The organism is Oscillibacter hominis (assembly GCF_014334055.1).
GTDB lineage: Bacteria > Bacillota > Clostridia > Oscillospirales > Oscillospiraceae > Oscillibacter > Oscillibacter hominis.
In genome coordinates this window covers 1-55118 of the sequence record NZ_CP060490.1, presented here as the reverse complement: position 1 = coordinate 55118, position 55118 = coordinate 1, and the positions used below count along the sequence as shown (strand labels likewise).

At 61.4% G+C, this 55118-nt stretch carries 57 protein-coding genes (1 of these 57 running past the window's edge); 23 read left to right on the top strand and 34 right to left on the bottom strand.

All coding sequences use genetic code 11. The annotated features are described in order from the left end of the window. The 5 genes from H8790_RS00285 to H8790_RS00265 all read right to left on the bottom strand — a co-directional run. Positions 1-733, bottom strand: partial view of a mechanosensitive ion channel family protein gene (locus H8790_RS00285; RefSeq protein ID WP_243208526.1) — the 5' portion only. 80 nt of this gene lie to the left of the window's left edge; 733 of the gene's 813 nt are visible here — the first part of the coding sequence; the start codon lies at positions 731-733; its stop codon lies off the left edge, out of view. 67 nt (positions 734-800) lie between these two features. Beyond that, complete coding sequence (locus H8790_RS00280; RefSeq protein WP_187333134.1) at positions 801-1655, bottom strand: PhzF family phenazine biosynthesis protein; 855 nt, start codon at positions 1653-1655, stop codon at positions 801-803. 139 nt (positions 1656-1794) lie between these two features. Further along, a complete protein-coding gene (gene trxA / locus H8790_RS00275; protein ID WP_187333133.1) occupies positions 1795-2112 on the bottom strand; it encodes a thioredoxin in 318 nt (105 codons plus the stop codon). 27 nt (positions 2113-2139) lie between these two features. Continuing rightward, entirely contained in the window at positions 2140-2973 is an 834-nt protein-coding gene (locus H8790_RS00270; protein WP_187333132.1) for an NAD(P)/FAD-dependent oxidoreductase, read from the bottom strand. Further along, the gene (locus H8790_RS00265; RefSeq protein ID WP_187333131.1) at positions 2963-3256 is read right to left on the bottom strand and encodes an ArsR/SmtB family transcription factor; all 294 of its coding nucleotides are present in this window, start codon (positions 3254-3256) and stop codon (positions 2963-2965) included. Before H8790_RS00265 ends, H8790_RS00270 begins: the two co-directional genes overlap by 11 nt. Before the next feature lie 411 nt (positions 3257-3667). Between H8790_RS00265 and rpe the strand changes: the two genes are divergently transcribed. The 3 genes from rpe to recR are packed head-to-tail and all read left to right on the top strand — an operon-like array spanning position 3668 to position 5920. Beyond that, positions 3668-4315 carry a ribulose-phosphate 3-epimerase gene (gene rpe, locus H8790_RS00260; RefSeq protein ID WP_187333130.1) on the top strand — a complete coding sequence of 216 codons (648 nt, stop codon included), beginning with the start codon at positions 3668-3670 and terminating at the stop codon, positions 4313-4315. Positions 4316-4327: 12 nt separating this feature from the next. Next, entirely contained in the window at positions 4328-5296 is a 969-nt protein-coding gene (locus H8790_RS00255) for a 1-aminocyclopropane-1-carboxylate deaminase/D-cysteine desulfhydrase (protein WP_187333129.1), read from the top strand. A gap of 24 nt (positions 5297-5320) precedes the next feature. Then, positions 5321-5920: a recombination mediator RecR gene (recR, locus tag H8790_RS00250; protein WP_187333128.1), complete on the top strand. Its 600-nt coding sequence runs from the start codon at positions 5321-5323 to the stop codon at positions 5918-5920. 60 nt (positions 5921-5980) lie between these two features. Here recR and H8790_RS00245 read toward each other — a convergent pair whose 3' ends face one another. Next, a complete protein-coding gene (locus H8790_RS00245; RefSeq protein ID WP_187333127.1) occupies positions 5981-6355 on the bottom strand; it encodes a desulfoferrodoxin family protein in 375 nt (124 codons plus the stop codon). 92 nt (positions 6356-6447) lie between these two features. Continuing rightward, positions 6448-7539, bottom strand: a complete 1092-nt coding sequence (locus tag H8790_RS00240) for a DUF3810 domain-containing protein (protein ID WP_187333126.1) — start codon at positions 7537-7539, stop codon at positions 6448-6450. A gap of 226 nt (positions 7540-7765) precedes the next feature. Between H8790_RS00240 and H8790_RS00235 the strand changes: the two genes are divergently transcribed. Next, complete coding sequence (locus H8790_RS00235) at positions 7766-8329, top strand: DNA-3-methyladenine glycosylase I (protein ID WP_187333125.1); 564 nt, start codon at positions 7766-7768, stop codon at positions 8327-8329. Between the two features lie 107 nt (positions 8330-8436). Here H8790_RS00235 and H8790_RS00230 read toward each other — a convergent pair whose 3' ends face one another. From H8790_RS00230 to spoIID, 5 genes are all read right to left on the bottom strand, one after another. Continuing rightward, positions 8437-9747, bottom strand: a complete 1311-nt coding sequence (locus H8790_RS00230) for a S1C family serine protease (RefSeq protein ID WP_187333124.1) — start codon at positions 9745-9747, stop codon at positions 8437-8439. Between the two features lie 9 nt (positions 9748-9756). Beyond that, positions 9757-11196 carry an ATP-binding protein gene (locus tag H8790_RS00225; protein WP_187333123.1) on the bottom strand — a complete coding sequence of 480 codons (1440 nt, stop codon included), beginning with the start codon at positions 11194-11196 and terminating at the stop codon, positions 9757-9759. A gap of 42 nt (positions 11197-11238) precedes the next feature. After that, positions 11239-11934 carry a response regulator transcription factor gene (locus H8790_RS00220; protein WP_187333122.1) on the bottom strand — a complete coding sequence of 232 codons (696 nt, stop codon included), beginning with the start codon at positions 11932-11934 and terminating at the stop codon, positions 11239-11241. 109 nt (positions 11935-12043) lie between these two features. Then, complete coding sequence (locus H8790_RS00215) at positions 12044-13174, bottom strand: hypothetical protein (RefSeq protein WP_187333121.1); 1131 nt, start codon at positions 13172-13174, stop codon at positions 12044-12046. A 73-nt stretch (positions 13175-13247) separates the two neighbouring features. Then, positions 13248-14231, bottom strand: a complete 984-nt coding sequence (gene spoIID, locus H8790_RS00210; protein WP_187333120.1) for a stage II sporulation protein D — start codon at positions 14229-14231, stop codon at positions 13248-13250. A gap of 246 nt (positions 14232-14477) precedes the next feature. Between spoIID and H8790_RS00205 the strand changes: the two genes are divergently transcribed. Continuing rightward, a complete protein-coding gene (locus H8790_RS00205) occupies positions 14478-15293 on the top strand; it encodes a hypothetical protein (RefSeq protein ID WP_187333119.1) in 816 nt (271 codons plus the stop codon). Beyond that, positions 15286-15993, top strand: a complete 708-nt coding sequence (locus H8790_RS00200) for a B3/B4 domain-containing protein (protein ID WP_187333118.1) — start codon at positions 15286-15288, stop codon at positions 15991-15993. The genes H8790_RS00205 and H8790_RS00200 overlap by 8 nt, the downstream gene beginning before the upstream one ends. Positions 15994-16250: 257 nt before the next feature. Here H8790_RS00200 and H8790_RS00195 read toward each other — a convergent pair whose 3' ends face one another. After that, on the bottom strand, positions 16251-16697 hold the full coding sequence (locus H8790_RS00195; RefSeq protein WP_187333117.1) for a nucleoside deaminase: 447 nt from the start codon (positions 16695-16697) through the stop codon (positions 16251-16253). Positions 16698-16775: 78 nt separating this feature from the next. Here H8790_RS00195 and H8790_RS00190 point away from each other — a divergent pair, with 78 nt between their 5' ends. From H8790_RS00190 to rpsI, 4 genes are all read left to right on the top strand, one after another. Beyond that, complete coding sequence (locus tag H8790_RS00190; protein ID WP_243208525.1) at positions 16776-17033, top strand: DUF2508 family protein; 258 nt, start codon at positions 16776-16778, stop codon at positions 17031-17033. Then, the gene (locus tag H8790_RS00185) at positions 17024-17287 is read left to right on the top strand and encodes a pro-sigmaK processing inhibitor BofA family protein (protein ID WP_187333116.1); all 264 of its coding nucleotides are present in this window, start codon (positions 17024-17026) and stop codon (positions 17285-17287) included. The genes H8790_RS00190 and H8790_RS00185 overlap by 10 nt, the downstream gene beginning before the upstream one ends. 254 nt (positions 17288-17541) lie before the next feature. Further along, entirely contained in the window at positions 17542-17973 is a 432-nt protein-coding gene (gene rplM / locus H8790_RS00180) for a 50S ribosomal protein L13 (RefSeq protein WP_187333115.1), read from the top strand. A 13-nt stretch (positions 17974-17986) separates the two neighbouring features. Continuing rightward, positions 17987-18391 (top strand): 30S ribosomal protein S9, encoded by a 405-nt coding sequence (gene rpsI, locus H8790_RS00175; RefSeq protein WP_187333114.1) that lies wholly within the window; start codon positions 17987-17989, stop codon positions 18389-18391. Positions 18392-18523: 132 nt separating this feature from the next. On the opposite strand, the gene H8790_RS00170 is transcribed toward rpsI, so the two are convergent. The 5 genes from H8790_RS00170 to H8790_RS00150 all read right to left on the bottom strand — a co-directional run bounded on the left by H8790_RS00170 (position 18524) and on the right by H8790_RS00150 (position 23553). Beyond that, entirely contained in the window at positions 18524-19699 is a 1176-nt protein-coding gene (locus tag H8790_RS00170) for an NAD(P)-dependent malic enzyme (protein ID WP_187333113.1), read from the bottom strand. Between the two features lie 13 nt (positions 19700-19712). After that, on the bottom strand, positions 19713-20972 hold the full coding sequence (gene larA, locus H8790_RS00165; RefSeq protein WP_187333112.1) for a nickel-dependent lactate racemase: 1260 nt from the start codon (positions 20970-20972) through the stop codon (positions 19713-19715). Between the two features lie 85 nt (positions 20973-21057). After that, positions 21058-21822 carry a creatininase family protein gene (locus H8790_RS00160; protein WP_187333111.1) on the bottom strand — a complete coding sequence of 255 codons (765 nt, stop codon included), beginning with the start codon at positions 21820-21822 and terminating at the stop codon, positions 21058-21060. Positions 21823-21834: 12 nt separating this feature from the next. Beyond that, positions 21835-23313 carry a sodium:solute symporter family protein gene (locus H8790_RS00155; RefSeq protein ID WP_187333110.1) on the bottom strand — a complete coding sequence of 493 codons (1479 nt, stop codon included), beginning with the start codon at positions 23311-23313 and terminating at the stop codon, positions 21835-21837. Further along, a complete protein-coding gene (locus H8790_RS00150; RefSeq protein ID WP_187333109.1) occupies positions 23314-23553 on the bottom strand; it encodes a hypothetical protein in 240 nt (79 codons plus the stop codon). It lies immediately after the preceding gene. 274 nt (positions 23554-23827) lie between these two features. Here H8790_RS00150 and H8790_RS00145 point away from each other — a divergent pair, with 274 nt between their 5' ends. After that, entirely contained in the window at positions 23828-24715 is an 888-nt protein-coding gene (locus H8790_RS00145; RefSeq protein ID WP_187333108.1) for a MurR/RpiR family transcriptional regulator, read from the top strand. 129 nt (positions 24716-24844) lie between these two features. Here H8790_RS00145 and H8790_RS00140 read toward each other — a convergent pair whose 3' ends face one another. Further along, the gene (locus H8790_RS00140) at positions 24845-25924 is read right to left on the bottom strand and encodes an amidohydrolase (RefSeq protein WP_187333107.1); all 1080 of its coding nucleotides are present in this window, start codon (positions 25922-25924) and stop codon (positions 24845-24847) included. Positions 25925-26096: 172 nt separating this feature from the next. On the opposite strand from H8790_RS00140, the gene H8790_RS00135 reads away from it, so the two are divergent. Then, on the top strand, positions 26097-26915 hold the full coding sequence (locus H8790_RS00135) for a Nif3-like dinuclear metal center hexameric protein (protein ID WP_187333106.1): 819 nt from the start codon (positions 26097-26099) through the stop codon (positions 26913-26915). Between the two features lie 112 nt (positions 26916-27027). On the opposite strand, the gene H8790_RS00130 is transcribed toward H8790_RS00135, so the two are convergent. Further along, positions 27028-27480: a DUF4358 domain-containing protein gene (locus H8790_RS00130; RefSeq protein ID WP_187333105.1), complete on the bottom strand. Its 453-nt coding sequence runs from the start codon at positions 27478-27480 to the stop codon at positions 27028-27030. Beyond that, positions 27477-28376 (bottom strand): GDSL-type esterase/lipase family protein, encoded by a 900-nt coding sequence (locus H8790_RS00125; protein ID WP_187333104.1) that lies wholly within the window; start codon positions 28374-28376, stop codon positions 27477-27479. Before H8790_RS00125 ends, H8790_RS00130 begins: the two co-directional genes overlap by 4 nt. 214 nt (positions 28377-28590) lie before the next feature. Here H8790_RS00125 and moaA point away from each other — a divergent pair, with 214 nt between their 5' ends. From moaA to H8790_RS00070, 11 genes are all read left to right on the top strand, one after another. Further along, the gene (gene moaA / locus H8790_RS00120) at positions 28591-29535 is read left to right on the top strand and encodes a GTP 3',8-cyclase MoaA (RefSeq protein ID WP_187333103.1); all 945 of its coding nucleotides are present in this window, start codon (positions 28591-28593) and stop codon (positions 29533-29535) included. 2 nt (positions 29536-29537) lie between these two features. After that, complete coding sequence (moaC, locus tag H8790_RS00115) at positions 29538-30023, top strand: cyclic pyranopterin monophosphate synthase MoaC (RefSeq protein ID WP_187333102.1); 486 nt, start codon at positions 29538-29540, stop codon at positions 30021-30023. Positions 30024-30025: 2 nt separating this feature from the next. Further along, positions 30026-30475, top strand: a complete 450-nt coding sequence (locus H8790_RS00110) for an MOSC domain-containing protein (protein WP_187333101.1) — start codon at positions 30026-30028, stop codon at positions 30473-30475. Beyond that, positions 30462-31481 (top strand): molybdopterin-binding protein, encoded by a 1020-nt coding sequence (locus H8790_RS00105; RefSeq protein ID WP_187333100.1) that lies wholly within the window; start codon positions 30462-30464, stop codon positions 31479-31481. Before H8790_RS00110 ends, H8790_RS00105 begins: the two co-directional genes overlap by 14 nt. A 108-nt stretch (positions 31482-31589) precedes the next feature. Then, entirely contained in the window at positions 31590-32447 is an 858-nt protein-coding gene (gene modA / locus H8790_RS00100; RefSeq protein ID WP_187333099.1) for a molybdate ABC transporter substrate-binding protein, read from the top strand. Between the two features lie 71 nt (positions 32448-32518). Continuing rightward, the gene (modB, locus tag H8790_RS00095) at positions 32519-33196 is read left to right on the top strand and encodes a molybdate ABC transporter permease subunit (protein ID WP_187333098.1); all 678 of its coding nucleotides are present in this window, start codon (positions 32519-32521) and stop codon (positions 33194-33196) included. A gap of 1 nt (position 33197) precedes the next feature. After that, positions 33198-34226 carry a sulfate/molybdate ABC transporter ATP-binding protein gene (locus tag H8790_RS00090; RefSeq protein WP_187333097.1) on the top strand — a complete coding sequence of 343 codons (1029 nt, stop codon included), beginning with the start codon at positions 33198-33200 and terminating at the stop codon, positions 34224-34226. 13 nt (positions 34227-34239) lie between these two features. Continuing rightward, complete coding sequence (locus H8790_RS00085; protein WP_187333096.1) at positions 34240-34731, top strand: MogA/MoaB family molybdenum cofactor biosynthesis protein; 492 nt, start codon at positions 34240-34242, stop codon at positions 34729-34731. Positions 34732-34816: 85 nt separating this feature from the next. Beyond that, positions 34817-35629, top strand: coding sequence for a prepilin-type N-terminal cleavage/methylation domain-containing protein (locus H8790_RS00080; RefSeq protein ID WP_187333095.1), 813 nt, complete (start codon positions 34817-34819; stop codon positions 35627-35629). Between the two features lie 268 nt (positions 35630-35897). Next, complete coding sequence (gene gltS / locus H8790_RS00075) at positions 35898-37109, top strand: sodium/glutamate symporter (RefSeq protein ID WP_187333094.1); 1212 nt, start codon at positions 35898-35900, stop codon at positions 37107-37109. A gap of 182 nt (positions 37110-37291) precedes the next feature. Further along, positions 37292-38563, top strand: coding sequence for a glycosyltransferase family 2 protein (locus H8790_RS00070; protein ID WP_187333093.1), 1272 nt, complete (start codon positions 37292-37294; stop codon positions 38561-38563). A 52-nt stretch (positions 38564-38615) separates the two neighbouring features. Here the strand turns inward: H8790_RS00070 and H8790_RS00065 are convergent, their stop codons facing one another. From H8790_RS00065 to fumC, 13 genes are all read right to left on the bottom strand, one after another. Beyond that, entirely contained in the window at positions 38616-39707 is a 1092-nt protein-coding gene (locus H8790_RS00065) for a tetratricopeptide repeat-containing glycosyltransferase family 2 protein (protein ID WP_187333092.1), read from the bottom strand. Between the two features lie 80 nt (positions 39708-39787). Further along, positions 39788-41746 (bottom strand): hypothetical protein, encoded by a 1959-nt coding sequence (locus H8790_RS14055; protein WP_449866955.1) that lies wholly within the window; start codon positions 41744-41746, stop codon positions 39788-39790. 299 nt (positions 41747-42045) lie between these two features. Further along, positions 42046-43563 (bottom strand): 4-alpha-glucanotransferase, encoded by a 1518-nt coding sequence (malQ, locus tag H8790_RS00055; RefSeq protein WP_207724193.1) that lies wholly within the window; start codon positions 43561-43563, stop codon positions 42046-42048. Positions 43564-43568: 5 nt separating this feature from the next. After that, positions 43569-44429, bottom strand: coding sequence for a carbohydrate ABC transporter permease (locus H8790_RS00050; RefSeq protein WP_187333091.1), 861 nt, complete (start codon positions 44427-44429; stop codon positions 43569-43571). Next, positions 44426-45277, bottom strand: coding sequence for a carbohydrate ABC transporter permease (locus H8790_RS00045; protein WP_187333090.1), 852 nt, complete (start codon positions 45275-45277; stop codon positions 44426-44428). Before H8790_RS00045 ends, H8790_RS00050 begins: the two co-directional genes overlap by 4 nt. 93 nt (positions 45278-45370) lie before the next feature. Continuing rightward, positions 45371-46690, bottom strand: coding sequence for an ABC transporter substrate-binding protein (locus H8790_RS00040; RefSeq protein ID WP_187333089.1), 1320 nt, complete (start codon positions 46688-46690; stop codon positions 45371-45373). A 59-nt stretch (positions 46691-46749) separates the two neighbouring features. Further along, positions 46750-47766, bottom strand: coding sequence for a LacI family DNA-binding transcriptional regulator (locus tag H8790_RS00035; RefSeq protein WP_187333088.1), 1017 nt, complete (start codon positions 47764-47766; stop codon positions 46750-46752). A gap of 289 nt (positions 47767-48055) precedes the next feature. After that, the gene (gene argF / locus H8790_RS00030; protein ID WP_187333087.1) at positions 48056-49036 is read right to left on the bottom strand and encodes an ornithine carbamoyltransferase; all 981 of its coding nucleotides are present in this window, start codon (positions 49034-49036) and stop codon (positions 48056-48058) included. Between the two features lie 15 nt (positions 49037-49051). Further along, positions 49052-50431 (bottom strand): argininosuccinate lyase, encoded by a 1380-nt coding sequence (gene argH / locus H8790_RS00025; RefSeq protein ID WP_187333086.1) that lies wholly within the window; start codon positions 50429-50431, stop codon positions 49052-49054. A gap of 95 nt (positions 50432-50526) precedes the next feature. After that, positions 50527-51747: an argininosuccinate synthase gene (locus tag H8790_RS00020; protein ID WP_187333085.1), complete on the bottom strand. Its 1221-nt coding sequence runs from the start codon at positions 51745-51747 to the stop codon at positions 50527-50529. A 288-nt stretch (positions 51748-52035) separates the two neighbouring features. Then, entirely contained in the window at positions 52036-53211 is a 1176-nt protein-coding gene (locus tag H8790_RS00015) for an NAD(P)-dependent malic enzyme (protein ID WP_187333084.1), read from the bottom strand. Between the two features lie 34 nt (positions 53212-53245). After that, positions 53246-53749, bottom strand: a complete 504-nt coding sequence (locus H8790_RS00010; RefSeq protein ID WP_187333083.1) for a GNAT family N-acetyltransferase — start codon at positions 53747-53749, stop codon at positions 53246-53248. Position 53750: 1 nt separating this feature from the next. Continuing rightward, positions 53751-55109, bottom strand: a complete 1359-nt coding sequence (gene fumC, locus H8790_RS00005; RefSeq protein WP_187333082.1) for a class II fumarate hydratase — start codon at positions 55107-55109, stop codon at positions 53751-53753. Between the last annotated feature and the right edge of the window lie 9 nt (positions 55110-55118).

Below are 55118 nucleotides of genomic sequence, written 5' to 3'. Positions count from 1 at the left end.
TGTTTGAGAGCAGGTCATAATACATAGCCCAGTAGTGCTCCGTCTCCGCCCAGCAGCGCAGGCTATATTCGATGGAGCTGTCTCCGTAGCTCTCAATCTGGGCCGACGGCGCGGGCTCCTTCAGCACATGCCCTGTCATGGCGGCGGCCTTCAGCAGGGCTTCACACACCGTCTCCGGCCGGTCTTCGTAAGAGGCGGTCACCCTGTGCTCGGCCCGCCTCCGGCCCAGCACTGTAAAGTTGGTCAGCCGGCTGGCGGAAAGCTCCTTGTTGGGCATCAGCACCCGCCGGCCGTCTATGGTGTCTAACTTGGTGTAGTTCAGGGTGATCTCCGCCACGGTGCCGGAGACGCCGGAGGCCTCAATGAAGTCCCCCAGGTTAAAAGGCTTATTCACCAGGATCACCAGCCCGCCCGCCATGTTGGACAGCACGTTTTCCGCCGCCAGGGAAAAGGCCAGGGAGGTGACGGACAGCAGCGCCACCAGGGAGGTGGACGGGATGTCCAGGGATTCCATCACAATGATGATGGTGACGATCCACAGCACCACCCGCACCGCGCTCAGCACGTACCTGCGGATCCGCTCGTCCAGCCGGGTCCGCCCCAACAGCTTTTTGGCCAGCTTGCCCAACACCCGGACGGCAACCAGGCAGACAAGGGCTGTGACAATACCGGAAATCAGCCTCCCGATGGAGAGGGAGCCGATCTGCGCTCCCAAGAGTTTTGTCAGGTCCATATGCATCTCCTTCTTTTGGCGGCTGTATCTTTACCCGAACGGGACAGTCAAATCCGCCGCCTGGTGCTCAAAGCTCCCGCTTTTCGATGTCTAAGGCACGGCCGCCTACCCAGACCTCCTGGATTTCCTCTCCCCTGGCCTCCACGCGGGCCAGGATTTCCGAGGGCCGGTCCATGGAATAGCCCTGTTCAAAGGCCGTGAGCTCCCCTGCCCCGATCCGCCCCCGGCGGAAGAGATAGCAGCACAGCGCCCCTGTGGAGGTGCCGGTGGCCGCCTCCTCCGGAATGCCGTACAGCGGAGCCAGGTTCCGGCAGTGAGCTGCGGCCCGGCCCAGGGTCTCCTCCGTAAAGAGATGGTAGCCCACCACGTCATAGTCCCGGCTCAGGCGGGACACCTGCTCAAAATCCGGCTGGATGCGCCACAGGGCCTCCCGGCTCCGCACCGGCACCAAAATGTCCCGCAGTCCGGTGGAGACGATCTCCACGCCCAGCTCCGGGTTCAGCAATTCCTCCGCGCTGCCGCCCAGGGAGCGGGCGATGGCCTCCCGATCCGCCGGGCCGGAAAAGATGGGTTTGGACTGCTCCATCAGCACGGTGCCGTCCTCCTCCAGCCGCACCCGCAGGCACCCCGCCCCGGTCTCCTGGGTGTACTCCCCGGGGGCCAGCTTGCCGATGGCACCCAAGACAGAAAAGGTTCCGATGGTGGCATGGCCGCACAGCGGCACCTCGCCGGCCGGGGTGAAAAACCGCAGGCGCAATTCCGCCTGGGCGGAGGGTGCCACAAAGGCAGTCTCGCTGAAGCCCAGCAGTTTTGCAATGGACTGCATCTGTTCCTCCGTCAGTCCCGAGGCGTCGGGTACCACTCCGGCGCCGTTCCCACCGCCGGAACGCTTTGCAAACGCATTGACAGTGTAAATCTCCATACGCTTCCCTCACAATCAAACCTGATTTCAGGCTTCGCACCTGTATTCACTATGACATTTTACCGGGTACCGCTGAAAAATACAAGCAGATTCAAATTCAGGGCAAAAAAAGCCTCCGCCTTTTGGCGGAGGCTTTTTCTCACAGGTTTCGGTCCACCACGCCCGCAAAGGCGTTCAGGGGCTGCACGCCCACCTTCCGGTCCACTTCCTGTCCGTTTTTAAAGAAGATGACCGTGGGGATGCTCATGATGCCGTAGCGCTGGGCCAGCTCCGGCTCCGCGTCCACGTCCACCTTGCCCACCAGCGCCTTGCCGTCATACTGCTGGGCCAGCTTCTCCACCGTGGGGGCCAGCATGCGGCAGGGGCCGCACCAGGTGGCCCAGAAATCCACCACTGCAAGGGGCTCGTTGGAAATGGCCGCGTCAAAGGTGGCCGTCGTCAAATGCTTCAATGCCATACGTTTGATCTCCTTTTATTCCTTAATTTATTTTGACTCACTTGCTTGTGACTTTGCGATCTTATCCCAGTAGGCGGCGGCGCTCTGTCCCGCCACCAGCCCCTGGCCCACAGCCCGTGCCAGCTGAAGGGGAAGGCCCGTGCAGTCCCCCGCCGCAAACAAGCCCGGCAGGTTGGTGGCCATGGCTTGGTTCACGGTGACAAATCCGCCAGCCGTCTCAAGGCCCGGGATCAAATCCGCCGGCGCCACCGTGGGCCGCAGGATGAACACGCCGTCCACCGCGTACTCGGCGCCGTCCACGCGGATGGACTCCACCTTATGTTCCCCCTGGAGCTCACACTGCCGGGGCCGTGGGAAAAACAGCGTATCCACGCCAATGCTGCGTAAGTGCTCCGCCTCCTGCTCCGCGTCCGCGGTAAAGCCCAGCACGGCGGCCCGCTTCCCCCGGTACAGCATCCCGTCGCAGGTGGCGCAGTAGCTGACGCCGGCGCCCACAAACCGCTCTTCTCCTTCAAACTTCCGGCCCCGGGCCACGCCTGCCGCCAGGACCACGGCACCGGCCTCCAGGACGTCGGTGCCAACGCCCAGATACCACCGCTCCGTGTCGGTCCCCACATTGAGGACCTTCCCCCGGATCAGCTGGGTGCCCGAGCGCTCCGCGTGGACGGTGAACTCCTCCAGCAGCTCCCGGCCGGTCTTTTCCGGCATGCCCAGGTAATTGTCCACTTTTGGGGCCTTCCAGAGCGGGTTCTCCTCCGGATTGTTTCCCACCACGGCCACGCTTTTGCCCCGCAGCCGGGCGTTGACGGCTGCGGAAAGGCCCGCAGGCCCCGCGCCGATGACCGCCACTTCATAGAACATAATTTGACGCCTCCTCTTCAAAAAGCGCCGCCACCACGCCCGCTACCACCGGCGACGACACGCTGTAGTATACCTCGTTGCCCGTCCTCCGGGCGGTCACGGCCCCAGCCAGGCGCAGCTTCTGTAAATGCTGGGAGATGCAGGACTGGGACATGCCCGTCTTCTCCTCCATGCAGGTGACATTGTGGCACCCTGTTTTCAACAGGCCGTGGACGATGCGGAGCCGGACGGGATGGCTCAGTGCCTTCAGCAGTTCCGAGCGCTTTTTGTATTCTGATTCCATGCTTTACCGCTCCCCTTTTTGTGGTGGTTAACCTCTGAGCCTCTGCGGCCCGCAGCCGTAAATTAGCGTTCTCAAGGCCGCTGTTTTTATTCAAATTCTATGATATTAAAATATCATAATATTCTAATATGTAAAGATGCATTTGCAACAGCGATCCTTTTTTCGCCTTGCGTTTGTGATATGAGTTTGCTATAGTATAGACAATTGCACTGGAAGCCGGCAGGTTTCCCTGCCGGCTTCCTATCTAAAAAAGCGGCTGCGGCCGACCGGGGGGCTGGCAAGGCGCGGGCTGAGGCTTCAGGCGGCGCGCCGCTTAGTGTATCCTATGCGCCGGGGGCCTCCGGGGCCACGGCCGCCAACAGCCGGTCCTTTTGATTTGCGTTCATTTATCAGGAAATGTGGTGTAATGTTATGGTGAAAATTGCTCCTTCCATCCTCTCCGCCGACTTTGCAAATTTGGAGCGGGAGATCCGCCGGATTGAAACAGCCGATTACGTCCATGTGGACGTGATGGACGGCCTCTTTGTCCCCAACATCTCCATCGGTATCCCGGTGGTCCAGTGCATCCGGCCGGTCACCGCCCTGCCCCTGGACGTCCATCTCATGATTGTGGAGCCCATCCGCTATGTGGAGCGCTTCTGCGACGCGGGCGCCGACCTGGTGACGGTGCATGTGGAGTCCGACTCCGAGGAAAACCTTCACGGCGCCATCGCAAAAATCCACGCCAAGGGCAAGCGCTCCGGCGTGGTGCTCAAGCCCAAGACCCCCGCGGAGGCGGTGCTTCCCTATTTAAAGGAAGTGGAGCTTATTTTGGTGATGACGGTGGAGCCCGGCTTTGGCGGGCAGAGCTTCATGGCCGACCAGATGGATAAGGTACGTGCCATCCGCCGGCTGATCGACCGCCACAACCCGGATTGCGAGTTGGAGGTGGACGGCGGCGTGGGCGTGGACACCTGCCGCACCTGCATTGAGGCCGGAGCCAACGTATTGGTGGCCGGCAGCGCCGTGTATAAGGCAGAGGACATCCCCGGACGCATCCGCGCGCTGCGGGGCGAATGAGAGAATGGAGTCATGATGAAAGACTTACAACAATTTCCCCGTATCCCCTTGGGCGTCTACCCCACCCCTTTCTATAAGCTGGAGGCCGTCAGCCGCAAGGAGGGCGTCAACCTCTGGATCAAGCGGGACGACCTGTGCGGCGTGGCGCTGGGCGGCAATAAGGTGCGCAAGCTGGAATACCTCCTGGCCGACGCAAAGGCGCGGGGCTGCGACGTGGTCTTTACCGCCGGAGGCGCCCAGTCCAACCACGCCATGCTGACCGCCGCCTGCGCAGCCCGGCTGGGTATGCGGGCCGTATTGGTGCTGAAAAAGCGGGGCGTCAGCGGACATCTGGGCAACCTGGTGCTGGACGACATCTTCGGCGCCCAAGTCCATTTCGTGGATACGGACAGCTATGACGACGTGTACGCGGAGACCGCCCGCATGGCCTCAGAGCTGGAGGCCCAGGGCCACAAATGCTATGAGATTCCCGTGGGCGGCTCCACGCCTTTGGGCTCTCTTGGATACGCCCAGTGCGTGCGGGAAATGGCGGAGCAGTCCGCGGCCGCAGGTGTACGGCTGGACCACATCGTCAGCGCCACCGGTTCCGGCGGCACCACCGCCGGCCTGCTCCTGGGCAGCGCCCTCTATTTAAATGGCACTCCGGTGCTGGGCGTGGGCGTGGACAACGACCCCTTTGAGGAGATCGTCCCCTATCTTGCCCGGGACGCGGCAGCATTGATCGGCGCAGAGCCCAACCTGGGCCCCTTTTCCATGCGCTATCACTTTGGCTCCGGATATGCCGTCCCCAATCCGGAGGATACGCCGGCCATTTTGGACCTGGCCCGGTCCGAGGGCATCCTGCTGGATCCGGTCTACACGGGCAAGGCCTACGCCGGTATGCTCCGGCTGCTGCACGAGGGGTTTTTCGGCGGTGCGGAGAACATCGTCTTCGTCCACACCGGCGGCGCGGCGGCCCTGTTCGCCATGGACCTCGGCTAATCTGAAAAAAGGAGCGGTTCTCCCATGGAATATCTTCCCGCACCCCTTGAAAAGTTGGTGGAACAGTTTGCCCGGCTGCCGGGGATCGGCGGCAAGTCCGCCCAGCGGCTGGCCTTTTTTATCCTGAGCCTGCCCCAGTCTGAGGCCCAGGCCTTTGCCGACGCCATTGTGGACGCCAAAAAGAGCGTGACGCTCTGTCCCGAGTGCTGCAACTTCACTGCCGGGGGCCTGTGCCCCATCTGCTCCTCGCCCAAGCGGGACAGCTCCCTTATCTGCGTGGTGGCGGACCCCCGGGACGTGACCGCCATAGAGCGCTCCCGGGAGTTCAACGGCCACTACCACGTGCTCCACGGTGTCATCTCCCCCATGAATCACGTGGGGCCCGACGACCTGCAGATCAAGGCCCTGGTGGACCGCGTCGCACGGGGCGGCGTACAGGAGGTCATCATGGCCACCAATCCCGACACGGAGGGCGAGACCACGGCCATGTACGTGGCCCGGCTGCTCAAGCCCTTTGACGTGCGGGTCACCCGCCTGGCCTACGGCATCCCCGTGGGCGGACACCTGGAGTTCGCCGACGACGCCACGCTGATGCGGGCCCTGGAGGGCCGCCAGGACATCTGATGACTGCCACGCGGATTCCCACTTCCGGACCTCCCCATTGATTGAATCGCTCTTTCCGCCTCAGGCCTCCGTCTTCCACAGGCCGTGGAGGTTGCAGTACTCATAGGCCGCCACCACGCTGTCTCCATCGGCGAGGGCAAACTTGGCCACCGGCTTCACGCCGGGCTTCAGCTCCTTGCGCTGGCTGCCCTCTTTGGTCTCCAGGACGATGAACTCAATGTGGTGCTCCTCCAGCATGGGGTGCTCCACGGAGCCCACCTTCACCGTGACTGTGCTGCCGTCGGTCTCGATGACCGGCAGGTGCTTTTCCACCGCGGCCTCCACAGAGCCGGGCACCAGTTCCTTCATCTCCTCTCCGCAGCAGAACACGGGAACTCCGGCGGAGTGCTCATAGGTAATGATATTGCCGCAGTGGGCACAGACATAAAACTTCATAAGTCATTCTCCTTTTTTCCTATTATGCGTGGATTACTAACTGGACTTAGTATACCGCAAAAAGCCAACTTTACTGATGGTTTTTGCAACACTTATGTAAAATCCTGATAGTATACCACCAGCAGGTCCACCACCGTGCCGTAGCTCTTGATGCCCGCCGCCTCACCGTAGCCCTTGAGGAAGCCATCGTAAACCTTCTGGCTGGCCCGGGATGCCGGTCCTTCAAAGCTGGCCCAGTAGGCGTTGTTGAACGCCAGGTCCGCCCGTGCCCCCTCCGGCAGCGTCTCCCACACGGAGCGCCACAGCGTCTCGTCGGCCTGGTATAATGCGTTTCCCAGGTGGATATAGCCCAAAAGCCACCCGGAATAGGCGTAGACATCGCTGCCGCAGGAGGTAGAGGCCAGCACAGCGAGGAAGTTACACTCCTGCTCCGAGGCAATCCCCCGCTGATGGGCCAGCTCGTGGGCAATGGTGGAGGGCAGAAGGCAAGCCGGGCTGTCCACATTCAGATTGGACTCCCCGGTAAAGGGGCAGAACACCCCTGTGAAGTCCATGGCACTCATGACCTTGGAAAACAGCACCCGCTTGGGCGCCTGGTCCGGGAATTTGAGGAAGGGAAACTGCTGCTCCACCGCGTCGTAGACTGAGGTGCTGCCTTCAAAGATAGCATCCCGGGGCACGGCGAACACCCCGCTTTCGTCTCGCTCCACCAAATCCGAGGTCTCCGTCAGGCGGTCGGCAAAATATTGGGTCACATGGTACAAGTCCTCTATGGCAACCGGCTGCTCCCGGATGCCGGATTTGTCCTGAAAGCTGTCGGTGTAGTAGTTCACTCCCCAGAGGAGGCAGCAGACGGCATAGATGGTCAGCCCCGTGCACAGCGCCCCCAAAAAGCCGCTGTACACCGCCCGGCGTCGGGGCCGGGAGCGGATCACGGCCCGGGCCCAGAGGATCAGGTAGGCCACGATGAACAGGAGCAGCGCCGCCACCAGCAGCTCCATGCCGGAAAAGGGCACCAGCCCCCACATGCGGCCCAGGGCGCACTTCACCGGGGCAGTGACGTGCTCCGCCACGGCGTTCATCAGCGCCCGGTTTCCCCGGCTTACGGCAAAGGCCGTAAAAAACGCTACCAGCGCAAGCAGCCACACGTGGAGCTTTTGGTACCGCAGAAAAAATGAGCGCATGGTTTCCCCCTTTTTAAAGTCCATTCTCGACTGCTGAAACGGTTCCAGTTTGTGGCACCTTGAGCCGCGGGCTGTCAAACCTGCCCGCAGGCCACGCACGGAACAAAGCTACTTTTTAACTATAGCAGACTTTGGCCCGTCTGCCAAGGTGGGGATACTTTCCTGCGGCCTTGATCCGGGCCCCAGGGTGTGGTACGATGACCCCAATACCAAAGGGGGCACATGAATGGATCAACCGAACGTTTGCAGGTGCGGCTGGTGCAACCTGACCAACCAGGCGTACATCGACTACCACGACAGGGAATGGGGCATACCCACCCGCGACGACCACGCGTTATTTGAGCTTCTTCTCCTGGAGAACTTCCAGGCCGGGCTGTCCTGGGAATGCGTGCTGAACAAGCGGGAGTCGTTCCGCCAGGCCTTTGACCGGTTTGATTTGGACAGGGTCTGCGGCTATGGGGAGGCGGACGTGCAGCGGCTGCTGTCCAACCCGGGCATCATCCGAAACCAGTTGAAAATCCGGGCCGCCATCACCAACGCAAGGGTGTTCCGGGCCATTGGGCTGGAATACGGCTCATTTTCCAGCTACATCTGGCACTTTACAAAGGGCCGTATCCTCTATGAGACCGGAAAATCCAGCTCAGGCCTCTCGGACCAGGTCTCGGGCGAACTGCGCAAACGGGGCATGAAGTTTGTGGGCACCACAATCGTCTATTCGTACCTGCAGGCCATCGGCGTGATCAACTCCCACGAAGAGCGCTGCTTTTTGTACCGCTCCGGCAGGCAGTGACGCGCCATATCCGCCTTTTGGCCCGATGTGCACAGGCCGCCACCCGCGTCCGTGAATCAGAGCCGCAAATAGAAAAAGAGCCGGACATATTGTCCGGCTCTTTTTTGTCACTCTGCGGTCAGCACCACGGAGAGCGTCAGATACTCCCCGTCCCGCCAGATGAGCAGCTCCATGCTCTCACCCGCCAGAATCCCCCGGCGGATGCGCAGCAGGTCCGCACTGGTGGATACGCTCTCCCCCTCCGCCTCCACAATGACGTCTCCGGGGCGCACGCCCGCCTGATGGGCGCCGGTGCCTTGGTACACCTCCTCCACCTCGATGCCCTGGTTGCCGTCCGGCAGCAGCGTGGCCAGCGGCTGCACAGTGATGCCTAAGGTGGGCTCGGAGTGGATTTCCCCATGCTGGATGAGGTCGTTGACCATGTATGTGATGACGCTGGTGGGCAGGGCAAAGCCAAGGCCTTCGATGGTGGTCTTGTAGTTGGTGCTCATTTTAATGGTGTTGATGCCCACCACCTGGCCGTAGCAGTTGATCAGCGGGCCGCCGGAATTGCCGCTGTTCAGCGCCGCGTTGGTCTGAATCAGCGTCAGCGTCCGGCCCTGGACCTGTACGTCCCGGTTGATGGCTGAGACGATCCCGTCGGTCAGCGTGCCACGCAGCTCCACGCCCAGTGGGTTCCCGATGGCGTAGACCGGGTCACCCACCATGAGGGCGTTGGAATCGCCGAACTCCGCCGCATTCAGCCCCTCCGCGTCGGCCTTCAGCACGGCCAGGTCGTTGTCCGCGTCCCCGGCCACGTATTTGGCCTCGATGACCCGGCCGTAGTCCAGCGCCACGGTGCAGTGGCTGCCCCCCTCCACCACATGGTAGTTGGTGAGGATATATCCGTCGGAGGTGAAGATCACGCCAGTCCCGACGCCGATGCCGTCCTCCAGCTGCACCATGACCGTCACCACGGAGGGATTTACCTTCCTGTAGATCTCCTGGGCGCTGAGCGCTTCCCCGGTGAAGGCCCGCAGCGTCAGCCGCACGTCGCCCCCGGTGGGATAAGTGTCCATGGTGATCTCCTTGGAGGGCGTTTCATAAATGAACCCGGGGCGCTCCGAAAAGACCTGATCCGGTATCAGATAATAGACCGCCGTCATCCCGGCCAGCGCCGCGATGCAGCCAAGAAAAATCAAAAAGCCCCTCTTGCCGCGGCGGCGGCGGATGGGCTGCTTCCGGTATTGGGGCAGCGTGTAGCCGCTGACGTACCGCTCCACCACCTCTTCGGCGGGACCCGGCACGTAGTACTCCACTACCTCCCGGGGGTCCCACTCCCTTTCCCGGCCGGAGGGCCCGGCGCCGCCCCGCCCTGTCGTCAGCGGTCCCGCATCCGCCAGGCCGGAGGCTGGGACCTGATTGAATTCATTCTCCATGTCGGCCCCTTACTCAGCATTCAGCGAGAAGGAAAACGTGGTGACTCCATTCTCGCTGGTGACATTGATCTTCTCCCTGTGCTGTTCCAGAATCGTCTTGACAATATAGAGACCCAGCCCCACGCCGTCCTTATCCTCGCTGCGGGACTTGTCGCTCTTGTGGAACCGCTCGAACAGCAGCGGCAGCTCCTCCGCCGGGATGGTATCTCCTAAGTTTTGCACCGTCACCCGGGCCTTGGCATCCTGCAGCTTCACCCCAAGGTACAAATTGGTGCCGGGGCGGGCAAACTTGGTGGCGTTTTCCAAAAGGTTGTAGATCACCTGGGTGATCAGGTCGTTGTCACCCAGCACCAAAATGGGCTCCTCGGGGATGTCCGCATCCACGTCCAGCCCCTTGTCCGTGATCTTCCGCTCCATCGAGATCAGCACCCGCCTGGCACTTTCACAGATATCGAAGTGCTCCCCGGGCCGCAGGGGGTCCATGGACTGAAGCTGGGACACATCTAACATACGCCGCACGAGGCGGCTCAGCCGCCGGCTCTCGTCGGAGATGATCTGGAGGTACTGACGCTCGTTCTCCGGCGGGATGGTGCCATCCAGGATGCCGTCGGTGTAGCCGGCGATGGTGGTCATGGGCGTCTTGAGTTCGTGGGAGATGTTGGCAATGAACTCACGCCGCTGCCGCTCCGTCTGCTGCAGCGATTCGGCCATGGCGTTGAAGGAGGTGGCCAGCTCTCCGATCTCGTCGGTTCGGCCGTAATCCTCCATGCGGATGTCAAAGTTCCCCTCCGCATACTGGCGGGTTGCCCGGACCATGTCCTGAATGGGCTTGATCTGCTGCATGGTGGTGACGGAGGAAGTCACAAAGGCAATCATCAGCACCACCATGGAGGTCATGAAGAACAGCCCGATGAAGTTGCGCCACATGCCGTTGACCGCAGCAGCGTCGGTAACGGCCAGCACAATCCCCACCGTCTCGCCGGTGAGGCGGGAGGCGGCGGGCACGGCGATGACCATGCGGGACTTTTCGTAGGTCCCGTTGATGGTGCTGCGCCCCGTATACTGCCCGTCGGTCAGGACGCGCTGGGCCATGTCGGCGGGCAATGTCACGGTCTTCCCGTCTAAAGAGCTGTCAGTGGTCAGCAGCGCCTCGCCCCGGACGTTGCAGATCAGGAAGTTTGCGTCGGAGACGGAGGCGGCAAAGGTGGCCAGCTGCTGCAGCGCCTCGCCCTGGGTCTCCACATTGGATTCCAGGTAATCTGCCGACAGCTCCGCCACCGTCTGGGCCTTGGCCTGGAGGTCCGCGCTCTTTTCATCCCTGGCATAGTTGTAGCTCAGTGCGAAAAAAGACGCGCCCAACAGGAACAGCGTCAGCAGCACCATGCCGGCGGTCAGCCGGAACTGCCGCCAGTACAGGCCCTGGCCCGCTCTGTTTTTCTGCTTTCCCATCCTCTACCGGATCTCCTCCGCTTGTAAATTGCCGCGCGCGGCCTACTGCTGCTTGCCGCCGGTCAGCTCAAACTTGTATCCCACGCCCCACACCGTCTTGAGCGCCCACTGGTCGGAGACGTTCTCCACCTTTTCCCGCAGGCGCTTGATGTGCACGTCCACGGTGCGGCTGTCGCCGAAATAGTCAAAGCCCCACACCTCGTCCAGCAGCTGGTTGCGGGTGTAGACCCGGTTGGGGGTGGCGGCCAGATGGTAAAGAAGCTCCAGTTCCTTGGGCGGCGTATCCACCTTTTTCCCGTCCACGATCAGCTCATAGGAGTCCAGGTTGATGATCAGCTTATCAAATACCAAACGCTTTTTCGTGTCGTCCGGGATTTCAGTGCGGCGCAGCACCGCGTTGATCCGGGCGATCAGCTCCTTCATCTCAAAGGGCTTGATGATATAGTCGTCCGCACCCATCTCCAGGCCGTGGATCTTGTCAAAGACCTCGCTTTTCGCGGTGAGCATGATGATGGGCACCTTGGAGGTCTCCCGGATCTTGGCGCAGACCGCCCACCCGTCCATCACCGGCAGCATGATATCCAGAAGGATCAGGTCCGGCACTCCCTTGGCAAACTCTTCCAGCGCCCGGCCGCCGTCGCCGGCGATCCGCACGTCAAATCCCTCTTTCACCAGATACATGCGTATGAGGTCGGAAATATTGGGATCGTCCTCCACCACCAATATGTTGCGTCCCATGGCTTTCCCTCCATTTATTTAGACCCGTTCTGCCAAACGGGCTGAATTCAGCTGAACAGTATGATTATACCCGTTTTTTTCCAAGGTTGTTGAACATTTTGTAAATCCATCAGGTGGTTTCCGTCATGGCAAGCAGCCGGTCCTCCTGACCCCTGGCCAGGGAGAGGAAGGCCCCCAGCCCAGCGGCTGTGGCCTGGCTGCCCAAGTAGACCGTGACATTGCCGCCGCGGCTGCCGATCCGGCGCTGGAGCGTGGACGCTCTGGCCGAGGAGGTGAGGGACGTGTACTCCACCCGGCTCTGGAGCACCAGGAAGCCCTCCCCGCCCAGGCGCTCCACCGTCTGGGCGGAGGCGCCCGGCACCAGGGCCAGCCGGGTCTTCATCCCGCAGGCGCGAAACAACAGCTCATTGCCCTCTCTCAGCCGCTCCAAGGCCTCCTCCGCGCCGTTTGAGCCGTCCGCCGCCAATCCCACGGAAAATCCGGAGGCCGTCAGGCGGCGCGCCAAATCCCCGGCGGAGGGAAGCAGCGACTCCTGGATATAAAAAGTGGCCAGAGCCTGGTTGGCGCCCAAAACGGAAGCAAGCTGCTCCGCCGAAGGCACATCCGTCACATAAAAGCAGAGGTAGAGCCTGTTGCCCACGGCTCCGGGGTCGTCCTCCCCGGTCTGGTTCGGCGCGGGGTCCTGTGCAGGCGGCTCAGGCACCACGGGGGTGGAAGGCGTGCCCGCCTTTTTGTATTCATTGTAGCGGCTGTCCATCAGCGCCCCGGCGGCCTCAATGAACTCCCGGTCATCCAGCATGGCGTGATTGTCCCGGACGCGGACCAGGTAGCCGTGATCCACCTTGGTGTTGGTATAGGTGAGGTCGAAAAAGGAGGCCACCCGGGCCACCGGCACATAGGGGGTGCCGCCCCGCAGCTGGGCCCGCTCGGCATAGATGTTGCCATAGCTGTCGTAGGTTTCGTCCTGCCCTAAGTCAAAGCTCAGCGCCCGCTTGCCGGAGTAGAGGATGAGGGTCTGTTTGTCGGCGCTGCGGGAATAGTAGACATTGATGTCCCGGCCGTTGAAGCTGGAGGCGGGCACATACAGGTAGCCGCCGGACCAATAGGGCATGGTGGAGTCGGAAAGGCCCATGAGCGAATCGTTCATGGAGGTGAAGTAGACCGTATCCGCCGCGGAGACCGTCACAAGCGGAAGGCACAGCGCCAGTGCCAGAATCAGCGCCCCGATCCTTTTTTTCACAAATCCGCCCCCTTTCCGGCAATCTTTTCTGTTTCAGCACTATTTTACACAATCCATCCTGCTTTGTAAAGCGCTACCCCAGCGCGTAGGGCTCCACCGACACGCCGGTGTAGTAATGGGTGAGGATCTCCAGATAGGTGCTGCCCGCCTTTGCCATCTGATTGGCCCCGTACTGGCTCATCCCCACGCCGTGGCCGAACCCGGTCACATAAAAGACCAGCTTCCCATCCGCCGCCGATACTTCAAAGGCGGCGGAGCGCAGCGAGAGGATGCTGCGCAGCTCCGTGCCCCGGACGGTGACGCCGCCCACATCCACCGTCTTCACGCTGAGGTTGTCCATCACGAAATTGGTGAGCCAGCCGGAGGCGTCCCCCGTGAGCCGGGCCTCCGGGTGCTTTGCCAAAAAGAGCTCCTTGAATTTTTCAGGTGTGAATTCCACGCGGCTGTAGTAGTTGGGAATCCCGTCCCCCTCCTCCATGCTGTCCACCGCGCGCAGATAGGGGAGCTCACTGCTCCACACATCCTCCGAATTCCGGGTCCGCCCCGCCGAGGAGGAGTGGAACACCGCAAGGATGGGGCTCCCGTCGTAGAGCATGGTCATGCCGTCCGTCTCCGCCACAGCCGTGTCGATCTTATATTCGTTGGCCGAGGCGGACCGGCCCCAGTTGTCTGCGGCGGCCTCCCGGGAAATCCAGGCCTGACAGCACTTGGAGTCGGTGCAGATGTCAGCGTCGGCGTGGTTTCCCCCGGTCCTGATCTTATAAAGCGTGTAAGTGCGGGCGGCCACCGTCTGGGCCTTCAGCGCCTCTATCTCAAAGGAAGCCGGCATCTCCGCCCGGACCACGCCCTGGAGGTAGGCCCCCAGGCTCATCTCCGTCACCGTGTCCCCCTGCTTCACCCGCAGCGTGGAGGCGGCGTCCATCTCCCCCGGCTCCACCTGCGGAAAGACCTCCGCCTCGTCCTGCTCCTCCGGTTCCTTTTCCGGGCGCAGGAATAAAACCGGTATGGTGAACAGCAGTGCGATGAGGACCACCGAAGCAATCAAATTCTGTCTCATAGCGTATCCTTTCTGGTGCTCCGACGGCTTGTCCCTTTCTAAATGAAGGATTCATCGGCCGCCGGCTGGTTTCACATTCGGCAAGGCGCTCTTGACGCGAAGGCTCCGCCGTCTGAAGAGGGCCTGTTCGATTCAGCTTCTCTATTTCTATTCACCGCCGGTCCAAAAGATGATCGGTGGACAAATGCGGGGCAAAGTGCTATACTGATTCTCAATTTGAATGGGGTCCCATAGGGGAGGATTTATATGAACCAAAAACCCGCCCTCACGCTGACGGCATTGCTTTGCGGCATCTGCGGCTTTTTCCTCCGGTCTTACCACAACCGCACCGGCTATGAGCCGGGCACCGGCCTGCCGAGGAATGGGCCGTTCTGGCCCCTGCTTCTCCTTTTCGCGCTGGCCGCCGCGGCCGTTTTTCTCCTGCTGCGCTCCACGCCGAAGGACCGCGCGCCCTGCCGGTTCTGCACCCGCTTTGCCACCTGCGGCGACCTGGTGCCCACGATGCTGATGGTGGGAGACTTCCTGCTGGCCGCCTCCGGCGTATGGACTGTGGCGGCCGTTTTGCGCGACCCCAATTCCAATCCCGCCGCCATGGTTCCCGGCATCCTGACCGTGCTCTGCGCCGCGGCGCTCTTTTTCGTGATCTCCGGCTGCATCCGTCAGGTGGATATCCCCCGAAACCTGCTGTTGGTTCCGGTGGGATACTATGTCATTCAACTGATTCTAAATTATCGCAGCTATTCCGTCAACCCGGTGCTGGAGCGCTACTATGTGGAAATTTTGGCCCTGGCGGCGCTGCTTCTCACCTTCTATAAGCTTTCCGCCTTTGCCTTTGTCTGCGCCCAGATCCGGCAGCTGGCCCTGTGCGCGGCCCTTGCTGTGATCGTTTGCCTGACCGCCCTGGCCGACTGCACGGGCGCGATGCCCCAGGCGCTGTTCTTTGCTTCCGGAGCCCTGCTGTCGCTGTCTATTCTAATGCTCTGCCGTCCGGAGGGCTTCACCCCTCCCGGACGCCGCCTGAGCCATTTCACCAATCATGAGGAGGATTCCACAGATGTCTGAATTTATCATTGAAACGCCCTTTTGGTCTTTGTTCCCGGACAGCGAAATCGGTGTGCTGGTGCTGCGGGACATTGACAATTCCTGCGAGGAGCCCCAGCTGGCCGCCCGGTTGGCCGAGGCCAACGAGACGGCCAGGAAGTGGATCACAGAGCCGGTGCTCAGCCAGTGCCCGGCGGTGGCCGCGTGGCGCCAGGCCTACAGCCGCTTCAAAACCAAAAAGGGCGTGCGCTCCTCCATTGAGGCGCTGCTGCGCCGGGTGGACAAGGGCAAGGGCGTGGGGCCCATCAACCCACTGGTGGATCTTTATAACACCGTGTCGCTGACCTACGGCTTCCCCTGCGGGGCCGAGGATGTGGACGCCTTTGACGGCAGCCTCCGCCTCACCGTCACCTCCGGCGGAGACGACTTTCTGGCCTTGGGGGAGGAGGAAAACGATCCCACCCTTCCCGGCGAGGTCTGCTATTTGGACAACAAAGGCGCCGTCTGCCGCTGCTGGAACTGGCGGGACGGCCAGCGCACCATGGTGACGGAGCAGAGCCGCCATGTGATCGTGGTCATGGAGTACATGGACGCCAGCCGCCACGACGACATGGCCCGCGCCCTGGAGGAGCTTTCCCGGGATGCGGTGAGTGCCCTGGGCGGCACCGTTGCAGCCAAGGTGATTTTAAACCGGGCGGCGCCCTCTGTGGCACTGGACTGAGGCGTTCCCCCCGGCGCACGGCGAAGCTTCAAGGAAACTGCAAATAGAGAACGGGACCGGCCAAAACCGGTCCCGTTCTCTATTTTTTGGAAGATTGGATGAAAAGAAGTTTTGTCTCTTGCAAGTATTAAGATACAGGACCCTTGTTAAGGAAAATAGCCTCAATTGTTACAAAAGTCTTAAATCTTCCCAATCTGAAAAATTTCTTGTTTCCCCCGGATCCAAGCCGCCTTTGGGGAGCGGAATTTCTTCCTTATTCAGCGGCGAAGGGACCGGAAAAACTCCGACAGCAACTTCCGGCACTCCTCCGCCAGCAGCCCGCCGGTCAGGGCCGGCCGGTTGGGAAATTCCTCCATAAAGAGATTGGTCACCCCGCCGCAGGCGCCGAAGGACTCGTCCCGGGCGCCGTACCAGACATGGGCGATCCGGGCGTTGAGGATCGCGCCGGCGCACATAGGGCATGGCTCCAGCGTCACATACAGCTCGCACCCGTCCAGCCGCCAGGAGCCCAGCGCCTCGTTGGCCTGGGCAATGGCCTCCATTTCTGCGTGGGAGGCCGCGGACTGCTTTTCCTCTCGGCGGTTGCGGCCCCGGCCCACGATCTCGCCCTCCCGGACCACGACGCAGCCCACCGGCACCTCGCCCGCCTCCGCCGCCTCCCGGGCCAGGGCAAGGGCCTGGCGCATAAACGCTTCTCGTTCCATTCAATTTCACTCCCGCGCATAAAAATTGGAATAATTGTCCAAACTCTCCGTACACTGATACAACAGGAGGGATGGATCGTGGGAAAAAAGTCCGCCCGCACACCAGAAGACGCCCGGCTCAACCAACTGCGCTCGGAGCTCAATGAAACACAGCTGGACCTGGCCCTTGCTTACCGCCAGTTTGACATGGTCGTGGACCCTGAGTTGGTGGAGTCCTGCATTTATCAGATCAACGCCCTCAAGGCCCGCTACAATTACCTGATCCGCGTCATCAAGGAACAGCGCCCCGCGGCCGCGGCCGCCGCGCGTACAGAGGGGGCGGCAAAATGGATATGACGCAAAAGGTCCTGTTGGGCTTCCTCTGCTTCTTCCTTGCCCTGGCCCTGCTCCGTCTGTTCCGGGCCCCGCTGCGTCTGGCGCTCAAGCTCCTGGTCAACACCCTGTTGGGCTTCGCCGCGCTCTATCTTGTCAATCTGACCTCCGCCGTCACCGGGCTGGCCCTGGGGCTGAACCTCTGGAACGCCCTGGCGGTGGGGGTGCTGGGCCTTCCGGGCCTGGTTCTGCTGCTGGCCCTTCAGTGGGTTTTATAGTCCATTTACATACAAGGGTTCCCGCGGGCGCTCAGCGCCCGCATTTTCTTTGACAAAAAATTTAAAATTGCAAAGCGAGAAAACGATAGATATGGAGAGATAACGAGAGATTTTATGAGATTTCGTAATGCTAAATCAATTTCTTGTTGACAGTCCAAATCCCATGTGCTATAACTAATCTTGCTCCGATTTTAACCCCGGAGCCTTTGATTTGTAAAGTCCGATCTCGACTACAAGATACAGGAGGAAGAACCATGTCCACTTTTATGGCAAACAAGGCCAACATTGAGCGCAAGTGGTACATTCTGGACGCTGCCGGCAAGCCCCTGGGCAAGACCGCTGTGGCTGCCGCCGATCTGCTGCGCGGCAAGAATAAACCCACCTACACCCCCCATGCCGACTGCGGCGACTGCGTGATCATCATCAACGCGGGCAAGGCCGTTCTGACCGGCAAGAAGATGACCCAGAAGATCTACCGCACCCACTCCGGCTGGGTGGGCGGCCTCAAGGAGACCCCCTACCGCATCCTGATGCAGGACAAGCCCGAGACCGCCATGCGCGTCGCCATCCGCGGTATGATGCCCCGCAACACCGTGACCAAGGATTCCCTGAAGCGCCTGCGCATCTACGCCGACGAAAATTACGAACAGCAGGCCCAGAAGCCTGAGGTTTGGACCGTAGAATAAGGAGGAGTAAGTCATGTATCAGTCTAAAAAGCCTTATCTGTATGGTACCGGCCGCAGAAAGTCTTCTGTCGCACGCGTCCATCTGTTCCCCAACGGCACCGGCTCCATCACCATCAACGGCCGTGACATCGAGGAGTATTTCGGCCTGGACACCCTGAAGATGGTGGTCCGTCAGCCTCTGGCCGCCACCGACAACGTGGGTAAAATGGACATCGTGGCAACCGTCACCGGCGGCGGCGTTTCCGGCCAGGCCGGCGCCCTGCGCCACGGCATTGCCCGGGCCCTGCTGCTGGCCAACGAGGAATACCGCCCCATCCTGAAGAAGGCCGGTTTCCTGACCCGCGACCCCCGTATGAAGGAGCGCAAGAAGTACGGCCTCAAAGCCGCCCGCCGCGCGCCTCAGTTCTCCAAGCGCTGATCGTTTCAAATTATTGTCAAAGGATGCCTGGAACCAGATGGTTCCAGGCATCCTCTTATTTTAGTCTCACTCTCCGACGGAATCGCCATCAAAGCGCCCCAAATTCCACTCTGTCCGCTTACGGTCAAAGACTCATATCCTTGCCACGCCGGAATCGCGGGCGGCCTGGGCCACGGCAGCCGCCACAGCCCCCTTGACCCGGGGGTCAAAGGCGGCGGGGATGATATAGTCGGCGCAGAGCCGGTCCTCCTCGATGAGGCCGGCCAGGGCGGTGGCCGCCGCGATCTTCATTGCGTCGTTGATGTCGCTGGCCCGTGCGTCCAGCGCACCCCGGAAGATGCCCGGGAACGCCAGCACATTGTTGATCTGGTTGGGGTAGTCGCTGCGCCCGGTGGCCGTCACCGCCGCGCCCCCGGCCTTGGCCTCGTCGGGATAAATCTCCGGCGTGGGGTTGGCGCAGGCAAACACGATGGCGTCCCGGTTCATCGTCCGCACCATCTCCCGTGTGACCATGCCCGGCGCGGACACGCCGATGAACACGTCCGCCCCTGCCAGCGTCTCCGCAAGGGAGCCGGCGCGCCTTGACCGGTTGGTGTGGCGGGACACCTCCTCCTTGATCCAGTTCATCCCCTGCTCCCGGCCCTCATAGATCGCACCGCGCCGGTCGCAGAGGGTAATGTCCCCATAGCCAGCGCTGAGCAGCAGCCGCGCGATGGAGACCGCGGCCGCGCCGGCGCCGTTGATGACCACCCGGACCGACTCCTTCTTCTTCCCCACCACCTTCAGCGCGTTGCTCAGGCCCGCCAGCGTGATCACCGCGGTGCCGTGCTGGTCGTCGTGGAAGATGGGGATGTCGCAGCGCTCCTTCAGCTTTTTCTCGATCTCAAAGCACCGGGGCGCGGAGATGTCCTCCAGGTTCACGCCGCCGAAGGAGCCGGCGAGCAGCGCCACCGTGTTGACGATCTCCTCCACCTCCTGGCTCCTGATGCACAGTGGGATGGCGTCCACGCCCCCAAAGGCCTTGAAGAGGACGCACTTGCCCTCCATCACCGGCATGCCCGCCTCCGGCCCGATGTCGCCCAGCCCCAGCACGGCTGACCCGTCCGTGACCACGGCCACCGTGTTCCACCGCCGGGTCAGCTCATAACTCTTCTCCACGTCCTTCTCTATCTCCAAACAGGGCGCCGCCACCCCAGGCGTATAGGCCAGCGACAGCGCCTCCCGGCTGTCCACCGCCGCCCGCGGCGCTACCTCCAGCTTCCCCTTCCACTCATAGTGCTTCTTCAGTGATTCTCTCCCATAGTCCATTTCGATTCTCCTTTTACAAAAGCGGTTTCTCTACCCGGGGCAGTGTGGAGCCGCCATAGGGCATGGCCAGCACCGCCGCCTCCGTCCCGCACCGTGCCAGTGCCGCCCGATAGGCCTCCGCCACTGTGTGGAATGGCTTTAAAAAAAGCTGCTCCACCTGCTGATCCTCCAGCTCGGAGACCAGGTAGACCTCTGCCTTTTCCAGCACCATGGCGATGGCCGCTGCCTTGTGCCCTCCCAGCCGGAATTCCTTTTGAATCCGCTCAATCAGGGAGCGGGCCGTGGGCGCGGACTCCATCCACTGGGCAAAGGTCTCCTCCCCCAGGCCCTCTTTGCACGAGCCGATCAAAACAATGACTCCGCCATCCCGCACTGCTTGGGCGGCGTTGTCCAGCGCCTTCTGTGTCTGATATAGGTTCAGGTCCTTGGGCGCTCCGCCCTGAGAGACCAAAACAATATCCGCCTTTTGGGGGATTTTCTTTTGGTAGAGGGTGTCCAAAAAAGCACAGCCCGCCCGGTGGGCCGCCGTCACATCGCCGGCAAAGGCCCGCAAAATCTGCTTGCGGGGATCAAGCACCACATTCAGGATGAAGTCAACGCCCACCATGGACGCCGCCTCTTCGATATCCTCCCGCACGGGATTGCCCTCCAGGCGGCCCGCCCGGGCCTCCGGCAGCACCATGGCGCTGTGGTTGGCCTGGATGGCCGCCCGGGTGGATACGCCGGGCATAATCGCCTTCGCGCCTCCGGAGTATCCGGCAAAATAGTGGTACTCAATGTTCCCCAGACAGATGCGGCGATCGGCCCGGGCCACCCGCCGGTCGATGTCCACCGGGGTTCCCCGGGAGGTCGTCCCGATGTCGACGCAGTCCGCCGCATCCAGGTCCACACAGTGGATCTCCGCCCAGGCCCGCTCACCGGCAAGATGCCGCTTTTCCTCCTCCGAATGGCCGCGGTGGCTTCCCAGGGCAAACACCAGCGTGATGTCCTCCGGCGCCACGCCGCCCGCGTAAAGCTCGTCCAGCAGTGCGGGCATCACCGCATGGGTGGGCATGGGACGGGTGATGTCGCTGGTGACAATGGCCACTGTCTCCCCCTTGTGCACGATCTGCCGGAGGGGCCGGGCCCCAATGGGCGCGGCCAGCGCGTTTTTGACCGCCTCCTCCCCGCAGGGCCCCGGCGGCAGCTTGTTGGGCTCCAGCACTCCCATGAGGTTTTTTTCATCCACCTCAACGCCCTGCCGAGACGTGCCGATTTTAAATTCCAAATACATGCTTTCACCTCATCGTGCAGGCACACTCGACAGTGCAGGGAAGCCGGCTGAACCCGGCTTCCCTGCACATCCCGCACATGGATTTTTACAGAAGTTTGCGGAATTCCACCAAAAAGTCACGGATATACTCCGCGCAGACCTCCAGCATTGCCTCGCCGTGGGCCCGGGTGGAGCCTCGGGGATCGCCGGGGCCAAACCATCCGCTGGGCGCAAGCTCTCTCGTGTCACGGGCCAGACGGATTGTGCCGCCCCGAAAGTGAATGGCCTGGATGTACTTCGCGGAAATTTCCTCCGTGGGCTGCCCCGGGTTCATGTCCCTGCACAGGCTCAAATCCACACAGCGCTCGTCCACCGCCATCATGGCGGAGGTCTCCAGGATGTCCCCGTGGCCCCCGTTGGCAAAGCGCTGGTCGATCTGGCCCACCACGCTCCACCAGTCGATGCTGGCCAGAATGCCTCCGGCCCGGTACACCTCCAGCGCCGCCTGGTCAATGGCCGGCGTGTTGCCCCCGTGGCCGTTGATGACCGCAAAGCGGCGCACCCCGTGCTGCATCATGGCCTTCGTCACCTTGCTCAGCAGCATGTAAAGGCCCTCGTAGCCGATGTTGATGGTTCCGGAAAAGCTCATGTGATAGTCGCACACGCCAAAGGGAATGGTGGGCAGGACCACCACATTCTCCATGCCCTCCATGGCCTCCACCCGTTCGGCCAGGTTTCTTGGGACCAGGAAGTCGGTGCCCAGGGCGCACTGGGGCCCATGCTGCTCTGTGCTGCCCAGAGGGAGGACGGCAATGGGGTCTCTTTTCAGCGCGGCTTCCGCCTGCGCAGTGGTCATTCGTTCCAGAAACATATCAATCCGTCCTCACTTGACGAGCATATGCCGCTTCAGGGTCTCCTCCGAGGCAGCATACTTCTGCGTGGCCAGGCTGACCACAAACATCACAATCGCTGCCACCACGGCGGCGGGCACCACAGCGTGGAAGCCGTGGATCATGGCCTTGAGCGCAGGCACCTTGGTGCAGGCGATCAGCGTGACCACGCCGCTGACAATGGACGCGATTGCGGCCGGGCAGGTGGCCTTTTTCCAATACATGCCGAACAACACCGGCACGATGAACATGGCCATGCCCGCAAAGGCAAAGGTGTTGATGATAAAAATGCTGCCGGGCTGGGCGCAGCCGAAAATGATGACAATGACGCCGATCACAATGGTCACATACCTGGAGATCTTCATGATGAACTCGTCGCTGGCCTTGGGGTTGATGAATTTCTGATAGATGTCGCGGGTGGCGGCGGAGGTGGCAGTGATCAGAACGCCGTCGATGGTGGACATACCGGCGGCGGCGATGCCGGCAATGAACACGGAGGCCACAACAGGGGGCAGTCCGCGCTGGATGATGACGGGGATGATGTAATCGTGGTTGCTCAGCTCACCGATGAGCGGATAGCCCAGCACACCGGCCCAGGAGCACATGGTGCACGTCAGCATCATGCCCACAGTGGCCAGGATCACGGAGCGGAACATGGTCTTGTGATCCTTCATGGCAAAAAACTTGGTGAACAGCTGGGGCTGGCCCATGGTGAAGAAGGACCAGAGCAGAATGTTGGAAACGTAGTAGCCCCAGGGCATGGCGCCGTTGGCACCGGGGAAGGTCATAAAGGATTCGCCGATCTTGGCCAGGCTTTCATTGAGGCTGCTCATGCCGCCGCCCATCACCAGGCAGATCACAAACGCGGCAATGGCCGCGCCGAACATCAGAACGCCCTGGACCACATCGGTCATCATGGCGCCGCGCATGCCTCCGGTCATGCAGTAGCCGATGACGATGACGCCCATGCCCACGATGCCGACCCAGTTGGGAAGGCCGGTGAACACATTGACCAAAATGCCGGCACCCAGAATCTGCGCACCCATCATGGGAATCAGGAAGCAGAGCATCATGACGCCCAGCACGCCGCTCATCTTTTTGTTCTCATAGCGGTCGGAGAGATAGTCGGACAGGGTCAAAAAGCCTTCCCGATGGCCCAGGGTGACCAGCCTGCGGCCGATGAAAATCGCGGGAATCACCAGAGAGAAGGCGACGCCGGGGACATTGATGCCCATGCCGGCATAGCCGATGCCGTAAATCGTGCCGGGCGTGCCCAGGAAGGTGCCCATGCTGTACTGGGTGGTCGCGTAGGCAATGCCGCTGACAATGAACCCGGCCTTGCCGCTGAGGACGAAATAATCCTGCATGGTGTTGGTATGCCGGGTCGCATAGATGCCGATGCCCGCCATCAGCACTATATAGAGGCCGATGACCACAAAAAACGGCACGGGATTGACTGCTACTTCAGGCATTTATTTGTCCTCCTTCTCATCGAATTCGTGATATTCAGGCCTTTTCAGCGCCATCCTGGTCCAAATCAGAATCAAGATCACGGTGGTGACTCCCACAGCAAGCCACCCATAGATGTAGTTGGGTACGCCAAAGGGCCCCGGGATGTACGACTCGTTGACAAAGCAGGGAAGCGGGAGCATGATCAGGACAAATAGCCCTGTGAAAATTGCTCCCCAGATCGTGTTGAAGCGATCCTTCATTTTTCTCACTCCTTATTCCTGATTCGAAGCAGCAGCTTCTATTTGCATCATACCCGATCCTTCTTTAAAAGTCAATTATTTACTTTAATTTTATTTAAAAATATAGCATATGCTCTTGTTTGCTTTAATTTAAAATTCCAGTAAATACGCTAAAATTGTTTATAATTTTTTATTTATTTGTGTGAAAATCACAAAATTTCTTGCATCTTCTCCTCTATTATGCTATGATTGGTCAAAATCCTTTTACAAAATTTATGGTATTGGTATTAAAGTGATGAACAACAACACAAATATCCTCTCCGTCATTCAAGCCTCCTATGAATCCCTCAGCCGCACCCAGCGAAGGATTGCGGACTATCTGCTCCAGCATCCAGACACCAGCTGCTTTTTCACCTTAAAACAGCTCTCCGCCGCCACCGGCACCACGGAGGCCACCATCCTCAGCTTCTCCCGGCAGATCGGCTGTTCCGGCTTTCTGGACATGCGCAGCAAGCTGCAAAGCTACATTACCCAGTGGATGTCGCCCAACGAGAAGATTAAGACTGCCATCTTAAAGGATGACGGGAAAAGCAATGTGAGCGCCGCCATCGCCGAATCTGAGATCAAGGCGCTGAAGCAGACCTTTGCCCATGTCAGCGAGGCGGATTTTGCCAAGGCCCTGTCACTGCTGAAAAACGCGGACCGGATTTATCTTTTGGCCTACGACTACGCAGCCATTGTCTCCAACGTGTTTGCCGAGCGGTTCCAGCGCCTCGGCGTGGATGTGGTCAACTTAGGGGGAAAGAGCATTCCCGACCTTTTGTACCACCTGGCGCTGCTCCAGCCGGACGACCTGCTGATTCTCTTCTCCTACGCGCCCTATACCCAGTTCCCCATCGCGCTGGCCCGCCACCTCCACGACGTCCAGGACGTCAAAATCCTCTGTTTTTCCGACAACGTCTCCGCTGCCGGCGCACAGTTTGCGGATGTGGTGCTGACCAGCGTCACCAAAAACGCCATTTTCCTCAACTCCATGACCGCGCCCATCTCTCTCATCAACCTGCTGGCCTCCATCTATGTCTCCGACAGCAAGGAACGCTATTCCGCCTTCAGCGAGAACCTCTCCCGTCTGCACAGCGTGCTTACGGAGACCTGCCCCAGCGCGGAGCACTGGCTTGTGTGACACGGTTTTTGAAGCAATACAGGATAAAATGCGGCTCCACTGCAGTGGAGCCGCATTTTTTGCGCGGGAAAAGCGGGTGCCGGCATCCATCCGGCACCCGCTTTTCCCATATGAGTCAGAGAGAGGAGATCACTTCAGTTCCAGCAGTCTGCCGACACAGCGGCAGAGGATTTGAACGCCAACGGGAAGGCAATCCGGGTTAAAGCGCATGTCCCGGCTGTGAAGCCCGGGAACCAGGTCCGCCCCCAGGCCCATATAGGCCACGGGGATTCCCCCCTCCATATGGTAGGCATGAAAATCCTCGCTGCCCAAGGTGTGCACCGGCGGCGCAACATCGCCCAACACTTCCCGGATGGCCTCCTCGCAGACCGTCACCAGCCCGGGGTCGTACTCCGCCGCATAACCATGGACTTTATCACAACTCACGCGGCAGCCTACCTTTTCCCCGCTTTGATTGGCACATTCCAGCACCGCTTGGGTCAGCTGGTCCCCCAGGGCGTTGCTTTGGGCGCGCAGGTCAAAGGTCACGCTGCATCGCTCGGGGATCACGTTGTGCATGTTGTCGAAGCAATGGGCATTGGTGGCCTTTGCGGACCAGCTCTGATCGGTATGGATTTTCAAGCGGTCCACCTGGACAATGGTCTCCGCTGCCGCCGACAGCGCATTGACGCCCTCAAAGGGCCGGGCGCCGTGGGCCGCCTTTCCGTAAAACGTGACCGTCATAGGGATGGTGGCCTGGTGCATCAGCTGCGCCGTGGCCTGGCCCAGGGGCAGTTCGGATTTTGGCCGCAAGTGCATGCCCAGCAGCCCGTCCAGATGGGGCAGGCCCCCGTCCCGGACAACGGCGCTGGCGCCGCAGATCGTCTCCTCCGCCGGCTGAAACAGCAGATACAGCGTTCCCCTGCGGATCCCCTGTCTGGCCACCTGGGCTCCCGCCGCCAGCACCATGGCGCAGTGGGCGTCATGCCCGCAGGCATGGCACAGGGTTTTGCTGCCGTCTTCGTTGTTGAATTCCAGGGCGTCCATATCCGCCCGCAGCCCGATGGACAGTCCCGGCTCCGACCCGTGCAGGGCAGCCAGCAGGCCCGTCCCGGCAATGGAACGGACTTCAAACCCCAGTGACTCCAGCCTGGACCGCAGATACCCCGAGGTCTGATATTCATGAAATCCAATTTCCGGAATCTGATGCAGCCGCTTCCAATCTTCCATCAGCTGTTCTGTTTCGACTTGTATATTGATGGGAATCACCTCATTTATTGGCTTCTGAACTCTTATGGATTCTATCATAGCGCATCACATTTTTAATGTCAATGAAATAATATTTGATTTTTTTATTGTATATGCTATAATAACTCATAAATTCAATAAGGGAGTGAATAGTATGGCAAAACCAAACCTGGTTCCTGCGGAGTTTCTATACGACCGCCTCACTGAGCAGTTCAAACCGGACCGGTGCACGGACATTTTTGACAAGATCGGCGTACAGGAGCACAACACGGACTACATCTCCAAAGTCTACACCGCAACCTTTGCCAATCCCGCTGTCATTGAGAACATCCTCTCCCGCGGCGAGGAACATGTGATGCTGTTCTGCCACCATCCCCGGCCGCCTATGCCCAGCCTGCAGGAGGGCTATGGCATGGTGCCCCAGGAGCTGCTGGACCGGATGAAGGCGCAGCAGGTCAGCTTTTTCTCCTTCCACATCCCCCTTGATGTGGCGGGCCCCTACTCTCCCGGCAACACGCTGGCCCGCGCCATGGGCACCAACCCCTATGACACCTGGTATCCTCAAAACGGCGCTCTTTTGGGCGCGCTTTGCCAGTCCGGATTTGAAACCGTGGACGAGCTGGAGCACCGCTTTGCCGCCACGGTGGGCCACCGGGTCAGCCGTTACTCCTATGGCAGCAACACGCTGACCGACGGCAAATTCGCCGTCATGGCCGGTATCTCCAGAAGCACGGACGCTTACCGATTCCTAAGGGAAAACCGGATTAACGTCCTGGTGACCGGCGTCACCGCCCCCACCGTGGAATGGAGCCAAGCCATCCATGAGGCGGCCAGGGAGCACCATGTCACCCTGTTGGGCGGCACCCACTACTCCACAGAGAAGTTCGCCCTGATGTCGCTGTGCCCCTATTTCCGCAACCTGGGAGTGGAGGCAGAGTTCATTGACGAGACTCCGGATCTTGCCGAGCTGTAGGCCTTTTTCCCATCAGGCCGCGGCCCCCGCTCCCCTGCCCTGTACCTCGCGTCAGAAAAAAAGCCGCAAAGACAGCCGCCCTAAAAGGGCGGCTGTCTCTTTTTCAAGGTCTCTATTTCAAGTATCCATCCACCTGCTCATTGGCGCTGTCGGCATCTGCGCAGACCACCGCGATCACGTATACGCCCGACTGCCGGACCACGGCGTCCTTCAGCTTCTCCGCCTCGTCGGGCATATAGTCCGCGTAGCTCTCCCGGCGGTCGGAAAAGCGCTGTTGGACCTGTTTCAGGACCGTTTTGGCCCCATCCTCATCCTTGGATTCAAATACCGCCACCTCATCCGCCGAGGCGCCGCTGCTGGCATAGACCGCTGCGGAGGTTCCCTCCGGCAAATCCGGATACATGGTCGCTGCAATGTCGCTGTCAATGGCAAAGATGTCGCCGCCAAAGAGATCGCTCTGGGCCAGCTCGTCAGCCGTGGCCTGGATGTCCAGGGTGATCTGCTGCGTGCCGCAGGCGCTCAGCAGCAGCATCACCGCGCCCAGCAGGGCTGCTGTTCGTTTCATGTTTCCAATCCCTCAATCGTATGTGTTTTTAAATAGGAGAGCCAGACCTTACAGTACTCTGGCACCAAGTGCTCCCCGTCAAAGGATGCCTCCGGAGGAAGATTTCCCTCCTCGTCGGACACCGCCTCCGCCACGTTGACGTAGGCCACGTCCTTCTCCTCCGCCAGCTCCAGCAGGAGGCCGTTGTACATGCGGATCCGCTCGTTGTTGATATAGGTGCCTTCCTCGTCCTTTGCCTTGCTCACCGGCAGGATGGACTGGATATAGATCAGCGCATCGGGGTTGATTTCCCGGACGCGGTCGATGATCTCGCCGTACTGCTTCTGATACTGCTCCGGATAGACCCAGCCCAATTCATTCATGCCCAGCATGATGTAGATTTTGGCAAACTGCTTGGTGGCCAGCGCGTCCATCATCGTCATCTTTTTCCCGCCCACGGTGATGGTCTTCTTGTTGAACGCCTCGCTGACCGTCAGGCCCACCGTGGTCAGGGACTGGCTGCCCTTCAGCCCGGAGTAAAGCATAAACCCTTCCGTGCGGGAGTTTCCGATGAAAATGGCGTCGGAGAAATAGGTGTCCTCCACGGCCGCGCTCTCCGCCACCACGCAAGTCTTCTCCTCCGGCTGCGGTGTCTCCTCCCGCGGCGTCTCCGGCTGCACGGAGCCGTTCTCCTTCGACTGCTGCCGCTTTCCAATGGCAACAATCCGCTTGGCCCGCTTCTGTGCCCAGGGCTGGGGCGTGGTGCCCTCGGCGTTTGGATGCTGTGTCTGATCCGCCGGGGCCACGCTTCCCTGCACCAACGTGGTCAGCACCGCTGTCAAAAGCAAGATGCAGATAACAGCTGGGATGCTCCAGCGTTTTGTTCTTTTGTAATAGTGTCTCCTCTTTCCCGCCATGTGATTCCCCTTCTTTTGATCTTATTTTCTATTCTACAACAAAAGACGACAAAATGCGTTAAAAAGTTGAAACAAAGTTATAACAATTTTTCCGAAATTTTTGTATAAACCAAATCCTTCCAGACGGTTGCCCCGCAGCCGGTGAATTTCTTGACTTTCCCGCTTTGGCGGGTTATACTTTTTAAAAAATAACGTGTGGGAGGAGGAGATTTCAATGAAGGACGGACATATGCGGGACATCCGGTATCTCAGGCTGTCGGTGACAGACCTGTGCAACTACCGCTGCCAGTACTGCATGGCTCCGGAAGGCGTGGAAAAGCGGCCTCACAGCGAAATCCTCTCCGTGGAGGAATGCGTGGAGATCGGCGATGCCGCAGTCGCCTGCGGCATCCGGAAAATCCGCCTCACCGGCGGCGAGCCCCTTGTGAGGCGCGGGATTGTGGACATCTGCCAGGGGCTCTCAGAGCTGAACGGCCTGGAGGAGCTGTGCCTGACCACCAATGGGAGCCTCCTCCCCCAGCTGGCAGGGCCTTTGCGCCGCGCGGGCGCGGACCGGCTGAACCTCTCGCTGGACACCCTGCGGCCCCAGCGGTTTCAGGAGATTACCCGCCTGGGCTCCCTTGGACAGGTGCTGGATGGGATTCAGGCCGCGGAGGAGGCTGGGTTTTCCCGCCTGAAGCTGAACGTGGTGCTGATGGGCGGCGTCAACGACGATGAAATCCCCGACTTCATTGAGCTGACCCGCACCCATCCCTGGGAGGTCCGGTTCATCGAGCTGATGCCCATGGGCCCCTGCGCCGGCTGGGAGCGCTCCCGTTTCCTCTCCGCCGACGAGGTGCTGCGCCGTTTCAGCGGCCTGGTCCCGCTGAAGGACTCAGGGGTGGCCCGGCGGTTCCAGGTGCCCGGCTGGGCCGGTACGGTGGGCCTCATCGAGCCCATGAGCCACCGGTTCTGCAGCAGCTGTGACCGCATCCGCATCACCGCCGACGGGAGGCTGAAGGCCTGCCTCCACTCCCGGCAGGAGCTCAAACTGCGGGGGCTTCACGGCGAGGCACTCCGCGAGGCCATCCGCCGGGGCATTGCCTCCAAGCCGGAGCGCCATCACCTGACGGAGGACGGCAGCGAAACGCCCCGATGCATGAATGAGATTGGAGGATAGCAATGTCAGACTTGACTCATTTCAACGGCCAGGGCCGCTCCCGAATGGTGGATGTGACCGGCAAGGAGGTCACCCACCGGACCGCATCCGCCGCCGGAGCGGTGGCGGTCAGCCCGGAGGTGCTGGAGCGCATCCGCTCCGGCACGGTGAAAAAGGGCGATGTACTGGCCGTGGCCCAGGTGGCGGGGATCATGGCCGCCAAGCGCTGCTGGGAGCTGATCCCCATGTGCCACCCCCTTGCCCTCACCGGCGTGGATTTGTCCTTTTCACTGGAGGAATCCCCCTGCCGGGTGGTGATCCGCTCCGACGTCTCCTGCGATGGCGTCACCGGCGTGGAGATGGAGGCGCTGACCGCGGTCTCGGCGGCCGCGCTGACGATTTATGATATGTGCAAGGCTATGCAGAAAGACATGGTCATCGGTCCCATCCGCCTGCTGCGCAAGGCCGGGGGCAAAAGCGGGGACTACTGCGCACAGGAGGAGGAATGAGCATGGCCCAGGTGGTTTCCGTCAACATCAGCCTTCGCAAGGGGGAGCAGAAGCACCCGGTCCCCGAAATTCAGCTGAAGCTGCGCCACGGCATTGTGGGCGACGCCCACGCCGGAGACTGGCACCGGCAGATCAGCCTCCTAACGGAGGAGAGCGTGGACACCATGCGCCGCCCGGGCCTGGACCTGGCCCCGGGCGCCTTTGCCGAGAACATCAACACCAGGGGCATCTGCCTCAAGACCCTGCCGGTGGGCACCTGCCTGCGCATTGGGGAGACGGTGGTGGAGGTGACCCAGATCGGCAAGGAGTGCCACGGCGACTGTGCCATCAAGAAGGCGGCGGGAAAATGCGTCATGCCCACGGAGGGCATCTTTGCCATCGTCCGCCGGGAGGGCACGGTCCGCCCCGGCGACATCATCGAGCGGTTGGAGGACGGATATGAAACGGATTGAAACCAGCAAGGCCGTGGGCCACGTCCTGTGCCATGACCTGACCCAGATCATCCCCGGCCAATACAAGGATGCCCGGTTCCGCAAGGGCCACGTGGTGACAGAGGAGGACATCCCCGTGCTCCTCTCCATGGGCAAGGAGCATCTGTACGTCTGGGAGATGACGCCGGGCATGGTCCACGAAAACGACGCGGCGGAGCGCCTGGCCGCCCTGTGCCGCGGGGAGGGCATGATCCCCTCGGAGGTGAAGGAGGGCAAGATCGAGCTCACCGCCGCGTACGACGGCCTCTTCCGGGTGGATGAACGAAGGCTGAATGATGTCAACAGCGTGGAGGAAATCATGGTGGCCACCCGTCACGGCAACACGCCAGTCCGCAGGGGCGACAAGCTCTGCGGCACCCGGGTGATCCCCCTGGTGATTGCTGAGGAAACACTCCGCGCCGCCGAGGCGGCCGCGGGCGGCACCCCTTTGCTGGAGCTGCTGCCCTACAAGCTGAAGCGGGCCGCTGTGGTCACCACTGGCAGCGAGGTGAAAAAGGGCCTGATTGAGGACCGGTTCACCCCCGTGGTGGTGGAAAAGCTCAGGGCCTACGGCATCGAAACCGTGGCCCAAGTCAACTCCGGCGACGGGGTGGACCAGGTGGCCGGGGCCATCGCCGAGATGCGCTCACTGGACATCGACCTGCTGCTTTGCACCGGCGGCATGAGCGTGGACCCGGACGACAACACGCCGGGCGCCATCCGCGCCTCCGGCGCACGGATCGTCACCTACGGCGCGCCGGTGCTGCCGGGCGCCATGTTCCTGCTGGGCTATTACGACGACGGCCTTCCGGTGATGGGCCTGCCCGGCTGCGTCATGTATGCCGGCGCCACGGTCTTTGACCTGATCCTGCCCCGGGTGGCGGCGGGCGTCAGCGTGACCCGGGCGGACATCGTAGCCCTGGGCAACGGAGGGCTGTGCCTGGGCTGCAAGCCCTGCCGCTGGCCCAACTGCCCCTTCGGCAAATGAGGCGCCGGTCTTCCGGCGCCCTGCTTCCCGGCTCGTTATCCTTATATGAGTACCGCGAATCTTTCCCCAGTTTACCTGATCCACATTCCTTAGAAGGGAAGATTTTTCATGAAAAAGCGGATATTACTGCTCCTTGTCCTGTCCCTTGTCCTCTCTCTTGCCGCATGCGGCGGAGGGGCCGCCGGCTCCTCCGGAAGCGCCGGTGCCTCCTCCCAACCCGAGGAGGTGAAACTCACCATATTTGCCGCAGCCTCCCTGACTGAAACCCTTGACCAGATCATCCAGCTCTACAGGGAGGAGGCGCCCAACGTCACCATCCTCACCAATTACGACTCCTCCGGCACGCTGCTCAAGCAGATCAGGGAGGGGGCCGACTGCGACCTCTTCCTCTCCGCCTCCCCCGCCCAGATGAATGCGTTAGACGGCTCCTTGCAGAATGACGCGGAGAAGAATCCCGACGGCCTGGACTTGATCGACCCGTCCACCCGCATTGACCTTCTGGAAAACAAGGTGACCCTAACCGTGCCCGAGGGCAACCCCAAGGGCATTGAGAGCTTTGATGAGCTGCCGGAGCTGCTCAAAAGCGGAGACATCCTGCTGGCCATGGGCAACAGCGACGTGCCGGTGGGCCAGTACACGCTGAAACTCTTTGATTACTACGGCCTGGACGAGGCCGCCCTGAACAGCGCCCAGGTGCTGACCTACGGCTCCAACGTGAAGGAGGTCACCACCCAGGTGGCGGAGAACGCCGTGGACTGCGGCATCATCTATGCCACCGACGCCTTTTCCGCCGGCCTGGAGGTGGTGGACGAGGCCACGCCGGAGATGTGCGGCCAGGTGGTCTATCCCGCGGCCGTGCTGAAGGGCAGCTCCCACAGCGATGCGGCAAAAGCGTTTTTGGACTACCTGCAGGCCGAACCCTGCGCCCAGGTCTTCGAACACGTGGGTTTTACAATGATGCAGTAATCTGCTCTCTTGTGGGAGGAAAGCCGGACAGCAAGGCTGACTAACCAAATCACTGCGGAGGTGACACCCCTTTGGACTGGTTTCCACTTTATAACTCGCTGCGGATTGCCGCCCTCTCCACGGCGGTGGTTTTTCTCTTAGGGCTATCTTCCGCCTACTACATCGCAAGGCTCCCCCGGCTGGTGAAGGGCACGCTGGACGTGCTTCTCACGCTGCCCCTGGTGCTGCCGCCCACGGTGGTGGGCTGGCTGCTGCTGTTGCTGTTAGGGCCCCGGCGGCCGTTCGGTGCCTGGGTGCTGGAAACCTTCGGCACCAGGCTGGTGATGACCTGGTGGTCCGCCGTCTTTGCCACGGTGGCGGTCTCCTTTCCGCTGATGTACCGCACTGCCCGGGGCGCTTTCGAGGGCTTCGACACCACCCTCTCCGACGCCGGGCGGACGCTGGGCCTCTCCAACACCTATATCTTCTGGCGCATCCGGATGCCCTGCTGCCGCCAGGGCATCCTGGCGGGCATGGTGCTGGCCTTTGCCCGGGCGTTGGGGGAATACGGCGCCACCTCCATGATCGCCGGCTACACCCCGGGCCGCACCGCCACCATCTCCACCACCGTCTATCAGTTCTGGCGCACCAACGACGATGCCTCGGCCCTGCGCTGGGTGCTGGTGAATATCGCCATCTCCGCCGTGTTCCTGCTGGCCATCAACCTGCTGGAGTCCCGGGACCGGCAGGGCCGGAAGGGAGGGCGGTGACATGCTGAGCGTAGACATCCAAAAGCGCCTGGGGGATTTCCAGCTCCAGGCCCGGTTTGAAACCGGGGACTCGCCGCTTGCCCTGCTGGGCGCGTCGGGCTGCGGCAAAAGCGTCACGCTGCGCTGCATCGCCGGAATCCTCCGGCCGGACCAGGGGAAGATCGTTCTGAACGGCAGAACCCTTTTTGACAGCGCCAGACACATCGATCTCCCGCCTCAGAGGCGGAAGGTGGGATATCTCTTTCAGCAGTACGCCCTCTTCCCCAACATGACGGTGCGGCAGAACATCGCCGTGGCCGCAGAGAAGGGCCGGCGGGCAGAGCGGGCGGCGGAGCTGCTGCGCCGCTTCCACCTTGAGGACGTGGCGGAGCACCGGCCCCGCCAGATCTCCGGCGGCCAGCAGCAGCGCACGGCCCTGGCCCGCATCCTGGCCTCGGAGCCGGAGGCCATTTTGCTGGACGAACCCCTCTCCGCCCTGGACCTCTACCTCCGCCGTCAGCTGGAGGAGGAGCTACGCTGCGCCCTGGACGCCTTTTGCGCCCCTTCGGTCTGGGTGACCCACGACCAGGGGGAGGCCTGCCGCAGCTGCCGCCAGGTCTGCATCATGGAGTCGGGAACCGCCTCCGGCGTACGGTCCATGGAGGATTTATTTGCCGACCCCATCTCCGTCTCCGCCGCCCGGCTCTCCGGCTGCGAAAACCTGGTGGGGGCCGTCCCACGGGGGACGGAGGTTCAAATCCCCCTGTGGGGCATCTCCCTGCGCTGTGCCGCGCCGGCAGCGCAGGAGACAACCGCCCTGGGGCTGCGGATGCAGCATCTGCGCCTGTCCCGGGAAGGCATGGAAAACGCCTTTGCCTGCCGGGTGGTGCAGTCGGCCCCGGAGGCCTTTTCCGATCTTTTGACCCTGCGTCCCCTCTCCGCGGCGCCGGAGGGCCCGATGCTGCACATGGAGGCGGAAAAAGGCCTCTTATCCGCCGGGGACCTTCTCTGGGTCTCCATCGCCCCGGAGCACGTGCTCACACTTCGATGAGGAGGAATGTCTCATGTTTACCGCCGCCGTGCTGACGGTCAGCGACCGGGGCTTTCGTGGCGAGCGCCCCGACCTATCCGGCCCCTTGGTCCGATCCATACTGGAGGAAGCGGGCTACGCCGTGGCTTCCGTGGGCCTGGTGCCCGACGAACAGCCCCAGATCGAATCCGCCCTGCGCAAGCTCTGCGACAGCGGCCAGGTACAGCTGCTGCTCACCACCGGCGGCACCGGCTTTTCGCCCCGGGACGTGACTCCCGAGGCCACCGCGGCCGTGTGCGAAAGGCTGTGCCCCGGCATCCCGGAGGCCATGCGCCTTGCCTCCATGCAGATCACTCCCAACGCCATGCTGTCCCGGGCCCAGGCGGGCATCCGGGGCGGCACGCTGATCGTCAATCTGCCCGGCAGCCCCAAGGCCGTCCGGGAAAACTTAGGCGCTGTGCTGCCCGCCCTGGCCCACGGGCTCAAGATGCTCTGCGGCGGCCAGGCGGACTGCAGCCTTCCCTGACCGCCTCCCGATTTGAATTGACCCCGCCGCCGCTTCCTGATATAATGACAAAAACGGCATTCAATCGCGTGGAAGGGGTGATGAGATGGAGGTATCCCATCGGTTTTGGAGAAAGCGTGATGGCAGGGCCGGCTTTACCCTGATGGAAATGTTGATCGTTGTGGCCATTATTGCCGTTTTGGCAGCCATTGCCATCCCCACATTTGCCTCCCGGTCCGACCAGGCCAAGGAGGCCGTCTGTCAGACCAACCGCCAGACCCTGCTGGGCCAGCTGCGGTATGCCCAGGTGATCGACGGCCTGACCCAGGAGCAGGCGGACGGAATCAGGGACTCCCTTGGGGCCATCTGTCCGGCCGGCGGTACGGTCACCGTGGAGGTGGGAGACACAATCCGCGTCAGCTGCTCCATCCACGGCGGCGGCAGCGGTGGGGAAAGTGCGGTGAGCCAGGGGCTCATTCAGGACTTCCGGGACTTCATTCTGAACCCCGAGGGCGTCCCCTCCAATGAGATCAACCGCAACGACTCCCTGCGCACCCATTTTTATGAGGCCAACGGGAACAAGTGGCCCACGCTGACGGTGGATGGGGTGGAGTATCAGATCGAGCCCTATTACTCCGAGGCCGGAAAGAACGCGGAGGACCGCCTTGACTACATCTGGCTCTTTGCCCGTCAAAAGACGGATGGCGTCGTCAACGGCCGCTGGAGCGTGCCGCTGCTCTACAATCCCGTGGATGGGATCTGGTACCGCTCCTACGGCTATGACGGCAAGCGCCCGGCGGATGCCTCCATCACCTTCTCCAGTGTGGAAGCGCTGGACAATGCGGTCAAAACCACCCTCTGCGGCAATGGCTCCGCCCTCAAGTGGCGGCCGGTGGACTCCTATACGGAAAGCAACTGAGGCAGCTCCGGGCATCCGGGGCTGCCCTTTCGTCTGGTCCGGAAACCATAAGTATTTCTCACAAATGCATTGACTTTTTTGTGAAAACATGCTAATTTATTGTAGGTTTTGTGTGTTTTTGTATCCTGATATCCACGCGCGCACATGGAATCACCGGCTGGCCACCAGAGCACTTGAGCAGCACGCGGCCAAAGGCCTTACGGTGGATGTTTTTTCCGGCCAACGGCCCGCTGTCCGCGGGCTGACTGATCTCGAAGGAGGTACTCCATTGCTCACTGTTGAATTGAACCTGTTCCAGGGACTGGCCATCGCCGCGCTGGTCTACACCCTTGGCAGCTTTCTCATCCGGAAAGTCCCCCTGCTGGGCAAATACTGCATCCCCGCCCCGGTGGTGGGCGGCCTGATCTATGCGCTGCTCCACCTGCTGCTGCGCAACACCGGCGTGTTAGAGGTCGTATTTGACTCCACGCTTCAGGATTTCTTTATGACCATTTTCTTCACCAGCGTGGGCTTCACCGCCTCATTCCGCCTGCTCAAACGGGGCGGCAAACAGGTCTTCATCTTCCTGGGCATCGCCATTGTGATGGTGGTGCTTCAAAACCTTTTGGGCGTGGGGCTGGCCACGGCCTTCGACCTGGACTCCCGGCTGGGGCTGTGCATGGGCTCCATCCCCATGGTGGGCGGCCACGGCACCGCCGGTTCCATGGGCGACATGCTGGATAAAATGGGCGTCGTGGGTGCCAAGACGGTGGCCATTGCTTCCGCCACCTACGGACTGCTCTCAGGCAGCATGCTGGGCGGCCCTCTGGCCCGGCGCCGCATTGCCCAGAACAATCTCCACTCCACCGCTGCGGACATCGAATCCGCCGGGGACCTGCCTGAAGTGGAGGGCGTGGGTGTGGACACCCGCCACGCCGCCCTCACCTCTACCCAAAAGTTCACCGCGGCCGCCATTTTCCTGGGGATCGCCTCCGGCGCAGGCACCCTGATCTCCGGCTTTTTGGATCAGTTCATGACCTTCCCCTCCTACATCGGTGCCATGCTGGCCGCCGCCATCCTGCGAAACATTTGGGACGCGACCGGCGGCTACATGCCCCATGAGGAAATCTCCATCACCGGCAGCGTATGCCTCTCCCTGTTCCTGTCCTTTGCTCTCATGGGGCTGCGGCTTTGGGAACTGGCGGAGCTGGCGCTGCCCATGATCGTCATTCTGCTGGCCCAGACCGTGCTCATGGCCATCTATGCCTACTTTGTGGTCTTTAACCTGCTGGGACGGGACTATGAATCCTCCGTGATGACCACCGCCTTCTGCGGCTTTGGCATGGGCGCCACGGCCAATGCCATGGCCAATATGCAGGCGGTCACGGACAAGTACGGCCCTGCTCCCCAGGCTTACTTTGTGGTTCCCCTGGTGGGCAGCCTGTTTATCGACTTTTTCAATGTAAGCATCATCACCATCTTCCTGAACCTCTTGGGATAATCAAACGAACCCCCGCCGTCAGCTCTACTGGCGGCGGGGGTTTTGTCATAATTGCACAATTGCAGCACTCATATTATATCATTTTCGTCACAATGTGCCTTGATTATTTCACAGATCGGCCTATAATAAATCCGATTTGTGGGGATGGAAGAGCGCTGATTGGAAGAAAGGAATTTATAAGAATGCTGCGTTTCGTAAGACACCTGAATGAGTCGATCATTTTCTTTTTGGGGATTGTCTACGCCTATCAGGCCGTGTATACCCTGATCGGCCTGTGGCTGCGCCGGCGAAAAGAGGCCCGCCCCCAGGCAAGGCTCCATAAATACGCGGCGGTGGTCTCCGCCCGGAACGAGGAAAATGTGATCGGCGATCTGATCGCCAGCCTGAAGGCCCAGCACTATCCATCGGAGCTGCTGGACATCTACATAGTGGCTGACAACTGCACAGACCGCACCGCCGAGGTGGCCGAGGCTGCCGGCGCCATCGTATACCGGCGCTCCAACCGCACGGAGGTGGGCAAGGGATATGCCCTGGACTGGTTTTTTGCCCGGCTGTGCCGGGAGCGGCGGGACTACGACGGCTACTTTGTCTTTGACGCCGACAATCTGGTGGACCCTGATTTTGTGGTGGAGATGAACCGCACCTTTGATTCCGGCAAATACGACGCTCTCACCAGTTACCGCAATTCCAAGAACTTCGGCAGCTGTTGGATTTCCGCCGGATACTCCATCTGGTTCTTGCGGGAGGCCCGGTTCCTCAACGCCGTCCGCTGTGCCCTTGGGCTGAACTGCGCCATCTCCGGCACCGGCTTTTTGGTCTCCGACCGCCTGATCCGGGAAAACAAGGGCTGGCCCTTCCACCTGCTGACGGAGGATATCCAGTTCTCTGTGGACTGCGCCGCCCGCGGCCTCCGGATCGGCTACTGCGGCCGCGCCATGGTCTATGATGAGCAGCCCGTCACCATGCGCCAGTCCTGGGATCAGCGGCTGCGCTGGTCCAAGGGATTTTATCAGGTGGACGCAAAGTACGGCTGGGCGCTGCTGCGGGGAATCTTTTACGGCGGGCGCCGCGGATTTTCCTGCTATGACATGCTGATGACCATTGCACCGGCCATGCTGCTCAATGTGGGCCTCATTCTCTTCAATGGAGTCATCGTCGCCGCCTCTTTATCCCTGCCCCACTTCCTGACCCGCTGGGTCATTCAGGAGGTGGTTCACACAGTGGTCTTCCTGCTGGGGAACTTCTATTTGGGCATGCTGCTGTGCGGCGGCCTCACGGTTCTCAGCGAATGGAATGCCATTAAGGCCAAGCCGGTGCAGAAGATTGTCTATCTCTTCACGTTCCCCCTCTTCATGCTGACCTATGTCCCCATCTCCCTGGTGGCCCTTGTGCGCCGGGTGGAGTGGAAGCCCATCCGTCACAATGCAGCGAAAAAAGCCGGAAAAACGGTGTAAGCGGCTGAAAGCGGCTATGGAAAAGACAGCTCCTATCCGGAGCTGTCTTTTTTTACATGGCGGAAGGTTCTCTTCCCTTCAACCGGTCAAAAAAGGCCCTGTTATACCGGCAGGGCTCACTGTCTGGCTTGATGCCGCAGGCCATCTCATTGTAGGCCTCCGCCCGTGCGACCTCGCCCATTCGGTAGCAGCATACGCAAAGCTGCAGCGCGGGCACATAGCCGTAGCACTCCGGGGTGGTAAAGCCGCCGCCGTGCTCCTCCATTGGGCACTCCAAGGCCCGCTCGTACCAGTAGGCGGCGCTGGGCCACTCCTCCCTCTCCAGGAAAAACCGCCCCAACTCACAGCAGCTCTCCGCCCGTGGCGGGCCAAAGCGCAGGCCGCAGGCCAGCGCTTGAAACCGGAGTTCCTGCTCCCCAAGCCGCTCATAGCATCCCGCAAGGTCCCGGCTGGCCTGGATGTTGTTCTCCACCCAGCCGTCCCCGCTCTCCAGGAATTCTTTCAGCACCCGGATGGCCTCCCGGTCCCTCTGGTGATAGGTCAGTTCCCGGCCATAGTAAAAGCGCTCCCGGGGCGTGAGCTTCTCCCCTTTTGCCATCAAGCCCTCCAAGATGCGGAGATTCCGGTCTGGATCCCCGGGCCCGGTCTTGCGGTGGGTGACGGCGGCCTCCCCATAGACGACCTTTCCCGCCGGGGCAATGGCCTCGTGGACCGCCCCCTCCCAGCGCAGCTTCGCCCCCCGGCGGATAAGGCGCTCCCGGTAGTAGGAAAAGGTGGGCCGTCCGGACGCGTCAAAAGCCGTGTGATAGGGCAGCATCACCACGTCCGTGTCCGGCTCCAGATCCTTCTTCAGCTGCATCAGCGCCATTCGGTCCTCCGGCTGCAGCACATCGTCGCCGTCGAGCCACATAAGGTAGTCCATCTGCCCCATGTCAAAGGCAAAGTTCCGCGCGGCGGCAAAGTCATCCCGCCAGGGAAATTCGTAGACCCGGTCCGTATACTGCCGGGCCCTCTCTTTGGTACGGTCGGTGCTGCCCGTATCCACCACCACGATCTCGTCCACTGCATCTCCGACAGAGTCCAGGCAGCGGGGCAGGGTATTCTCTTCATTCTTTACGATCATGCAAAGGCTGATGGTAATCATAGCGACTCCTTCCTCTTTGGGCCAGACTTTGGAAAGGACAGGCGGGGAAGCCCCGCCTGTCCCTGGAAGTCTGTCTCTCTTTAATCCTGCATTGCGAATGCTGCGACGGCGTAGGGGCAGTCAACCGGAATGATCCGCGTGACTACTCCGCATCTCATATCATAGAGGAGCACCTTTTCCGCATGCTCCAGGACAATATACAAAAGTCCCGAACAGCAATCAACCGCTAAATCCCGCGCTTCCGCCGCCAGGGACTGCACATCGAGCACCTGGAGGGTATTGCCGCTGATGCGGTACAGGCCAAAGTGAACACTTGTCGTCACATAGATCGTGTTTGTATCCGGATCCACCGCCAGGGCAAGAGGCACTCCGCAAAATGCGTCAGCCAACGTGTCGGTAACCCTGTTGCAGGCCCCCTCGACTGCGTACAGCATGCTATTGGCGGCCGTGACATAAACCATGTTGGTACAGGGGTTGACAGCAAGATCGGTAGGACAGGAAATGGAGACCGTATCGACCAGCGTATTCGTCCGGCCGTCGATCACATAGAGATTCTGCTTGCCGATGCAATAGATTCTATTGGTAGAAGGATTGACGGCCGCTTTCATGGGTATGCTGCCAGCCGGCAGTGCAACCGTCCCCATCACCCGGTTTGTCACTCCGTCCAGCACAGAAACCGCGTCCCGCTGCTTGTTGGGAATATACACCCTGTTCGTATTGGGATTGACAGCCAGATGACTCGGGGAACTCATAGAGACCGATGCAACCACTTCATCCGTCGCCATATCCAGCACCATAACGACATCATCCTGGAAACCATTGACATATGCGTAGCCGGTTTTGGAATTGACCGCAATGGAGGATGCACAATGCGGAAGCGGGATGTTGTGATCCACCCTGCCTCTGGTGCCGTCGATGGCGGTCAGCGCCTTTGCACACGTGTAGTGGGTCACATAGGCGCAGCACACATGGCAGCAGCCGTGACCGGCAGGCCCTTGGGGGCCGGTGGGGCCAGTTGCGCCGGTGGGGCCGGTGACGCCCACCCCAGTGGCGCCGGTGGGGCCGGTGACGCCCACCCCAGTTGCGCCGGTGGGCCCAGTGGCGCCGGTAGCGCCGGTGACGCCGGTAGCGCCGGTGACGCCGGTAGCGCCGGTTGCACCCGTGACTCCGGTAGCGCCGGTGACGCCGGTAACTCCTGCAAGACCCGTGGGGCCAGTTGGCCCGGTCGGACCAGCGGGGCCGGCAATGCCCGTAGCACCTGTAGCTCCGGTGGCGCCGGTAAATCCAGTGAGGCCGGTGGCACCGGTGGCTCCGGTGGGGCCGGTGGCGCCCGTCGGGCCGGCAACGCCGGTTGCACCCGTGGAGCCGGTAGCTCCGGTGTAACCAGTAAGGCCGGTGGCGCCGGTGGGCCCTGTAGGTCCGGTCGGGCCGGTGGGGCCGGTGGGGCCGGTGGGGCCGGTAGGACCGGCATCTCCGGCAACGCCAGTGGCACCCGTGACTCCGGTAGCGCCGGTGGCACCTCTTGGAATGGTAAAATCAAGAATATGGTTGGGATATCCGCTCACATCCACCACAGAGGCAGGCGTCCCCGGCTCACCCGTATAGGTGTAGCGGACAGTAACCGTATCCGCCTCACCTTCTACACCGGTGGCGCCGGTAGCACCCGTTGCCCCGGTAGCACCAGTGGGCCCGGTCGGGCCAGTCGGGCCCGTTGCACCGGTGGGGCCGGTCGGGCCTGTTGCACCCGTCGCACCTGAAAAGCCGGTAGTGCCCGTGGCGCCAGTGGGCCCAGTCGGGCCTGTTGCGCCAGTAGCGCCTGAAAGGCCGGTAGTGCCCGTAGCGCCAGTGGGCCCGGTCGGGCCTGTTGCGCCCGTCGCGCCTGAAAGGCCGGTGGCGCCGGTGGCACCAGTGGGCCCAGTCGGGCCTGTTGCGCCTGTGAAACCGGTAAGGCCGGTGATGCCTGTCGGACCCGTGGGGCCGGTCGGGCCTCTGCTTCCTGTTGGTCCGGTCGGACCCGTGGGACCCGGGCGGCCCGGAATCGGGCAGCAGGGCTGAGGCGGGCAGGGCGGCGGGCAGGACGGCTGCGGCGGGCAGGGAGGCATACAGCAGGATTCGTCGCATCTATCTTGTCGATAAATATTCATCAAATGGTTCGCTCCTTTGCACCCAGTCAAACTGGGAGAAATGGGGAAGGCTCCCCATACAGTGTATGCGCCCTGCCCCTCCCCGGCCAAAGCGGCTGTCCCCTTCCCCGCCGTGCGCGCGCCCATTTGTATCGTATCCAAAGCAGGAAACAAAAGAGCAGCTCCTCAAAGAGGAGCTGCCCTTCCCATTTCGATTATTTCTCTTGGCCAGGCTCGATCGGGCCGCGGCCGTACATGCGTGCGTATCGGGCCATTTTCCTTGCCAGCCCATCGGTGAACTGGCCGGGCAACAATCGCCACTGCCAATTGCCGCCCAAGACCCCCGGTGTGTTCATTCTGGACTCGGCGCCCAGCTCCAGGTAGTCCTGCATCTGTGCCACAAACAATTCCGCCACACTGCCCAGCCCGCCGCGGAGAATGCCCCAGACGAAGCCCTCCTCCTCATTGAGGCCAAGGTACTCCTTGGCATAGGCCACATCGTCCGCCTCCGCCTCTTCCCGCCAAGCCATCACGGGGGCGTTGTCGTGAGTCCCCACATAGCAGACGCAGTGGGGCACATAGGTGTGGGGCAGGTAGTTGGAGGGCTCCCGGGAGTCGAAAGCAAACTCCAGCACCTTCATCCCGGGCAATCCGGAGTCCTGAAGCAGCCGATGGACTTCCGGTGTCAGGAAGCCCAGGTCCTCGGCGATGATCTTCAGCTGGGGGAACCATCCGGTGAGCACCCCGACCAGGTCCATGCCCGGCCCTTTGACCCATCGGCCCTCCTTGGCGGTCACGGCGTCCGCCGGAACTGCCCAATAGCTCTCCAGGCCCCGGAAATGGTCGATGCGCACCACGTCAAAGAGGCGGGCCGCCCCTTCCATCCGCCGGATCCACCAGCCGAAGCCATCCTGTTTCATGGCGTCCCAATCGTAAAGGGGGTTGCCCCACAGCTGCCCCTCGGCGCTGAAGTAATCCGGGGGCACGCCGGCCACCGCCGTGGGCCGGTTGTGTTCATCCAGTTGGAACCACTCTGGCTCCGCCCAGACGTCCGCGGAGTCCATGGCCACGTAGATGGGCAGATCCCCGATGACCTGCAGCCCAAGGCCGTGGACATAGTCCCTGAGCCGGTTCCACTGGCGGAAAAACAGGAACTGGGCATAGGTGAAGAGCCGCACGTCCTCCCACAAGAGGCGGCGGTAGCGCTCCACCGCCTCGCTCCGGTGGAGCCGGATGTCCTCCTCTTCCCACTCGGTCCAGGCGGACATGCCGAAGTGGCGCTTCACCGCCATAAACAGCGCGTAGTCCGGCAGCCACCGGCGGTTCTCCTCCACAAAGGATTCCACTGCCCGGCAGTCTCGTTCCCAGCCCCGCTCCGCTGCCTTGGCCAGAAGGTCAAAGCGGTGGGCGTAGACGGCGGCATAGTCCACCCGGTCCGGCCGGCCGCCCCAGTCCACGGACTCCACCTCCCGCCGCTCCAGAAGTCCCTCTTCACAAAGCATATCCAGGTCGATGAAGTAGGGGTTGCCCGCGTAGGTGGAGAAGCTCTGATACGGCGAGTCTCCATAGCTGGTGGGGCCCACGGGCAGCAGCTGCCAGCAGCTCTGGCCCGCCGCCTTCAGCTGATCCGCGAACTCGTAGGCCGCCCGGCCCAGCGTGCCGATACCATAGGGGGACGGCAGGGCGGAAATGGGCAGCAATACGCCGCAGCGCCGCTGAATCGGTTCTTCCATCCCGCTCATCCTTTCACCGCGCCGGCCACGACGCCCTTGATGATATGCTTCTGGCCCAGCAGGTAGACAATGACCACCGGGATGATGGTCAGCACGATTGAGGCCATCATGGGGCCCATCTCCACTCGGCCGTAGCTGCCACGGAAATACTGGATCAGCATGGGGATGGTGCGGTATTTCTTGATGTCCAGCACCAGCGTGGGCAGCAGGTAGTCGTTCCATACCCACATGGTCTCCAGCACGCCCACGGAAATCATGGTGGGCCGCAGGATGGGGAACACAATGTGGAAATAGGTCTGGATGGGATTGCAGCCGTCGATCATGGCCGCCTCCTCAATCTCCAGGGGGATGGACTTCATGAAGCCGGAGAACATGAATACCGCCAGACCCGCGCCGAAGCCCAGATAGATGAAGCAAATGGTCCAGGGCGTATTGAAGCGCAGATCGAAAAACAGCAGGTTGATGTGCAGCTTATCCGCCACGGAGGAGAGGGTGAACATCACCATCTGGAAGGGCACCACCATGGAGAAGACGCACAGGTAATAGAGCACCTTGGAAAGGAGGCTCTTCACCCGCGTGATATACCAGGCACACATGGAGCAGCACAGCAGGATCAGTGCCACGGAGGACACGGTGATGAACAGGCTGTAGCCAAAACTCTGCAAAAAGCCCTTGGAGGCGATGGCATTGACATAGTTGGAGAGGCCGGCAAAGGTCTCCGCCGTGGGCAATTCAAAGGCTCCGGCGGTGGTGATGGCCGTCTCCTCCTTGAAGGAGTTGAGCACCACCATGATGATGGGATACAGGTACAGTGCGCCTAACACCGTAAAAAGAAGCGTCCAGAGGGACCCTTTTCTCTTTGTCATTGCTGCACCTCCTTGGATCGGGTGGCCCGAAGCTGGATCAGGGCGATGGCCACCACCAGGATGAAGAAAATCACGGCCTTGGCCTGGCCGATGCCCTTCCACATGGGGCCGGAGCGGGAGTAGAAGGTATAGTAGATGTTCAGCGCCAGCATCTCCGTGGCGTGGGCGGGTTCGCCGGCGGTGAGGGACAGGTTCTGGTCAAAGAGCTTGAAGGAGTTGGTGATGGTCAGAAAGAGACAGATGGTGACGGAGGGCATGACCATGGGCAGCTTCACCCGCCACAGCGTCTGCCAGGGCGTGGCGCCGTCAATGGAGGCCGCCTCCATCAGCTCCGGCGGCACATTCTGGAGCCCGGCGATATAGATGATCATCATATAGCCGATCTGCTGCCAGCACATGAGGAGGATGAGCCCCCAGTAGCCCGCGGTGGAGTTCAGCGCCAGTAGGGGTTGGGCCAGCTGGCTCAGCACGCCGTTGAGCAGGATCTGCCAGATATAGCCAAGCACAATGCCGCCGATGAGGTTCGGCATGAAAAACACCGTGCGGAAGAGGTTGGTGCCCCGGATGTTCCGGGTCAGCACCAGGGCGATCAGAAAGGCCAGCACGTTGATGAGCACGGTGGCAACCACGGCAAAGCCCACGGTGAACCAGAAGGCGTGGGAAAAGGTGGCGTCCGTCAGGGCCTTTTCATAGTTGCCCCAGCCCACCCACGAGGCGTTGTTGACGGTGGTGAACTTGCAGAAGGACAGGTAGAGCCCCTGGCCGAATGGGACGATGAACCCCACAATAAAAGCGGCCAGCGTGGGCAGGACAAAAATCGGGAAGTATCTCTTTAATGCTTTTTCCATGCTTCTCCCTCCGGTTGCGGAGATTTTGCGCCGCTTCACCAAGCGGCAGGGGAAAATGGGGGAGCGAAAACCGCTCCCCCATGGAATCCGTACTTAGCCGTTGGCCAGCTGGTATTCAGAAGCCCAGCCGTCCACAAAGGCGGTCACCACAGCGTCCCAGGTGCCGGTTCCGGCGGCATAGGCGGTCAGGGCGCTGCCGACGCCGTTCTTCCACTCCTCAGAAGGCATGGTGGGGAAGCACCAGTCCACGGACTTCTTGCCGTCGGCGATATACTGATCGGCAATGCCCACCAGATAGTTGGCGGAGGGCTTGGCGGACTTGAAGGGGCAGACGAAGCCCATGTCGTCGGCCAGGCTGGTGGTTCCGGTCTCAGAGGTCACCACCCAGTAGAGGAAGTCCAGCGTGGCCTGGATGTCCTCAGGGGCGGCATCCTTATTGACGCACCAGTAGTTCTCGGAGCCGGTGCAAAGGCCCTGGTCCTCCTCGCCGTCCACGCCGATATAGATGGGCAGCATATCCAGGTTCTCATCGCCCAGGTCCTTCACGTCGTTGTAGGCCCAGGTGCCGTTCTGATAGAACACGGCCTGGCCGCCCACAAACTCAGCCACCGCGTCGTCGCCGGTCTTGGCGGAGAGCTCACTGGGGGCGCAGGTGGCATTGTTGATATAGAGGTCCCAAATGGCCTTGTAGTTGTCCAGGTAGGTGCCCTGGATGGCTTCAGCGTGGATGCCCTCGTTCTCATACTCATAGTAGATGGGCAGGTTGGCCAGGTGTGTCTTGAAACGCCAGTCGGAGCTGCCGTCCATGCCGGCGGAGGTGAAGGCGGAGAAGCCCAGCTCACCCTTGCGGGCGGTGATGTCCTCAGCCACCTTCTTCAAAGACTCAAAATTGGTGATGTCCTCCACGGAGTAGCCAGCCTGCTCCAGCAGGGCCTTGTTGCAGATGATGCCGTAGGTCTCGATGACATAGGCAATGCCGTAAACGCCGCTGCCGTCCTCGCCCTTGAGGGCAAAGTCGTCACTGGTCAGCTCGCCGTAGATGGCCGTGTCGGACAGGTCATAGCAGTAATCCTGCCAGTTCTTCAGACCCACGGGGCCGTTGACCTGGAAGAGGGTGGGCGCCTCGGACTTGCCCATCTCGGCCATCAGCGTGGTCTCATAGTCACCGGAGGCTGCGGTTACCACGGTGACAGGCACGCCGGTCTCCTCGGTGTAGGCCTTCGCCAGGGCCTTCCAGTCTCCATCCTGCTCAGGCTTGAAGTTCAGGTAGTAGACCTCGCCGCCCGAGGCCGCGCCGGAGCTGGAACCGGAACCGCTGCCGGAGCCGCTGGAACTGCCGCCGGAATTGCCGCAGCCAGCCAGCAAAGAAGCACACAGGGCCAATGCCAGCAAGAGAGTGAACATTCTTTTCATAGGGACATCTCCTCATTTTCTTTTTTCTATTTTCACATCTTGCGATGTAAAAACCAATTTTATTCCTGCTTGACACAAACAGAACGCCCGGGGCGCAGAATCGTGTCCACCTGCACGTGACGGCCGGCGGCACGGCCCTCGATCCGGTCCACCAAGATGCGCACCGCTTCGGCGGCAATCTGATCTGCTGGCTGGATGAGCGTGCTGAGGGTCGGCAGGGTGTAGGCCGACATGGTGATGCCGTCGATGGCCATGACGGAGCAGTCCTCCGGCACCCGGCGCCCCGCGTCATCCAGGGCCTTGATGGCAGCCACGGCCATGGCGTCGGAAATAGCAAAGAGGGCCGTGAACTCTCCGGTTCTTCGAAGCAGGCGCTCCATGGCCTCATAGGCCTCCGGCATCTGGAAGCTGCCCGTCTCCTCCACCAGCGTCTCGTCCAGCGCAATGCCCGCCTCCTTAAGCGCCCGGCGGTAGCCGCCATAGCGCAGCTCGCTGATGGAGCGGTCATTCCGGGCCGAAATGAGAGCGGCGATCCGCCGGTGCCCTTTCCCGATCAAGCTTTTCACCGCCCGGCAGGCCTCCTGCTCATCGTCAATGGACACGGAGGAGTACTCCTCCTCCCCTAACGTCCCATAGCTGTTGTCGTAGGTGCAGCAGACAAAGGGTACATTCAGCGCGGCCACATCGTCTTTCGTGTAGTCGGACCGCCCGCCCAAAAGCAGCAGGCCCCGCAGCTTTTTGTCCCGCTCCAGCATGGCCCCGGCCTGGAGCTCGTCGCCGCAGGTGCCGATCTGGTGGAGCACCATGGTGTACCCCGCCTCGGTGACTTTGGCCTCCATGGTCTTGAGAACCTCTGCGAAAAAGGGGTTGGCCGTGCCCCGGACCACCAGCCCAATGGCGTCCGAGCGGGTGCGCACCAAATCCCTTGCACTGTTGCTTGGGATGTAGTGGTTGGCCTGGACCACCTCCATCACCCGGGAGCGCACCTGCGCGCTGACGTCCGGATGGTTGTTCAGCACCCGGGATACCGTGCTGACGGACACGCCGCACAGCGCGGCAATGTCTTTGATTGTCATTTGCCTCACCACCGTTGGTAACGTTACCGGAAACGTTTCCAGTTCCTTTTGTTGTATAACCATACCAAATTGGACGTTTTCTTGTCAATTGAAATCCGTCGTTTTCTCTCAATCGCACAATTCTTTTTTCATTCTATGGTGATTCTCACAAGAGCCAATCGTTTACGCAAAAGAGCAGGCCGCTGTGCGCATCGTCTTCTGCGCCTGAACCCTGCAAAAATGGAACCGGCTGCCGCGTAAGCGGCAGCCGGTTCCCTCATCAAAAACGGAGGGCTGGCCCCTCACAGAGTCATTTCATCAGCAGGGCCATGACGGCCTTGATGGTGTGCATGCGGTTTTCCGCCTCGTCAAAGACAATGGAGGCAGGGGACTCAAAGACCTCGTCGGTGACCTCCATGGCGTCCCGGCCGAACTTCTCCCCCATCTCCCGGCCAACCGTGGTCTTGTGGTCGTGGTAAGCGGGCAGGCAGTGCATGAACCGGCACTGGGGCCCGGCGTTGTCCATGAGGACCTGGGTCACCTGGTAGGGCCCCAGGTCGGCGATGCGCTCCGCCCAGACCTCCACCGGCTCTCCCATGGAGACCCACACGTCGGTGTAGATCACATGTGCGCCCCTGGTGGCCTCCATGGGGTCCTCCACGAACTCCAGCTTGGCACCGGTCTGGGACGCTACAGCCTGGCAGGTGTCGATCAGCGCCTGGTCCGGAAAGTACTTTTTGGGCGCGCAGGCCACAAAGTGCATCCCCATCTTGGCGCAGCCCACCATCAGGGAATTGCCCATGTTGTACCTGGCGTCGCCCATGTACACCAGCTTGATGCCCCGGAGCTTGCCAAAGTGCTCCTGGATGGTCAAAAAGTCCGCCAGGATCTGGGTGGGGTGGAACTCGTTGGTCAGGCCGTTGAACACCGGCACACCGGCGTACTGGGCCAGTTCCTCCACCTTGGACTGCTCAAAGCCGCGGTACTCGATGCCGTCGAACATACGGCCCAATACCCGGGCAGTGTCGGCCATGGACTCCTTCACGCCGATCTGGGAGCCGGTGGGCCCCAGATAGGTGCTGCCCATGCCCAGGTCCTGGGCCGCCACCTCAAAGGCGCAGCGGGTGCGGGTGGAGGTCTTCTCAAAGATCAGCGCCACGTTCTTCCCCTCCAGCATACGGTGGGGAACGCCAGCCTTCTTTTTGGCCTTCAGCTCTGCGGCGGTATCCAAAAACTCCTGGATTTCAGCTGGAGTAAAGTCCAAAAGCTTTAAAAAGTGTTTTTGTGTCATGGTCTCCCTCTTTCTCTATTGGCGTGCTGCGATGAACTCCTCCACCGCTGCGATCTGGCGGCTGGTCTCGCTGACGGCGGGGCCGCCGTAGCTGCTTCTCTGGCCCATGCAGGCCTCCAGGCTCAGGGCCTGGTACACGTCGTCCTCAAACAGCCCGGACACCTGACGCAGTTCCTCCAGGGTCAGCTGCTCCAGGGTCTTCCCGCTTTGGCCGCAGTAGGCCACCAGACGGCCGGTGACGGTATAGGCGTCCCGGAAGGGCATCCCCTTTTTGGTGAGGTAATCGGCGCAGTCGGTGGCGTTGATGAAGCCGTGGCCGGCGGCGGCGCGCATGTTCTCCGGAATCACCCGCATGGTGTCCAGCATGGCGGCAAACACCGGGACGCACATTTCCACCGTGTCGATGGCGTCGAACACCGGCTCCTTGTCCTCCTGCATGTCCTTGTTGTAGGCCAGTGGGATGCCCTTCATCACCGTCAGAAGGCCCATCAGGTCGCCGTAGACGCGGCCGGTCTTGCCCCGGACCAGCTCCGCCACGTCCGGGTTCTTCTTCTGGGGCATGATGGAGGAGCCGGTGGCGTAGGCGTCGTCCAGCTCAATGAACTTGAATTCCCAGCTGCACCAGAGGATCACCTCCTCGGAGAAGCGGCTGAGATGCATCATCAGGATGGACAGGGCGCTCAGCAGCTCCAGGGCGTAGTCCCGGTCGCTGACGCCGTCCAGGGAGTTGGACATGGGCGCGTCAAACCCCAGCTCCCGGGCCGTCTCCCACCGGTCGATGGGATAGGTGGTGCCCGCCAGGGCGCCGGAGCCCAACGGGCATTCGTTGAGCCGCTTTGCGCAGTCCTCCAGCCGCGTCACATCCCGGCAGAGCATGTTGGCGTAGGCCATCAGATGCTGGGCAAAGGAGATGGGCTGGGCCCGCTGGAGGTGGGTGTAGCCGGGCATCACCGTGGCCTGGTGATGCTTAGCCTGGCGGCACAGCACGCTCTGGAGCTCCAGCACCTGCCGTACCATCACCGGAATCTCCCGGCGGACGTACATGCGGAAGTCCACCGCCACCTGGTCGTTGCGGCTGCGGGCGGTGTGGAGCCGTTTGCCCGCGTCGCCGATGCGCTTTGTCAGCAGGGCCTCCACATTCATGTGGATGTCCTCGTTGTCGGCGGTAAACTCCACCCTGCCCTGCTCAATGTCCTCTAAGATGGACTGAAGCCCCGCGGTGATGGCGGCCACGTCCTCTTTGGAGATGACGCCGCAGTCTCCCAACATCTTGGCGTGGGCCAAACTGCCCTGGATGTCCTCCCGGTAGAGCCGGGAGTCAAATTGAATGGATGCGTTGAAATCGTTGACCAACTCGTTGGTCTCCTTGCCGAACCGGCCGGACCAAAGTTTCATATCGGTTCTCCTTAACTGGGAAAACGGCGGGAGGCCGTCCCGCCGTTTTCGAGCAGTGGTTTGAATTGCGGATACTCCGCGCGAAGAGGCGTTTTTTACAGCTTGCCCTGCTCCCGCAGCGCCTGGACCGTGTCGGGCAGACCCCAGAGGTTGATGAAGCCGGTTGCCTGGCCCTGGTCGTAGTCGCTCTCGCCGAAGGTCACCAGCTGCTCGGAGTAGAGGCTGTGAGGAGAAGTGATGCCGGCATTGATGATGTTGCCCTTGTAAAGCTTCAGCTTCACGGAGCCGGTCACATACTCCTGGGTCTTGTCAGCAAAGGCGCTCAGGGCCTCCCGCAGGGGGCTGAACCACTTGCCGTTGTAAATGAGGTCCGCGAAATCCACGGCCAGCTTGGTCTTCATGTGGGCGGTGTCCTTGTCCACGGTGATCATCTCCAGCGCCTGATGGGCGTGATAGAGGATGGTGCCGCCCGGTGTCTCATAGACACCGCGGTCCTTCATGCCCACCAGACGGTTCTCCACGATGTCCAGAAGGCCGATGCCGTTCTCGCCGCCCAGCTGGTTCAGCTTGCGGATGATGTCGCTGCCCTTCATCTTCTGGCCATCCAGGGCAACGGGCGCGCCCTTTTCAAAATCAATGGTCACATAGGTGGGCTGGTCGGGCGCGTCGACGGGGCTGACGCCCATCTCCAAAAAGCCCTTCTTCTCATACTGGGGCTCGTTGGCGGGGTCCTCCAGGTCCAGGCCCTCGTGGCTCAGGTGCCACAGGTTCTTGTCCTTGGAATAGTTGGTCTCGCGGTTGATCTTCAGGGGGACGTTGTGGGCCTCGGCGTAGTCGATCTCCTCGTCACGGCTCTTGATGTCCCAGGTTCTCCAGGGGGCGATGATGGTCATCTCCGGCGCGAAGCGCTTGATGGCCAGTTCGAAACGGACCTGGTCGTTGCCCTTTCCGGTGCAGCCGTGGGCAATGGCGTCGGCGTTCTCCTGCTTGGCGATCTCCACCAGCTTCTTGCCGATGATGGGGCGGGCAAAGGCGGTGCCCAAGAGATACTGCTCATAGCTGGCGCCCATCTTCAGGGAGGGGATGATGACGTCGTCCACCATCTCGTCCACCAGGTCCGCGATGTACAGCTTGGAGGCGCCGGTCTTGATGGCCTTCTCCTCCAGGCCCTCCAGCTCGTCGCCCTGGCCCACGTCGGCCGCCACGGCGATGATCTCAGGATTGTTGTAGTTTTCCTTCAGCCAGGGAATGATAATGGAAGTATCCAGGCCGCCGGAATAGGCCAGGACGATCTTTTTGATCTCTTTCTTGCTCATATCAATTGCCTCCGTTTTTGTTCCGTGTTTGATGATGTTTGAATTATACGTCTGTAATGTATAAATATGCAATACGCAATTTGCACAATGTTTTGGGGCTTGACTGGATAATTTTGCATATTTTTACGCTGATCATAGAAAAGAGTGCATATCTCCAATCGATATGCACTCTTTTCTGTATAGTTCATCTAATTCATTTTTATGCAGGGGCAAACGCCAAGGAACTCCAGCGGGGAACAGCGGGCGCAGTTCAAACGCAATTGTATAAATCTTTCACGATTTCTCTGATTAAATCCTTGCCACGCCGGAGTCGCGGGCGGCCTGGGCCACGGCGGCCGCCACAGCCCCCTTGACCCGGGGGTCAAAGGCGGCGGGGATGATATAGTCGGCGCAGAGCCGGTCCTCCTCGATGAGGCCGGCCAGGGCGGTGGCCGCCGCGATCTTCATTGCGTCGTTGATGTCGCTGGCCCGTGCGTCCAGCGCACCCCGGAAGATGCCCGGGAACGCCAGCACATTGTTGATCTGGTTGGGGTAGTCGCTGCGCCCGGTGGCCGTCACCGCCGCGCCCCCGGCCTTGGCCTCGTCGGGATAAATCTCCGGCGTGGGGTTGGCGCAGGCAAACACGATGGCGTCCCGGTTCATCGTCCGCACCATCTCCCGTGTGACCATGCCCGGCGCGGACACGCCGATGAACACGTCCGCCCCCGCCAGCGTCTCCGCAAGGGAGCCGGCGCGCCTTGACCGGTTGGTGTGGCGGGACACCTCCTCCTTGATCCAGTTCATCCCCTGCTCCCGGCCCTCATAGATCGCACCGCGTCGGTCGCAGAGGGTAATGTCCCCATAGCCAGCGCTGAGCAGCAGCCGCGCGATGGAGACCGCGGCCGCGCCGGCGCCGTTGATGACCACCCGGACCGACTCCTTCTTCTTCCCCACCACCTTCAGCGCGTTGCTCAGGCCCGCCAGCGTGATCACCGCGGTGCCGTGCTGGTCGTCGTGGAAGATGGGGATGTCGCAGCGCTCCTTCAGCTTTTCCTCGATCTCAAAGCACCGGGGCGCGGAGATGTCCTCCAGGTTCACGCCGCCGAAGGAGCCGGCAAGCAGCGCCACCGTGTTGACGATCTCCTCCACCTTCTGGCTCCTGATGCACAGCGGGATGGCGTCCACGCCACCAAAGGCCTTGAAGAGGACGCACTTGCCCTCCATCACCGGCATGCCCGCCTCCGGCCCGATGTCGCCCAGCCCCAGCACGGCTGACCCGTCCGTGACCACGGCCACCGTGTTCCACCGCCGGGTCAGCTCATAACTCTTCTCCACGTCCTTCTCTATCTCCAAACAGGGCGCCGCCACCCCAGGCGTATAGGCCAGCGACAGCGCCTCCCGGCTGTCCACCGCCGCCCGCGGCGCTACCTCCAGCTTCCCCTTCCACTCATAGTGCTTCTTCAGTGATTCTCTCCCATAGTCCATTTCATCACCCGCCGCCTTCGGCGGCTTTCCTTTCTCATGTTCTCAATTCCAGTTCAATCCCCGGGAGGCGCTCCTCCCCAATGGGATACTCGCTCTCGCCGACCCGCTCAAATCCGATGGACTCATAGCAGCGGAGGGCCGCAGGGTTGTCCGCGAACACCCCAAGCGTCACCCGCTCCGCCCTGAGATAGTCCAGCGCGTAGCGGCAGGCCATGGACACCATCTCCCGGCCCACGCCCCGCCCGCGCAGGGCATCGTCCACAATGACAAACCCAATGCGCACGGTCCTCCGGTCGGAGGCGTCCGGCCAGCGCAGATTCAAATGGCCCACCGGGGTCCCGGTCTCGTCGAAGGCGGTCATGGGCCACAGCGGCTCCGCCGCCCGTGCCAGGTACTGGCCGTGGAACCGCTCCGGCTTCAGTGGAAGCTCCTCATCCGCAAACCTCCGGCCCGACCACAGGAGCAGCGTTCGCCGGTCCCTCACCCATCCGGCCACATAGGCGGCGTCGCCGATCTGATACGGCCGCAGTCCCAACATATCACACCATCTTTTCCGGCCGTACGGCCTCGTCAAATTCCTCGGCACTGAGTAGTCCCAAGGACACCACCGCCTCTTTCAGCGTAATCCCCTCCCGCAGCGCCTTCTTGGCGCACTGGGCCGCCTGTTCATAGCCGATCTCCGGCGTCAGGCAGGTGACCAGCATCAGGGAGTTGTTCAGGTTGTAAGCCATCTGCTCCCGGTCGGCGGTGATCCCCTCCACACAGTTTTTGCGGAAGGAGTCCATACAGTCGGCCAGCAGCCGGGCGGATTGGAGGAAGTTATAGGCGCACACGGGCAAAAAAACGTTCAGCTGGAAATTGCCCTGGGAGGCGGCAAAGCCGATGGCCGCGTCGTTGCCCATGACCTGTACCGCCACCATGGTCACGGCCTCGCACTGGGTGGGATTCACCTTGCCGGGCATGATGGAGGAACCGGGCTCGTTCTCCGGGATGTGGATCTCCCCCATGCCGCAGCGGGGGCCGCTGGATTCCCAGCGGATGTCGTTGGCAATCTTCATCAGGTTGGCCGCCAGGGCCTTCAGGGCGCCGTGGGCAAAGGTCAGGGCGTCTTTGCTGGTGAGGGCGTGGAACTTATTTTCATCCGGCACGAACTCCACGCCGGTCAGGCCGCTCAGCTCCCGGCACACCGCCCGGTCGAAGCCCTTGGGCGCGTTGAGCCCCGTGCCCACTGCCGTGCCCCCGATGGCCAGGGCGCAGAGCTCCGGCAGGGCGGCCCTCAGCATCCGGCAGGGCGCCGCCACCAGTTCCCGCCAGCCGGAGATCTCCTGGGAAAAGCGCAGGGGCGTGGCATCCTGCAAATGGGTGCGGCCAATGCGGATCACATCCCCATTTTCCCGCTCCAGCCGGGCAAAGGTCTCCTCCAGCCTCCCGGCCGCCGGCAACACCTGCTCCACCACCGCCAGCGCCGACGCAATGTGCAGCGCCGAGGGGAAGGTGTCGTTGGAGCTCTGGGAGGCGTTCACGTGGTCGTTGGGGTGGAGTTCCACCCCCTGCTCGGCGGCCAGGTGGGCGATCACCTCGTTGACGTTCATATTGGTCTGGGTGCCGCTGCCGGTCTGCCAGACCGAAAGGGGGAACTCCTCCTCATACTCTCCCCCGCGCAGCTTCTCACACACTGCCCCGATGGCATCCGCCTGCCGGCGACTCAGCTTTCCAAAGTCGGCGTTGGCCCGGGCGCAGGCCTCCTTCAGTGCCGCGAACGCGGTCAGAATCTCCCGGGGCATCTTCTCCGTGCCGATGCGGAAGTTCTCCAGGCTGCGCTGGGTCTGGGCGCCCCAATGGCGGTCGGCGTCCACCAGGACCTCTCCCATGGTATCGTGCTCTATACGCTGGTGCATGGTACTCCT

Excerpts from the sequence above, each read along its gene's own strand:
- H8790_RS00280 (WP_187333134.1), bottom strand. The coding sequence starts at position 1,655 with ATGGAGATTTACACTGTCAATGCGTTTGCAAAGCGTTCCGGCGGTGGG.
- trxA (WP_187333133.1), bottom strand. The coding sequence starts at position 2,112 with ATGGCATTGAAGCATTTGACGACGGCCACCTTTGACGCGGCCATTTCC.
- H8790_RS00270 (WP_187333132.1), bottom strand. The coding sequence starts at position 2,973 with ATGTTCTATGAAGTGGCGGTCATCGGCGCGGGGCCTGCGGGCCTTTCC.
- H8790_RS00265 (WP_187333131.1), bottom strand. The coding sequence starts at position 3,256 with ATGGAATCAGAATACAAAAAGCGCTCGGAACTGCTGAAGGCACTGAGC.
- rpe (WP_187333130.1), top strand. The coding sequence starts at position 3,668 with ATGGTGAAAATTGCTCCTTCCATCCTCTCCGCCGACTTTGCAAATTTG.
- H8790_RS00255 (WP_187333129.1), top strand. The coding sequence starts at position 4,328 with ATGATGAAAGACTTACAACAATTTCCCCGTATCCCCTTGGGCGTCTAC.
- recR (WP_187333128.1), top strand. The coding sequence starts at position 5,321 with ATGGAATATCTTCCCGCACCCCTTGAAAAGTTGGTGGAACAGTTTGCC.
- H8790_RS00245 (WP_187333127.1), bottom strand. The coding sequence starts at position 6,355 with ATGAAGTTTTATGTCTGTGCCCACTGCGGCAATATCATTACCTATGAG.
- H8790_RS00240 (WP_187333126.1), bottom strand. The coding sequence starts at position 7,539 with ATGCGCTCATTTTTTCTGCGGTACCAAAAGCTCCACGTGTGGCTGCTT.
- H8790_RS00235 (WP_187333125.1), top strand. The coding sequence starts at position 7,766 with ATGGATCAACCGAACGTTTGCAGGTGCGGCTGGTGCAACCTGACCAAC.
- H8790_RS00230 (WP_187333124.1), bottom strand. The coding sequence starts at position 9,747 with ATGGAGAATGAATTCAATCAGGTCCCAGCCTCCGGCCTGGCGGATGCG.
- H8790_RS00225 (WP_187333123.1), bottom strand. The coding sequence starts at position 11,196 with ATGGGAAAGCAGAAAAACAGAGCGGGCCAGGGCCTGTACTGGCGGCAG.
- H8790_RS00220 (WP_187333122.1), bottom strand. The coding sequence starts at position 11,934 with ATGGGACGCAACATATTGGTGGTGGAGGACGATCCCAATATTTCCGAC.
- spoIID (WP_187333120.1), bottom strand. The coding sequence starts at position 14,231 with ATGAGACAGAATTTGATTGCTTCGGTGGTCCTCATCGCACTGCTGTTC.
- H8790_RS00205 (WP_187333119.1), top strand. The coding sequence starts at position 14,478 with ATGAACCAAAAACCCGCCCTCACGCTGACGGCATTGCTTTGCGGCATC.
- H8790_RS00200 (WP_187333118.1), top strand. The coding sequence starts at position 15,286 with ATGTCTGAATTTATCATTGAAACGCCCTTTTGGTCTTTGTTCCCGGAC.
- H8790_RS00195 (WP_187333117.1), bottom strand. The coding sequence starts at position 16,697 with ATGGAACGAGAAGCGTTTATGCGCCAGGCCCTTGCCCTGGCCCGGGAG.
- H8790_RS00185 (WP_187333116.1), top strand. The coding sequence starts at position 17,024 with ATGGATATGACGCAAAAGGTCCTGTTGGGCTTCCTCTGCTTCTTCCTT.
- rplM (WP_187333115.1), top strand. The coding sequence starts at position 17,542 with ATGTCCACTTTTATGGCAAACAAGGCCAACATTGAGCGCAAGTGGTAC.
- rpsI (WP_187333114.1), top strand. The coding sequence starts at position 17,987 with ATGTATCAGTCTAAAAAGCCTTATCTGTATGGTACCGGCCGCAGAAAG.
- H8790_RS00170 (WP_187333113.1), bottom strand. The coding sequence starts at position 19,699 with ATGGACTATGGGAGAGAATCACTGAAGAAGCACTATGAGTGGAAGGGG.
- larA (WP_187333112.1), bottom strand. The coding sequence starts at position 20,972 with ATGTATTTGGAATTTAAAATCGGCACGTCTCGGCAGGGCGTTGAGGTG.
- H8790_RS00160 (WP_187333111.1), bottom strand. The coding sequence starts at position 21,822 with ATGTTTCTGGAACGAATGACCACTGCGCAGGCGGAAGCCGCGCTGAAA.
- H8790_RS00155 (WP_187333110.1), bottom strand. The coding sequence starts at position 23,313 with ATGCCTGAAGTAGCAGTCAATCCCGTGCCGTTTTTTGTGGTCATCGGC.
- H8790_RS00150 (WP_187333109.1), bottom strand. The coding sequence starts at position 23,553 with ATGAAGGATCGCTTCAACACGATCTGGGGAGCAATTTTCACAGGGCTA.
- H8790_RS00145 (WP_187333108.1), top strand. The coding sequence starts at position 23,828 with ATGAACAACAACACAAATATCCTCTCCGTCATTCAAGCCTCCTATGAA.
- H8790_RS00140 (WP_187333107.1), bottom strand. The coding sequence starts at position 25,924 with ATGGAAGATTGGAAGCGGCTGCATCAGATTCCGGAAATTGGATTTCAT.
- H8790_RS00135 (WP_187333106.1), top strand. The coding sequence starts at position 26,097 with ATGGCAAAACCAAACCTGGTTCCTGCGGAGTTTCTATACGACCGCCTC.
- H8790_RS00130 (WP_187333105.1), bottom strand. The coding sequence starts at position 27,480 with ATGAAACGAACAGCAGCCCTGCTGGGCGCGGTGATGCTGCTGCTGAGC.
- H8790_RS00125 (WP_187333104.1), bottom strand. The coding sequence starts at position 28,376 with ATGGCGGGAAAGAGGAGACACTATTACAAAAGAACAAAACGCTGGAGC.
- moaA (WP_187333103.1), top strand. The coding sequence starts at position 28,591 with ATGAAGGACGGACATATGCGGGACATCCGGTATCTCAGGCTGTCGGTG.
- moaC (WP_187333102.1), top strand. The coding sequence starts at position 29,538 with ATGTCAGACTTGACTCATTTCAACGGCCAGGGCCGCTCCCGAATGGTG.
- H8790_RS00110 (WP_187333101.1), top strand. The coding sequence starts at position 30,026 with ATGGCCCAGGTGGTTTCCGTCAACATCAGCCTTCGCAAGGGGGAGCAG.
- H8790_RS00105 (WP_187333100.1), top strand. The coding sequence starts at position 30,462 with ATGAAACGGATTGAAACCAGCAAGGCCGTGGGCCACGTCCTGTGCCAT.
- modA (WP_187333099.1), top strand. The coding sequence starts at position 31,590 with ATGAAAAAGCGGATATTACTGCTCCTTGTCCTGTCCCTTGTCCTCTCT.
- H8790_RS00090 (WP_187333097.1), top strand. The coding sequence starts at position 33,198 with ATGCTGAGCGTAGACATCCAAAAGCGCCTGGGGGATTTCCAGCTCCAG.
- H8790_RS00085 (WP_187333096.1), top strand. The coding sequence starts at position 34,240 with ATGTTTACCGCCGCCGTGCTGACGGTCAGCGACCGGGGCTTTCGTGGC.
- H8790_RS00080 (WP_187333095.1), top strand. The coding sequence starts at position 34,817 with ATGGAGGTATCCCATCGGTTTTGGAGAAAGCGTGATGGCAGGGCCGGC.
- H8790_RS00070 (WP_187333093.1), top strand. The coding sequence starts at position 37,292 with ATGCTGCGTTTCGTAAGACACCTGAATGAGTCGATCATTTTCTTTTTG.
- H8790_RS00065 (WP_187333092.1), bottom strand. The coding sequence starts at position 39,707 with ATGATTACCATCAGCCTTTGCATGATCGTAAAGAATGAAGAGAATACC.
- malQ (WP_207724193.1), bottom strand. The coding sequence starts at position 43,563 with ATGGAAGAACCGATTCAGCGGCGCTGCGGCGTATTGCTGCCCATTTCC.
- H8790_RS00050 (WP_187333091.1), bottom strand. The coding sequence starts at position 44,429 with ATGACAAAGAGAAAAGGGTCCCTCTGGACGCTTCTTTTTACGGTGTTA.
- H8790_RS00045 (WP_187333090.1), bottom strand. The coding sequence starts at position 45,277 with ATGGAAAAAGCATTAAAGAGATACTTCCCGATTTTTGTCCTGCCCACG.
- H8790_RS00040 (WP_187333089.1), bottom strand. The coding sequence starts at position 46,690 with ATGAAAAGAATGTTCACTCTCTTGCTGGCATTGGCCCTGTGTGCTTCT.
- H8790_RS00035 (WP_187333088.1), bottom strand. The coding sequence starts at position 47,766 with ATGACAATCAAAGACATTGCCGCGCTGTGCGGCGTGTCCGTCAGCACG.
- argF (WP_187333087.1), bottom strand. The coding sequence starts at position 49,036 with ATGACACAAAAACACTTTTTAAAGCTTTTGGACTTTACTCCAGCTGAA.
- argH (WP_187333086.1), bottom strand. The coding sequence starts at position 50,431 with ATGAAACTTTGGTCCGGCCGGTTCGGCAAGGAGACCAACGAGTTGGTC.
- H8790_RS00020 (WP_187333085.1), bottom strand. The coding sequence starts at position 51,747 with ATGAGCAAGAAAGAGATCAAAAAGATCGTCCTGGCCTATTCCGGCGGC.
- H8790_RS00015 (WP_187333084.1), bottom strand. The coding sequence starts at position 53,211 with ATGGACTATGGGAGAGAATCACTGAAGAAGCACTATGAGTGGAAGGGG.
- H8790_RS00010 (WP_187333083.1), bottom strand. The coding sequence starts at position 53,749 with ATGTTGGGACTGCGGCCGTATCAGATCGGCGACGCCGCCTATGTGGCC.
- fumC (WP_187333082.1), bottom strand. The coding sequence starts at position 55,109 with ATGCACCAGCGTATAGAGCACGATACCATGGGAGAGGTCCTGGTGGAC.